General features: G+C 67.1%; 29 protein-coding genes and 1 pseudogene. 23 read left to right on the top strand and 7 right to left on the bottom strand.

Going from position 1 to position 46,724, the window contains the following annotated elements:
• From BLQ91_RS37870 to eccCa, 4 genes and pseudogenes are all read right to left on the bottom strand, one after another.
• Window positions 1-220: transposase (locus BLQ91_RS37870; protein ID WP_245734256.1), on the bottom strand; the 220-nt coding region annotated here is incomplete at its 3' end.
• Window positions 221-308: 88 nt separating this feature from the next.
• A pseudogene (locus tag BLQ91_RS37865) lies at window positions 309-1,357 on the bottom strand (IS630 family transposase).
• Between the two features lie 240 nt (window positions 1,358-1,597).
• Window positions 1,598-2,053, bottom strand: a complete 456-nt coding sequence (locus BLQ91_RS40815) for a hypothetical protein (RefSeq protein WP_143023028.1) — start codon at window positions 2,051-2,053, stop codon at window positions 1,598-1,600.
• Between the two features lie 675 nt (window positions 2,054-2,728).
• Entirely contained in the window at window positions 2,729-6,691 is a 3,963-nt protein-coding gene (gene eccCa / locus BLQ91_RS37855; protein WP_245734254.1) for a type VII secretion protein EccCa, read from the bottom strand.
• A gap of 131 nt (window positions 6,692-6,822) precedes the next feature.
• Here eccCa and eccD point away from each other — a divergent pair, with 131 nt between their 5' ends.
• The 10 genes from eccD to BLQ91_RS37805 all read left to right on the top strand — a co-directional run bounded on the left by eccD (window position 6,823) and on the right by BLQ91_RS37805 (window position 16,976).
• The gene (gene eccD / locus BLQ91_RS37850; protein ID WP_090105136.1) at window positions 6,823-8,196 is read left to right on the top strand and encodes a type VII secretion integral membrane protein EccD; all 1,374 of its coding nucleotides are present in this window, start codon (window positions 6,823-6,825) and stop codon (window positions 8,194-8,196) included.
• Between the two features lie 2 nt (window positions 8,197-8,198).
• Entirely contained in the window at window positions 8,199-9,608 is a 1,410-nt protein-coding gene (gene eccB / locus BLQ91_RS37845) for a type VII secretion protein EccB (RefSeq protein WP_090105134.1), read from the top strand.
• A 129-nt stretch (window positions 9,609-9,737) separates the two neighbouring features.
• Window positions 9,738-10,106 (top strand): WXG100 family type VII secretion target, encoded by a 369-nt coding sequence (locus BLQ91_RS37840; protein WP_090105132.1) that lies wholly within the window; start codon window positions 9,738-9,740, stop codon window positions 10,104-10,106.
• A gap of 48 nt (window positions 10,107-10,154) precedes the next feature.
• A complete protein-coding gene (locus tag BLQ91_RS37835; protein WP_090105130.1) occupies window positions 10,155-10,454 on the top strand; it encodes a WXG100 family type VII secretion target in 300 nt (99 codons plus the stop codon).
• 33 nt (window positions 10,455-10,487) lie between these two features.
• Window positions 10,488-10,940 carry a hypothetical protein gene (locus tag BLQ91_RS37830; protein WP_090105127.1) on the top strand — a complete coding sequence of 151 codons (453 nt, stop codon included), beginning with the start codon at window positions 10,488-10,490 and terminating at the stop codon, window positions 10,938-10,940.
• A 6-nt stretch (window positions 10,941-10,946) separates the two neighbouring features.
• Window positions 10,947-13,025 (top strand): hypothetical protein, encoded by a 2,079-nt coding sequence (locus tag BLQ91_RS37825; protein ID WP_090105125.1) that lies wholly within the window; start codon window positions 10,947-10,949, stop codon window positions 13,023-13,025.
• Window positions 12,964-13,389, top strand: coding sequence for a YbaB/EbfC family nucleoid-associated protein (locus BLQ91_RS37820; protein ID WP_245734252.1), 426 nt, complete (start codon window positions 12,964-12,966; stop codon window positions 13,387-13,389). Before BLQ91_RS37825 ends, BLQ91_RS37820 begins: the two co-directional genes overlap by 62 nt.
• Window positions 13,379-15,475 (top strand): hypothetical protein, encoded by a 2,097-nt coding sequence (locus BLQ91_RS37815; RefSeq protein WP_090105120.1) that lies wholly within the window; start codon window positions 13,379-13,381, stop codon window positions 15,473-15,475. The genes BLQ91_RS37820 and BLQ91_RS37815 overlap by 11 nt, the downstream gene beginning before the upstream one ends.
• A gap of 14 nt (window positions 15,476-15,489) precedes the next feature.
• Window positions 15,490-15,825, top strand: coding sequence for a hypothetical protein (locus BLQ91_RS37810; RefSeq protein WP_143023027.1), 336 nt, complete (start codon window positions 15,490-15,492; stop codon window positions 15,823-15,825).
• 50 nt (window positions 15,826-15,875) lie between these two features.
• The gene (locus BLQ91_RS37805; RefSeq protein WP_090105116.1) at window positions 15,876-16,976 is read left to right on the top strand and encodes a hypothetical protein; all 1,101 of its coding nucleotides are present in this window, start codon (window positions 15,876-15,878) and stop codon (window positions 16,974-16,976) included.
• Between the two features lie 91 nt (window positions 16,977-17,067).
• Here the strand turns inward: BLQ91_RS37805 and BLQ91_RS37800 are convergent, their stop codons facing one another.
• Entirely contained in the window at window positions 17,068-17,301 is a 234-nt protein-coding gene (locus BLQ91_RS37800; protein ID WP_090105114.1) for a hypothetical protein, read from the bottom strand.
• Window positions 17,302-17,401: 100 nt separating this feature from the next.
• Between BLQ91_RS37800 and BLQ91_RS37795 the strand changes: the two genes are divergently transcribed.
• From BLQ91_RS37795 to BLQ91_RS42335, 9 genes are all read left to right on the top strand, one after another.
• Window positions 17,402-32,557, top strand: a complete 15,156-nt coding sequence (locus BLQ91_RS37795; protein ID WP_143023026.1) for a WXG100-like domain-containing protein — start codon at window positions 17,402-17,404, stop codon at window positions 32,555-32,557.
• Between the two features lie 575 nt (window positions 32,558-33,132).
• Window positions 33,133-33,276, top strand: coding sequence for a hypothetical protein (locus BLQ91_RS41925; RefSeq protein WP_176960177.1), 144 nt, complete (start codon window positions 33,133-33,135; stop codon window positions 33,274-33,276).
• Window positions 33,277-33,511: 235 nt separating this feature from the next.
• On the top strand, window positions 33,512-33,937 hold the full coding sequence (locus tag BLQ91_RS37790) for a hypothetical protein (RefSeq protein WP_090105108.1): 426 nt from the start codon (window positions 33,512-33,514) through the stop codon (window positions 33,935-33,937).
• A gap of 1,042 nt (window positions 33,938-34,979) precedes the next feature.
• Window positions 34,980-35,756: a methyltransferase domain-containing protein gene (locus BLQ91_RS37785; RefSeq protein ID WP_281199889.1), complete on the top strand. Its 777-nt coding sequence runs from the start codon at window positions 34,980-34,982 to the stop codon at window positions 35,754-35,756.
• 2 nt (window positions 35,757-35,758) lie between these two features.
• A complete protein-coding gene (locus BLQ91_RS37780) occupies window positions 35,759-36,661 on the top strand; it encodes an aromatic prenyltransferase (RefSeq protein ID WP_143023025.1) in 903 nt (300 codons plus the stop codon).
• 160 nt (window positions 36,662-36,821) lie between these two features.
• Entirely contained in the window at window positions 36,822-37,298 is a 477-nt protein-coding gene (locus BLQ91_RS37775) for an FAD-dependent monooxygenase (protein ID WP_176960175.1), read from the top strand.
• Window positions 37,299-37,314: 16 nt separating this feature from the next.
• Entirely contained in the window at window positions 37,315-38,406 is a 1,092-nt protein-coding gene (locus BLQ91_RS37770) for an FAD-dependent monooxygenase (protein WP_090105101.1), read from the top strand.
• A 64-nt stretch (window positions 38,407-38,470) separates the two neighbouring features.
• Window positions 38,471-38,716, top strand: coding sequence for a hypothetical protein (locus BLQ91_RS37765; protein ID WP_090105100.1), 246 nt, complete (start codon window positions 38,471-38,473; stop codon window positions 38,714-38,716).
• 53 nt (window positions 38,717-38,769) lie between these two features.
• Window positions 38,770-39,369, top strand: coding sequence for an LPXTG cell wall anchor domain-containing protein (locus BLQ91_RS42335; protein WP_090105098.1), 600 nt, complete (start codon window positions 38,770-38,772; stop codon window positions 39,367-39,369).
• Window positions 39,370-39,415: 46 nt separating this feature from the next.
• Here BLQ91_RS42335 and BLQ91_RS37755 read toward each other — a convergent pair whose 3' ends face one another.
• Complete coding sequence (locus BLQ91_RS37755) at window positions 39,416-41,860, bottom strand: ATP-binding protein (protein ID WP_090105096.1); 2,445 nt, start codon at window positions 41,858-41,860, stop codon at window positions 39,416-39,418.
• Window positions 41,861-42,626: 766 nt separating this feature from the next.
• Between BLQ91_RS37755 and BLQ91_RS41915 the strand changes: the two genes are divergently transcribed.
• From BLQ91_RS41915 to BLQ91_RS37740, 4 genes are all read left to right on the top strand, one after another.
• The gene (locus BLQ91_RS41915) at window positions 42,627-42,776 is read left to right on the top strand and encodes a hypothetical protein (RefSeq protein WP_176960174.1); all 150 of its coding nucleotides are present in this window, start codon (window positions 42,627-42,629) and stop codon (window positions 42,774-42,776) included.
• Window positions 42,777-43,446: 670 nt separating this feature from the next.
• Window positions 43,447-44,082: a cytochrome P450 family protein gene (locus BLQ91_RS37750; RefSeq protein ID WP_143023024.1), complete on the top strand. Its 636-nt coding sequence runs from the start codon at window positions 43,447-43,449 to the stop codon at window positions 44,080-44,082.
• Window positions 44,079-45,164, top strand: a complete 1,086-nt coding sequence (locus BLQ91_RS37745) for an SDR family oxidoreductase (RefSeq protein ID WP_176960173.1) — start codon at window positions 44,079-44,081, stop codon at window positions 45,162-45,164. Before BLQ91_RS37750 ends, BLQ91_RS37745 begins: the two co-directional genes overlap by 4 nt.
• 170 nt (window positions 45,165-45,334) lie before the next feature.
• Window positions 45,335-46,414: a polyketide synthase dehydratase domain-containing protein gene (locus BLQ91_RS37740; protein ID WP_090105088.1), complete on the top strand. Its 1,080-nt coding sequence runs from the start codon at window positions 45,335-45,337 to the stop codon at window positions 46,412-46,414.
• Between the two features lie 7 nt (window positions 46,415-46,421).
• On the opposite strand, the gene BLQ91_RS37735 is transcribed toward BLQ91_RS37740, so the two are convergent.
• The coding region (locus BLQ91_RS37735; RefSeq protein ID WP_176960172.1) for a transposase at window positions 46,422-46,724 on the bottom strand (303 nt) is incomplete at its 5' end.

Here is a 46,724-nt window from a genome sequence, read left to right as displayed (position 1 = left end):
CGGCCTCGTTCCACTCGGCCAGGCGCCGCCAGCACGTCATCCCGGACCCGAAACCCAGCTCCTGGGGCAGGAACTCCCACTGGATCCCCGTATGCAGCACGAACAGGATGCCCTGCAGGACCAGCCGGTCCGGGATGCGCTTGCGGCCCAGCTTGGGCAGCGCGTACTCCCATCGAGGCAACAACGGCTCGATTCGCGCCCACAGATCGTCGGACACGATCCACGGTGGCTGCTCACCCTTTCTCACCCGTTCATGATCAACGATCATGAACGTTCAGTCACCACAGTTGATCAATCTGTTAGGAACTCTAAGCGCCTGGCCAGAAGTCTTGTCCGAAACTTTCGAGTAGCCAGGGGCTGGTCCAGGGTGCGGCGGTGGTGAGGTTCTGTTCGGTGGTTCGCTGGTTCGGTCGTGGAAGTAGGCGTGGGCCTGGCGGACGCGGCCGGCCATCGTGGCGGGTGCGGTGTTGGCGATGTGGCGTTTGAGGCCGGCCCAGATGCGTTCGACGGGGTTGTCCTGCGGGCTGTATTTCGCGCCCTCAATCAGCATCAGGCGTGGGTGTTTGGTCAGCCACCGCTTGGTGATTCCACTGTGGTGGGTGCCGCCGTTGTCGCAGATCACCGCGACGATCGGTGCGTCGGGATAGGTGTCGAGCAGCGTCTGCAGGAAGTAGCAGAACACCACGGAGACGTTCTTGACCGAGACGTGGTGGTGCCAGGCGCCGGTGGCGAGGTCGAGTGCGCCGTGCAGGGTGCGGCGGATGTTGCTGCCGGGGGTGAGGATGCGGTGGCGCAGGCCGGTGGGCATCCAGCAGGACCGGACCCGCGCCAGCAGGTCAAGGTGGGTTTCGTCCTCGGCCAGCACAACGGATCCGGTGGGCAGTGCGGCGATGCGGGTCTGGATCGTGGTGCAGGTGGTGTCGTGGTCGGGGTCGCCTTTGGCGATCAGCCGGGGACGCCGCCAGCTGGCCTGTTCGCGTAATCGCCGGTGGAAGGTGCGCAGGCTCATCTCGGGTCGGCGGGCGGCGCGCCAGAGCCTGGCGGTGGTCCAGGCTTTCGGTGTCAGTAGCAGGGTGTGGATGCGTTGCCCGAGCCGGGGGCTGCCGAGGCGGGGGCGTCCGCTGCGGGGCCGGTCGGGCAGTCCTGTGATGCCGTCGCGGGTGTGTCGTGCGATCCAGCGGCGCACCGTGACCGGCTCATAGTGCAGGAGCTCTGCGATCTCGGGTGCGCTCATGCCGGACGCGGACAGCAGGACGATGACGATGCGGGCGGCGACTCGCCACGGGCCGTGCAGCGCGGTGATCAGCTCGTGGTGCTGGGCAGGGGTCAAGTCGGCGTAGACATGCGCGGGGCGCATACTGGTGAAGGCCTCGTCGGGTCGATTCTGTGTGGTAACCGAATCCAACCCGACGGGGCTCTTCACGTTCGCGGCAAGGTCAACTCCCGCGAGTTACAGACACAACTTCTGGCAACAGGATTAGTAGATCATGAGTGTCCAAGTCGCACGGTCTCCGGGAGCGTTGTGCCCGCCGTGCCGGATCCGGAATGCACCTGCTCACGGCGTTCTCACTCCGACTCGCTGGGAGCCTGTCAAGCGTCAGGCTCTGGCTCGTAGTCGGTGTTGAGGTGGAGTGGTCGTCTGGGCAGAAGGACGCGGTGGCGGAGAAGGTTGAATCCCACGGGCACCGTCCACAGCGGACCGGTCGATCTCGAGATCGTTGGTGAGACTGCGTGGATGCGGCAGATCGATGGCGCGAGCATCCGCGATCTGCTCGGTGAGTTTCACATCGTTACTCGCAGGCGGCGTCAGCAGTGCGACGAAGCCGCGTACCAGACTGGCGAGTGCGATCATCTCCGGGCAGGCTGCGGCGACTTCCTCCAGCAGGGTCGTGTCCTTCGGGCGCAGGTTCCCAGGTTTGGTGAGCAGGGGCGGCCGGCGTGACGGGCGGTCGCCTTCGCCTTCGGCGCGGTCCTGGCAGTCGAGCAGAGCGGCGCCTTGGCCGAGTGATTCGTGGACCTTGTGCCAGCGTTCGCGAGTGGTCTGCTCGTGCACGCCGCCGGGGCGGGGCACAGGTATTCGCCGTCTGTGTCGCCCGCCGGCCCCGCCGCGGCGCCGCCGACAACGCCCGCTGCGCCCCGGACAATCGCAGCGTCCGCCGCAGCAGCACCGCGCCCGCCGAGAACACCAGCGACTCGCGAACCGGATCAAGAAACAGACGCGGACCTGCGCTACGCTTCACCTGCGAAGTGCCTTCCTGCTCGGTGTATCTGATGTCTTCGCAAACACCAGTTTCCCGTACCCGACAAGCACTTTCGCGCGTTCAAGGGGCGTTTCGCCTCAGATCACATGAAATTCCGAGGCTCATTTGCGCCAGATCTGGCCGATGGTCGACCTGCTCAGCCCGGCCTTCTCCGCCATCGACGTCCGCGACCAGTGCGTGGCGTTGCGCGGGTCTCCTCCAGCGTCGCCACGATCCCTCTTCGGCCTGGTCCACCGTGATCAACCGTGGCCGTCCCGACCTGTCCTCGTCCATCAAGGCGTCCAGGCGCCTGGCCACGAACAGGGTGCGCCACTTGTCCACCACGTCTGATGCCCCGCCGAGCCGCGGCCTCCACATTAGACGAGCCCTCCACGCACGCCAGAGGTTCGACGCACCGGGCGGGAGGCGATGAACCTCCCGCCCGGTGCGTTCTCAGGTTCGGCCCGAGGTACGAACGTTAGTGCAGGTTACTTCGCGTTGAGCGACGCCTCGTGCGCCGAGACAGCTGTCTGCACCACGGTGGTGCCGCGGCGGGTAGAGTACTGCGCGCGGCCGGGAATCAGTATGCGCGGCCTGATGTCGCCGAACACGACGCCCTCCGACTGCGGGCAGGACATCAGCAGCACCGGCGTGTTGACCTCGACCAGGCGGCGCAGCAACGGGTCGTTGGAACCGCGGCTGATGCCGTTCGCGCCTCGGGTCACGATTAGGTGCAGGCCCAGCGCGTTGCCCTGAGCGAGCGGGTCGAACAACTGCTGGAACAGGTTCGCACCCCCCGACGAGACCATGTCGTAGTCGTCGATCACCACGAACACCTGCGGGCCCTTCCACCAGTCACGCAACCGCAGACGCGCGGGTGTGATGTCCGGACCGGGGAGCCGGGTGTGGATCGCGCGGGCCACGCCGTCGATCATCTCCCGCACCGAGTCGGCGGAGACCGCGTAGCCGAGCTGGTACTCCTGAGGCACGGCGTCGTACAGGCCGCGGCGGTAGTCCACGGTGATGATCCGCGCTTCCTGCGGGCTGTACCGCGCCGTGATGCCGTCGATCACCAGCCGCAGCAGGTTCGTCTTGCCGGTTTCCACGTCGCCGACCACCACGAGGTTCGGGTTGTCCTCGAAGTCGTGCCACAGCGGTTCGAGGCGCTGGTCGTCGAGGCCCAGCGCGAGGCGAAGATCGCCGTCGGGAGCGGGGAGCTCGGCGCGGTCCAGCACGGCGGGCAGCATACGCACCGGGGGAGCGGACGGGCCGGACCACGCCGCGCACACCTGGTCGACGAGGGTGGCGATGTGCTCGGAGACGTCTCGGTCCACGCCGTCCAGCGAGGGCAGCGCGGTGAGGAAGTGCAGCTGCTGCTCGGTCAGACCGCGGCCGGGGATCTTCGGCACACCGGACGCAGCTCGCATGTTGATCACGGACTCGACCGGGTCGCCGAGCCGCAGTTCGAGCTGCGTGCCCACCAGGTCGCGCACGGCGCTCATGATCTCGCTCCACCGGTTCGACGAGATCATCAGGTGGATGCCGTAGTTGAGACCGCGGGCGGCCAGTTCGTTGAATGTCCCGGTGAGTTCCATGAAGTCCTGGCGGATGACGCCCCAGCCGTCGACCACGAGGAACACGTCGCCGTGCCGCTCGTCTGGGAACTCACCCGCTGCCCGCCTGCGCCGGTAGGTGGCCATCGAGTCCACTCCGTTGTCGGCGAAGAACCGTTCCCGGCGCGCCAGCAGCGAGGTGACCTCGCCGATCGTGCGCTGCATCCGCTCGACGTCCAGCCGGCCGGTGACGCCGCCGACGTGTGGCAGCTTCTGCAGGCCGGACAGCGTGCCGCCGCCGAAGTCGAGGCAGTAGAACTGCACCTCGGCCGGGCTGTGCGTGAGCGCCAGCGACGTGATCATGGTGCGCAGCGCGGTGCTCTTGCCGCTTTGCGGACCGCCGACGACGGCGACGTGGCCGCCGCTGCCGGACAGGTCGACCACCAGCGGATCGCGGGCTTGGTCGTACGGCCGGTCGACCAGGCCGACCGGCACGGTGAGCTTGCCACGGCCGTGCCACGTCGTCGCGCAGAGGCCGTGTTCGGGCGTGATCTCCAGCGGTGGCAGCAGTTCGTCGAGCGAGCTGGGGGCGTCCAGCGGCGGCAGCCACACCTGGTGCGCGGCGGGGCCGCTGTCGCGCAGGCGTTCCACCGCGAGTTCCAGGAGGGTCGCCACCGACTCGGTCGTCTCCGGCTCCACCACTGGCTCCGGCTCGGGCACCGGGTCGTGGCGGACGGTGAACTTCGCCGCGAACGGCACCACCTGGCGGGCCACCAGCGCCTGCTCGACGTTGCGGCGGGTGACCCGGTGCGGGCCGGACACGTATGCGGCCTTGAACCGGGCCAGCTCGCCGATGCCGCTCTTGAGGAAGCCGTTGCCGGGATCAGACGGAAGCTGGTAGGCGTCCGGCACGCCGAGGACGCCGCGGCTTTCCATCGCGGAGAACGTGCGCAGGCCGATCCGGTACGACAGGTGAGACTCGAGCTGGTGGATGCGCCCCTCGTCGAGCCGCTGCGACGCGAGCAGCAGGTGCACGCCCAGTGACCGGCCGAGGCGGCCGATCGCGATGAACAGGTCCATGAAGTCGCGGTGTGCCGTCAGCAGCTCGCTGAACTCGTCCACCACCACGAACAGGGTGGGCATCGGGTCGAGTGCGGCGCCGTTCGCGCGAGCGCGTTCGTAGTCGAGCAATGAGCTGTAGTTGCCCGCTTTGCGCAGCAACTCCTGACGGCGCATCATCTCGCCGTTCAACGCGTCGCGCATGCGGTCCACCAGCGCGGCCTCGTCCGCCAGGTTGGTGATCACCGCCGAGGTGTGCGGCAGCTCGTCGAGACCGAGGAACGTCGCGCCACCCTTGAAGTCCACCAGGACGAAGTTGAGGATCTCCGACGAGTGCGTGAGCGCCAGCGCCAGCACCATCGTGCGCAGCAGCTCCGACTTGCCCGACCCGGTGGCGCCGATGAGCATGCCGTGCGGGCCCATGCCACCCTGCGCCGATTCCTTGATGTCCAGATCGACCGGTGCCCCGTTGGGGCCGATGCCCAGCGGTACACGCAGCCGGCCGCCGGGGCGTTTCGCCGCCCAGCCCGCGGCCACGTCGTGCGTCTGCAGGTCGTTGATGCCCAGCAGTGCCGTGAGGTCGAAGTTCTCGCCCATCGGTTCGGTGACCCGGCGCGGCGCGCCCACCCGGTACGGTGCGAGCCGCATCGCGAGCGCGGAGGCGGTGTTGATGCCGATGCCGTCCGGCTTGCCGAGGTCGCCCGCGACCTCCTTGTTGTGCTGATCGACTGTGATCAGCTTGAGCGTGCCGTCCTCTAGTCGCATGTGGAGGGTCTGCGAATCGTCCTTGTCAGTCAACGCGGAAGAGAGATCGATCACCGTTGTGTTGCGGTAGCCGTCCGCCGCCAGCCGTGACGTCGACGGCACGGTGACGCCGTCCACGAACAGCATCACGCACGGCTCCTGGTTGTCCGGCATGATATCCGGGTCGAAACCCGGCCTGCCCGCGAACTCGTCGCCCAGCGCGTTCTCCAGCTCCGCCATCGACTCGATCACCAGGCGGGCCTCGCCGGCGCCGTCGGTCTCGTTCGGGTGAAGATTGTGCGGAAGCCACTTCACCCACTCCCACGCGGAGCGCCGCTCCGGCGCGGTGAGCACGACGATCCGCAGCTCCGACGGGGAGTGGAAGACCGCCAGGTGGGCGATCATCGACCGGACCAGCGCGCGAATCCGCTGCTCGTCCTCGCTCTTAACGGCACGCACGAGAATCCGGGCGAACGAGGGCAGGAACACGGCAACCGGTTGGTCGGCCACGGTGCCGTAGGCGTGGATGAACCGGCGCAGCGCGTGCGCCGACAGCGGTTCCAGGTCATCCACCGGCTTGGTGGACAACGGGTTCAGCCGCCAGGCGAGCCGCTGCGGGCCCAGCGCGATGCGGATCTCGCCGAAGTCGTCGTCCTGGGCCTCGCGTTCCCACATCCGGGACGTGCCGGGCAACGCCCACAGGGAGGTCGGGTCGGGGTGCCGCCAGGCCAGCGCTTGTCGCTGCTGCGTCACCACTTCGCGGATCTTGCGGCGGGACTGCGCGAGGTAGCGCAGATAGTCGCGCCGCGCATCGTTGAGCTTCTGCTTGCGCTCACCCGCGCTGCGGCCGAGCTGGCCGACCAGCATGGCCATCGACGACACCGTCATCAGACCGGCGGCGAGATAGCTGAACGTGCCGTTCTCACCTGGCCGGACGAACAGAAGAACCGTCGCCGTGGACGACAACGCCATCGGCAGGTACATCATGATCGCACCAGCGCTGCGCTGGACCTCCGGCAGCGTGGGCGGTTCCTGGACGCTCAGCTCGCCTTCGGGCATTTCCGGTCCGGGACGTCGCGGCCCCTTGCGGAACATGATTATACTCAAGCCCGGATTCCTTCCCTCTGGACGTGCTGTGGTGGCAGCTCCGCATGAGGTGACGAAATCCGACCACGCAATGGTTCACTCGTGAGCCAGGCGTAGGTCGCCGACCGAAAGCGTGTGCCATGGCGACCACTTCCGGGCTGTGCAAACTCCGCGTCCGGGCTCCCTCCACCAGCTTCGAGCTAGCCGTGCCGGTGGACATCCCGCTGATCGACCTGATGCCGACCATCCTCGGCTACGCCGGAAAGGACCTCGACGAGAAAGGGCTGGACCACGACGGCTGGATCCTCCAACGGCTCGGCGAGGCGCCGCTGGACCAGGAAGCCACCATCGACGTGCTGAAGCTCCACGACGGCGAGGTCCTGCACCTGCTGCCACGTCGTGAGCAGCTCCCACCGGTGCACTTCGACGACATCATCGACGGCCTGTCCACCGAGGCGCGGGCCCAGTCCGACTCGTGGAGTCCGGACGCCACCCGGTGGACGATGCTCGGCTGCGTCCTCGTGGTCGCGCTGTTCGGGTTCGGCCTGCTGGCCACCGCGATGAAGACGTGGCCGACTCTGCTCGCCGCCGCTCTCGCGGGGGTATTCCTGATGGTGTGCGCGGCCACCGCGGCTCGTGCGCTGGGTGACTCGGTGGCGGCACTCGCGCTGGCGCTCGGCGCGGTGCCTTTCTTCGGGCTGGCTGGCTTCATCGTCCCGAGCGGACCTGAGGGGCCGGTGCTGACCGGCGCCCGCGTGCTCGCGGCCTGCGCAGCGGGCGCGGGAGCCGGTGCCCTCGGACTGGCCGCGGTCGCGAGCGCCGTACCGGTGTTCGTGTCCGTCACCACGTTCGGGCTGCTGTGCGCCTGCGGCGGGCTGGTCATGATGCTCGGCGGCGCGAGCGCCGCCGGTGCCGCGACGATCGTCGCGGTGGTCGCGGTGCTGCTCGGCGCGTTCGTGCCGCGGATCGCCTTCCGGCTCGCCGGGCTGAAGCTTCCCGCGCTGCCCACCACCGCGGAAGAGCTGCAGGAGGACATCGAACCGCATGACGGCGAGAAGGTCATCGGCGGCGGCAAGGTCGCGGACGCCTACGTGACCGGGCTGTTCACCGCGATCGGTCTCGCCTGCGTGGTCACGATCGAGTTCGTGGTGCGCGACACGTCCTGGCAGGCCACCACGTTCACCCTAGTGCTGAGCTGCCTGCTGCTGGTGCACGGGCGTGCGCTCGGCAGCGTGTGGCAGCGCCTGTCGGTGATCGTGCCCGGTGTGTACGGCCTGCTGCGCTGGATGCTCGCCTCGCATCTCGAGTCACCGCGCCCGCTGGTGCTCATCGTCGTCATCTTCGTTGCGGTGTCCGTGCTGATCGTGGCCAGGTGGACGCTGCCAGGCCGCCGGCTGCTGCCGCAGTGGGGCCGGCTCGCGGACATCGCGGAGAGCCTGGCCGCGTTGTCGCTGCTGCCGCTCGCGCTGTGGCTGCTCGGGGTGTTCGGGTTCCTGCGCGGGATGGGAGGCTGATCGTGAACTCGAAGACCGATCAGGTCCAGGCGCACCGGTTCATGCTCGGCAGGCTGACCTCGGCGTTGCTACGCGTCGACCCCGACGCGCCGGAGAGCCCGCTGCACCGGACCTACCGGGGCAGCACCATCGGCGGGCTCATCGCCACCGTCATCTGCCTCGCCATGCTGCTGTTCGGCCTGATCTCGCCGGGTGCGAACAAGTCCTGGAAGGTCGACGGCACGATGGTCGTGGTCGACGCTACCGGGGCGCGGTTCCTCTACGCGGGCGGCAAGTTGCTGCCCGTGCTGAACTTCGCCTCAGCGAAGCTCGTGGCGGGCACCCAGCTCAAGGTGAAGCACCTCGACGAGAAGTCGCTCAAGGACGTGCCGCGCGGCGAACCGCTCGGCATTATCGGCGCACCCGACGCGTTGCCCGCGTTCGCCACCGACTCGTGGCAGGTGTGCGCCTCGACCAGTCGTGAGCAGGCCGGGCCGACAGCGTTGCACATCGGTGGTGGTGGGAACGTGCGGTCGCTCGGCGAGGACGAGGCCGCCGTCGTGGTGACCCCGGACGGTGCGACTTCCCTGCTGTGGCGCGGCAAACGCTACCGGGTGCAGGTAGACCGCGGTGCGCTCGACGCGCTGGACGGCGTGCCGCAGCCGGTGAAGGCGCCGTCCGCGCTGCTGGACGCGTTGCCCGCGGGCCCGGACTTCGGGCCGATGGTCATCGCCGGCATGGGCACGCCAGGACCCCGCCTCGGCTCGGCGGACTCGAAGATCGGCCAGCTGTACTCGGTCGCGGGTGAGCCGACCGAGAACTACGTCCTCACGCCCACGGGACTCACCGCGGTGTCCCAGCTCGACCTGCGGTTGCTGATCTCGGACCCGCAGGTGCGCACCGCGGCCTACGGCGGTGGCGAGGTCGTGGTAACCCCGTTGCCGGGCCGGATGATCGGCGAGCACCTGTCCAAGAACGAGGCCCCGTCGGCAACGCAACCGCCACGTGCGGTGTCACTCCATAGTGGACAAGGTTTGTGCGCCATCGTGATCCCGAACGGTGACGCGGCGCGCACGCAGATCGCGGTGACCGACCGGGTTGCCACGGACGGGCAGCCTCCGTTCAGTCAACCGGGTGTCGCGGCGCCGTGCACGAAGGTCGACCGGATCGCGGTGCGGCCCGGCTCCGGCGTGCTAGTCAAACCCGCCGCCGCGTCCGGCCGGGTGGGTGACTCGCTCTACCTCGTGACCGACACCGGCGTGAAGTACGCCGTGCCACCGGACGGCGCCAAGGCCCTCGGCGTCGACTCCGCTGTCTCGATTGGCCTACCCGCGAGTCTGCTCGCGTTGCTCCCGACCGGCGCGGTGCTGGACCCGTTGGCGCTGCGTAACGGGGGTGCCGTACTGCCGGCTGCCAAGACCTGCGGAAAGTGACCGGAGGAATCGGCGGCGAGTTCTGCCGGTGGTTCCTCATGGTTCGGAGGTCTCGGACTTGGTGTTCTGTCACCGGAGCGTCGCGCTGGTGACGACCTCCGTCGTACCTCAACGGAAGGACACCGACTGATGTCGATGCCGCAGAACTTCTCGAAGCAGGACGCGGCGATGAAGGCAGGTGTGGTGGCGGTCGACGACTGCCTCAGCACCTGCAACGCCGTACACGCCACCGTGGCCGACATGAGGGCGGTTCTGAAGGGCAAGTGGCAGGGCTTGGCGGGTGACATGTACCGCAACGCCATGGAGGGCTGGGAGAACGACTACCGGCAGGTGGTCGGGATGCTGCGCAAGATCCGCGACATGCTGGAGCACAGCGACAAGAAGATGACCGGCATGGAGCAGGAGATCGCGCAGTACGTCGGGCCGTCGTTCGGTGACTCCAGCACCCCGATGTCGTCCGTCGGCAATCAGGTCTACAACGGCATCAACCCGAAGTGATCAGCCCGAGCTGATCACCACCACCCCTGAGCCAAGAGGAGAACGATCATGTCTTTGCCCGAAGGTTTTTCCGTCCACTCCAGCATTCCCGAGGTCGCCAACGAGATGGACCGGCAGACCAAGCTGATCCGCGACGCGCTGGACGAGCTGGAGAGGCTGCTCACCCCGATGAAGGCCACGTGGACCGGTGAAGGTGCGACGGCCTACGACTCGGTGCAGAAGCAGTGGGACGCCGCGTCGTTGAACATGGCGAACCGGTTCGGCGTGGCGTCGCAGACGATGAACGAGGCCTTCGTCCACTACAAGCGCGTGGACAACTCGACGAACAACGACTTCCTGTCGCTCTAGTTCAACACCGCACTGAGCGAAAGGAGGACAGGCGTGGCGGACAAGCCGGACAGCAGCGACATCAAGATCACACCTCAGTTCCTGAGGGATTTCCAGGGCAAAGTCCTGGGGCCGTTGATCCTTGAGCTGAACGACCACCCGAGCATCGTCGAACTCCGCAACACCCTCAACAGCGCCGCCGGCAAGCGCAGGCTGCTGGCCGGTTCGGAGAAGTGGGACCCGGCCCGGATCCTGATCGACAGGTACGAGGGTGCCAAAGGCACGGCACCCACGTTGTGCACTCAGATCGACGCCATCAAGCTGTACCTGGTCGGGCTCGACGAGAAGATCACGGCCGTCTTGGACAAGGTGGCGCGTGTGGAGAGCAACAACTTCGACCTGACGTCCGAGCTGAACTCGCAGGAGATCGCCTGGGTGCTCACCCCTGGCGCGCCGTCGAACCCCGGTCCCGGCCCCACGCCGCCGGGCCCCGGAACCGGGAGCTGAGCCGCGATGCCCAGTCCAGGCAAGGTCACCTGGGAGCAGGCGCTCAACTACTTCCAAGACGGCCAGACCGTCAAGGAGGTGCCTGATCGCAGCACCATCGAGTCGGTGAACTGGCTCAAGTGGGACGTTTGGGGAGTGATGACCGACGACGCGACCTTGCCGAAGGGCTGGGACTTCGGGATCCACTCCCGGACGCACTGGGTCACCTACTGGGGCGCGGGCAGCGCGGACTACGAGGCGCTGAGCAAGCCGGTGAACGAGTTCTTCGGCAACACCCGCGCGATTCTCGGCTCACTGCTGGACGGCGGCAACCCGGTGGCGCAGTCCTGGACGTTCGACCGGGCTTTCGGGGCGCTGAGCGGCGCGAAGGACGTGCTGACCACCCGAGCCGACGGCCTCAAGAAGTGGCGGGACGCCACCGGGCACAAGGACAGCGACTTCCAGGGCGCCGGTGCGTCGGCGTTCTGGAAGGTCCTGGACGACACGATCTACAAGTTCGAGGGTCTCGCCAACAGGCTGAACGTGCGCGACGGCCACGCGTGGAACGCGCTGACCGGCGCCAAGGGCAGGTTCGCCGACGACATGACCACGGTGGTCGACGAAACCAAGGCCGGTCTCCAGTGGGCGATCGAGACTCTCAACCAGGGCTACCAGGAATGGACCGCCGTCGGCACGCCCAGCTACGACAGCGGTGTCTTCGGCCACATCAGCGGCAGGCCCGACCAGTTCGCCTTCCCCGCCACCGTGTTGCGCCTCGTCGTCAACAGCCCGGGTTTCCAGGAAGATCTCGAGAAGAGCGACTCCAGCAACTGGAGCGCTGCCGAGCACTACGCGAAGAGCAAGGAGACCGGGCTCGACGCCAGGAATCCCCTGTTCTGGGACCGCATCACGACGGCGGCCAAGAACGTGTGGCAGAGCCACATGTTCGCCACCCTCGACGCCGCCGCCACTCGAGCGATCACCGGGCTCGCTGAGAGTTATCGAACCGCGGCGACGTACCTGCAGCCGGTGACCATGCCGATCATCTTCAACAACATCACTCCGCCGCCGAACCCGCCCGGACCGCCCCCGTCTCCCGGCCCGCCGGGTGGGCCGGGTTCCCCCGGAGGATCGGGACCGGGGTCCAAGGACAAACCGGGCGGGCCGCCGCCTCCGGGTTCGAAGGGAGGCTCCGGTCCCGGCGGGAAGGACTCGCCGACCGGCAAGGACAAGCCGAACATCCCGAACATCCCGCCGCCGCCCGGCCCGAACACCGGCGGCCCGAAGCCGAACGTCCCTAACCCGAACTCTCCGCTCAAGGTGCCGTCCGGGTCGAGTGTCGGCTCGGACGGCGTGGTGCGCGGCAAGGACGGCAAGCCGGTGCTCGACAGCTCCGGCAGACAGATCGTCGTGCCGAAGGGCTCGAGGGTGGGGCCGGACGGCAACATCCTCGACGCGAAGGGAAAGGAGCTCACCGAGAAGGACCGCCTGCAGCAGGACAAGCCGCAGGAAAAGACGCAGGACACCGAGTTCGACAAGTTCCTGGACTCGCTGCGCAAGGACAGCCCGTCGCCGGTGCTGAACCAGTACACACCCACGCCGAACCTGTCGCTGGGCGGATCGTCCGGACTCGGCAGCGGGAGCTCGGGCAGCGGGAGCTCGGCTGGCGTGAACGTCGTGGGGCCGAACAGCACCTCCGGACACCCCGGCAGCGGCCAGCAGGCACCTCCCGCTCCGCCGAAGACGGTGGGCACCGAGGGTGGGCCGCCGCTGATCAAGAACCAGCAGGGCGGCGGAGGTGTACCGAACGGTCCCGGCGGCGTGCCGTTCTACCCGCCGACCGCAGGTGGCATGGGCGGTGCCGGCGCCGGGGGACAGGACCAGAAGGGCGAGCGCGACCGGACGACCTGGTTGTCCGAGGACGAGGAGACCTGGGGCACCGACCCGAAGCTTCCGCCGTCCGTGCTGGGTGCCCGCCGCCGGCGGGGACGCGCGGGATCGTCGGCAGCCGCAGGTGGACGCAACTACGGGCAGGGAGGATCCGATGGCCGACTGGCTGGAGGAGCAAATGCACCAGGCCATGGCTACGCTGAGGGATCAGCGTGAGCGGATCGATGCGGCGAAGGCGGAACTCGCTGCCCGGACGGCGTCGGCGACGTCCTCCGACCACATGGTCACGGTGACCGTTGACGCGCAGAACGCGGTGGTGGGCATCAAGTTCCACACCACCAAGTACCGCAGCATGCCGCCGGAGCAGCTGTCCCGAGCGTTGCTCGACGTGCTCGGCCGCGCCAAGCAGGAGATGGCCGACGCGGTGGTCGAGGTGTTCGGTCCCTTGATGGACCAGCGCACCGACCTGCGCGCGGCGATGTCGGGCCACACCGAGGTGGACGATGCGTTCACCGCGATCTGGAACGAAGCGCCCGCGGACGTCTTCGGCCACCGGAGGGCTGACCGAGATGCCAGGTGATCTCGGCGGACCGGACACCCGGACGTGGAGGTGGGAGCAGGCGCTCAACATCTTCAGCGACGGCTACGGCCACCCCACGGTCGCGCAGCGGGAGACCGTCATCGGCACAACTTGGCTGAAGTGGTCCACGCATCAAGTCCGGCGCGGGCCGAACAACCACCTTCCGACAAGCCTGGTCTACGCCGAGTCGTTGACCTGGTACCAGTCGACCTACGCGGTCGCCGACGCCACCCCCGAGGTGGAGGAGGCGTTGAAGAACTTCGCCAAGAACAGCGGGTCCATCCTCGACAGCCTCCTCGCGGACACCAACACGGTGGCCAAGCGGGCGACCTTCACGCCTGCGAGCGACGGGTTGCAGGGAGTGTCCGAGCTCCTCACCAAGACGGTGGTGCCGAAGCTGGAGGAGTGGCGGAACAAGACCGGCCACCACGGCGACGCCTACCAGGGGCAGGGCGCGGACGGGTTCTGGCAGGTGCTGGACGGTCTCGTGTACAAGTGCCGCAATCTGGCGGAGCAGCTCAGTCCGGGGCGCCCCACCTGGGAGGTGCTCCGGGAGACGCAGGAGTACCTGCGTCAGGCCGCCGTTCTGCTCGAGCAGCAGGGCAGGCAGAAGTGGCTGAGCAGCGCGAGCACCAGCTACGACACCGGGCTGTCCTTCAGGGTCGAGGCGCCGGCGGCGGAGCTGGCCTGGCCTGCCGGAGTGGTCCGCGCCATCTGGACGTCACCCAAGCTGAAGGCCGACATCGCGAAGTCGAGGGTTAACAGAGATCGCGAGCATCTCGATCATGGCGACGCCATGCCGAAGAGCGACATCCTCGGCGGCAAGCTGAACGAAGCCGGCCCCTGGCAGCGGCTCGAGGAAGCGGCGAAGAAGGTCTGGGCCGAACACCTCGCGACTACTTTGGACAGTGCGGCCGCCAGTGCGGTGGGCCTGTTGACCGCGTCGCACCAGATGGCCCACCCGTACTTCCGGCCGATCACCACGCCGGTCGAGTTCAACCGGACCGGGGCCGACCCTGGTCCCGGCACCGGGCCCGGCGGTGGTGCCGGTGGTGGCGGGCCGAACTCCGGCGGTGGCAGCGGGACGGGTGGCGGGGACGGTTCGACCGGGGGCAGCGGGTCGAACAACCCCGGTGGCGGTCCGCCTCCGCCGCCACCGCTTCCTCCGCCTCCGGGCGGTAACAAAGGGCCGTCGGTCGTCAACGGCGGCGGCAGTGGCAGTGGCAGTGGCGGTGGGCAGAACCCGTTGCTCAACGGCGGGGACCGGTCACTCAAGGTGCCCAGCGGCTCGTACGTCGGCCCGACCGGGGCGATCATCGGTCCCAACGGCAAACCGGTGCTCGACCGCAACGGCAAGCCGGTCATCGTGCCGAGGGGTTCGCGGGTCGACTCGAACGGCAACGTCGTCGGCCCGCGGGGCGACGCCCAGCTCGACGAGAAGGACCGGCTGCGCAAGCCGTACGACGTCGACCCCAGCGTTGTGTCGGGCGGCAACGGCTCCTCGGAGTTGCAGCGCTACCTGGATTCCCTGCGCCGCGCGCCCGCGCCACCTTCGCCGGTGCGCTCGCCCGAGCTCCCGCCGCTGACGATGTCCAAGTACGATCCGATCGTCCACAACGGACCCGGCTCGTTCGGCAGCGGCTTGGTCGGTGCGTCGGGCATCCCCGCGCCGAACACCATGTCGCAGGACTGGAAGCCGAGTCCGCCATCCGGTACTCCCGAGTCGTCGAGCAGTCCCAAGGGGACGACCGGCATCGGCGCCGGCCCCGGCACCGGTCCTGGTGCCGGCGGTACCGGCGGTACCGGCGGTGTGCCGTTCTACCCGCCGACCGCGGGTGGCATGGGTGGTGCCGGTGTGGGTGGGCAGGACCAGAAGGGTGAGCGCGACCGGACCACGTGGCTGGCCGAGGACGAGGAGACCTGGGGCACCGACCCCGCAGTCGCTCCCGGCGTGCTGGGTCGCCGCAAGCGCAGGCAGCAGGCCCGGTCGAGCACCGTGCACGTGCGCGGTGGTGACGTGGAACGTGATCACGCGTTCGGGTCGGGCAGCGGAACGGCCGGCCAGGGGGCCGGCACCACCATCTGACGAAAGGACCGCGCATGAGCGGGATGGAAGCCAAGCCGGACGAGATCATCCGCATCGGCGAGGGTTTTCGCCAGGTAGGCGCCTTCCTCGAGGGGACGATCGAGAACAGCCAGGAACGGAGAACGCTCCTGCGCAAGGCAACTGGTGACGACGACACGGCCAAAGAGATCTACGAGAAGCTCGGTCCCACGGTCGACAAGATCGAGGAAGCTCTCAACTCGATCCACGCGCTGATGGTGAACAGGAGCAACGTGACACGCGGGCTGGGTGAGCGGCTCAACAACATGGAGAACAACATCGCCGACAACCTCGCGAACAACTCGAGGCACGGCGGCGGCTCGCGCCGCTGACCACACCACAAGCCCAGAAGTTCAGGTACCGCAGAGAAAGCAGGAGCACCATGTCCTCGGAGACGCAGCAGAACACGGGCGCCGCAGCCGCCGCGGCGGCTGCGGCGGTTGCGCCGCCGACCGTCCCCGTGACGCCGCCGGACACCGAGTCCGACGCCCCGGCTACCCAGGTCCGCACGGCAGGCGGAGCTCCTGCGGTGCTGACGGCGACCAAGGCGAGCACGACAAGCGCGGCGAAGTCGAACCGCGTGTCCAGGCCGATGATCGTCGCGGCCGCGGTCGCCGGAGTCGTCCTCGTCGCACTGCCGGTGGCGTTCGGCGGCCTGCTGGCGAACAACGACGGACCCGGCGACGACCCGAACAACGCCGGCTACGCCTACTCTCCTCCGCCCGGTGACGGTTTCGTGCCGGGAGTGGCGGATCCCAAGGTGGACAACACCACCGATCAGTCCCAGGCGCCTTCTGACGGTTCCGTTCCGGGCCAGCCGGGCCAGCCGGGCACTCCGAACGGCCAGCAGGGACAGCAGGCCGATCCGGGGACGCCGGGCACGCCGGGCACCCCCGGACAGCCGCAGAAGCCGGGATCGCCTCAGGGGCAACCGCAGGGCCAGAACCCGCCGGCGAACCAGCCGCCGCCCGCGAAACCCGTTGTGTATCAGGGAACCGCAGGGCCCGGCTGTGGGAGCGGCACCAACTACACCGGTGTCGGCGCGTACAGCGACGGCAAGGCGGGCTGGGTGAACCACGGTAGCGGCTGCGGCAACGCGTTCGCGTCGATTCCGATGTCCGGCGATGAGAGCAAGGACGACCCCACCGCGTACGGCCTGTGGACCTTCAACACCGGGCCGGTGACCACTGGAACGTGCACGCTCTCCGTGTACGTGCCCAACGGCGACATCACCGCGGTGGGCGGTAACCCTACGTACTACCAGGTGTACGACCGCTTCGAGATCAGCAAGGGCACCCCGATCGGCTCGTTTCAGGTGAAGCAGGTCTCCAACCGCGGCAAATGGCTCACCTTCGGTTCGTTCCGCGTGAACGGGGCCAAGCTCGCCGTCAAGCTGCTCACCAGGGGACGTGACTGGGAAGGCTCGACCAAGACCTACGCCCACCACGCCGCGGGAGCGATCACCGCCAAGTGCCAGGCTTGATGCTCGGACGGCGCGGAAACTGCCAGGCACCCGCCTCCTGTCCGTCCTGGCTGCGAGGGGCCCTGGGCCGGCAACCGCGCCCCTGCGGTGATCAAGAGCGCGCCGTGCTCAGGGAACGCGCAGCCGTGTGCCCGACCTCCTGGCTGTGCCGGTTCGTGGTCGGAGGCCCCATGTCGGACGACCGGCAGCGCACCGCGGCGACAGCCTCGTGGATGTCGCCGCGTTTCCCGTCCATGAGCCACACGGTCGGCGAGACGCCGTGCCCTTCGGTGATCAGGTGGTGCTTCGAGCCGGTTCCGGCACGGCTGATCGCGGGATTCTCCAACGGGTGAACAGCCTTACCGGGTGAACCGTCGTCCGGGGCGAACCACCGGGCCACCGTGGTGCGTTGGCTGCGGTGAGACGGTGCTGGACGCGGAGGAACTGTGGCTGAGATCAATGTCGAACGGGGCGACTTCGGTGATCTGCCGCCATGGGCGCGGTCGCTCATGGAAGTGCTTGGTATGGACTGGCCTGACGTCAACCAGTACATGTACCGCGGTCTCGCCGGCAACTACTACCAGGTCTCGGCCCAGCTGAAGGAGCTGAGGGCCAAGATCCAGCAGGTAGAGCGAGAGATCTACCAGCACTTCTCGATGAACGCCGCCGAAGGCTTCCGCAGCAGCATGCGGGACCTCAGCGGCCCCGGCGTGGTCGACGACCTGACCAAGGCCGTTGCCGACGTCGCCAACGGCCTGCACGAGGTCGCGCTGAAGGTTGAATACGCGAAGTTCTCCGCGTTGGGCCAGCTCTTCATGCTGGCCTGGGAGATCGCGTTGGAGTACGCGCTGGCCTCGGTCACCGGCGGGATGTCGTTGGCGAACCTCACCTGGCACTACGCCGCCACCCGCCAATACCTGGGCGCCCTGTTCAGGATAATGGTGCGGGCGATCGCGTTCGAGATGGTCATCGGCGTCACTGGTGGGATGATCACCGACGCGGTCGTGCAGCGGCTGCAGCGTGAGCGGGCGATGTGGGACCACGAGGCGTCGAAGCAGACGCTGTACTCCGGTCTCATCGGTGGTCTGTTCGGCGGTACCATCGGCGAGCTCGGCGAGCACCTCGGCCGCAAGCTGGGTGGTGTGCTGGGCAAGGACTTCAGCAAGTTCGCCACTGCCGATCTGCTGAAGAACGTCAAGAACTTCAAGCTGCCCCAGGGTGTCGCCGACGACATCGCCGACACGTGGCTGCGCGACATGGGACGCACTCTCACCGGCCGTGCGGGCCTGCAGGTGACCGATCCGGCTCAGGCATTCACCAAGCAGCTGACGCAGCGGTTCGCCAAGGACGTGGCGGACAAATTCGACGACGCGTTCGGGCACGTGCTGGGCAAGGACGTGGCCCGACAGCTCGGTGACGACTACGCGCGTGCGTTCGTGGACAACTGGACCAGGCACGGCATGTCCACTCCAGATATGTTCAAGGACAGCCTCCGTTCGGTGCTCGACCCTCACGCCGACAAGATCGGCAAGGGCGTCGTGGACACGCTCACCGGCGAGGTGCCCGACGCGCTGACCCGCAACGTGACCGACCGCCTCGGCGGCAACCTCGTGGCGAAGTCCGTCGCGTTCAGCACGACGTTCTTGTTCGAGGGCCTGTCCGGCCTCCCCACCCAGGCGATCATGGCCGGGATGAACGGCCAGGAGGCCACGGGCGAGGAGTACGCCATGGGCTTCGTCAGCGGCGTCATCGGCGGCGCTGTCAGCGAAAAGCTCGAAAATGTCGGGATGAAGGGCCTCGACTCGGCCGTCAACTCGATCAAGGACAAGCTCGGCACCATGTTCGGTGGCCACGGTGCTCCCGAATTCAACGTGCCGACGGGTGTCGCGATCCTGCCGGTCGCTTCGTCGGACACCGCCACGTCGCCGGTCTTCTCGGACCTGGTGGCACCCCCGGCGTACAGTCCGGTCGGCACCGTCGTGAAGCCGGCCGCGGACGGCAAGGTTCCCTCGGAAAGCAGGGTTTCTGGCGACGAAAAGTCCACCTCGGACAGCAAGATCGCTCCTTCCGCGGATCACAAGTCCTCTTCGGACACGAAGACTGCTCTCGCCGATGCCAAGTCCACTTCAGACTCGAAGACCGGTGCGCCGACCAAGAGCACCGAAGCTCCGAAGACCGTCGGCGGCAGGACGACGCCCGAGAGCAAGCCTGCGACCGAAGCGGCGCCGTCCGCGGTGAAGACCGTGTCCAGCGCTCAGCCGACGACCGCCGCGGATCGGCCGAAGACCGCGGACACGACGGCCACCGCCGGTGGCAGCGTGTCCGAAACGGTGCCTAGCCCGGAGACCGTCGGCACCGTCTCCGATGACGGCGAGCTGCAGTACCTGAACGTCGACGGCGGATCTGATGAGTACGCGCCGTCTCCGGCATCGGTGCTCACGACCTCCAGTGAAACGGAGCTTGGCCTCGCGACTCAGCAGGATTCCTTTGTTCGCGAGGAAGACGCCGTCCAGTCGTCGGTCACCACTGCGGTGCGGCAGGACGACTTGCGGGCCGGCGACAGCGAGGCCGACGAGTCCGAGCTGCAGTACCTTGACGTCGGCCCGGTCCGGCGCACCGACGTTCCTCATGCGTCGAAACCGGTGTTGGAGCAGCTGCACGACGACCTCATCCAGGCGTTGCCCGGCGTCAACCCGGAGAAGCTGGCCGAAATCGAGAATGCGGCGGCAGACGTGCTCGCGCGCATCTCGCCGAGCACCTCGTTGCGCGGCAGGGTTTTCACTGTTTCAACCTCGCGCGGCAGCCGGCAGATCGAGGTGCGACCGAGCGGCACCACCGAACCCGAGACCATTTCCAAGGCGAAGCAGGAACTCACATTCACCGTGGCCGTCCGCGATCAGAAGGCGACCACGTTGCGGCCGGATTCGCTCCGCCCGGTCCAGGTGATGTCGTCGCAGCCGGACAAGGCGCCCGCCCACTCGGCCACCACCGCGCACGAGGACGAGGACGTTGCAGCCGCCGCTCAAGCGAAGGAGTCCGGCGAGCAGCCGATCGAGGAGCACGCCGATGGACGTCTGCTCACTGCGGATGAATCACGCAAGGCCACGGTGGAGGAGTTGGCAACCCAAACTGTGTTCGACGCGCTGGTGCGCGAGAAGACCACCGCCAGCGAGAACGTTTATGCCTCGGTTGCCCTTGAGGGGAATCGTGGTATCCGACTGGATGATCCGTCGTTGGCTGGTGTGGTGGGCCGGATGCCGACTGATGGTCGGTTCTTCACGTTCCTCGCGCATGGTGATGAGCGTGGTGCTCCGGTTGTGGGTGGTAGGTCGCTCACTTCACGGCAGGTTGCCGACATGCTGCTGCAGGCCAAGAGGGATGGTCTGTGGGATGGCGTGAAACCGTTGATGTTCGCATCGTGCGGCACGGGACGTGGCGGCGCGAGGTCGTTTGCGGCCGAGGTGCTGGTGGAGTTGGGTAGGCAGGGCATCGAGGTTGGCGCGGTGGCGCCGACTGGTCCGGTGTTCTTCGTGCCGAACGTTGCCGTGCCCGATGGGCCGGGGCATCTTGTGGTGGCTGCTGGGGTTGGTCTGGACGTGAACCTGAGGCCGGTTGTGCAGGTGGGTGGCGGCTGGGTGCACATCGAGGCGGGTACTGGTCGCCAGGCGTTGTTGGACGCGCACATCGTGGTGGATCAGGATCAGCAGTTGCGGGATCAGCCGGCGCCGCCGAATTACGGTACGGGTGATGCGGTGACCGAGTTGCCGGGTGCGGTGCGGCTGGCTGCTTCGGCGGAACAGGGTGCGTTGTATCGGGATGCTGGTTATTCGGCGGAGGTGGACAGGTTCGAGTCGAAGCTGGGCGCGCATTTCTTCAACGACGACGCTGCTACCGATCAGTTGCGGGGGACTGTCGAGCGGCTGATGGCCACCATGAGGTCCGCAGGTACTGAGCAGGATTTGTATGTCTCGATGATTACTGGTGATCCGGCGGTGGTCGGGCAGCCGGATCCGAGCCTCGACGAGCGTGAGGCCAGGTTGCTCGTCGAAGGTAATGCGCGTGAGTTGTCGGCGTTGTTGCTGAATTTGGCTGCGGGTTCGGGGCCGGTGAGTTTGTCCGGGTTGGTTGACGACATTGTGGCCAGGGGGGATTGGGTGAGGGCTGGTGAGCTGGGGTTGGATATGGCCGCGCTCCAGGCGCAGGCGTATCACCGTGGTCAGGATTTCCGTGATGTGCTTGAGGTTGTCAAGGATTTCGCTCCTGCTGATGTCGTTCCGGCGGCCGGGATCGACGACGACTCCTTCGAAGCGGAGCATTTCCATTCGCGGGCGCGGCGGATCGCTGAGGTTGTTGGGCGGCAGCTGACTCGTGTGGATGGTTGGCGGGACGATGTCGCGGTGTTCGTGCAGGATCTGTGGAGCACCGAGGAACTGACCACCGCCCGGCCTGGTGTTGAGCCGGTCAGTGCCGCCGATCTGGATGATCGCGGTGTTCACGCGAGCGTGGCTGAGGAGTTCGCGCTGTATGACGGGGCTGTCCGTTGGGTGTCGCGTTCGGCGAAGGTTGAGCTTGATCGCGATTCGATTCGGTATCGCGACGCGTCTGCCCGGGGCATTGTGCTCAAGGGTGGTGCGGCGGTGCGGGTGGCTGAGGCGATGTGGGTGTTCCAGCTCGTGTCCGGTGATGGGAACGCTCGCGACTTCTTGCATGGTTTGTTGGGGTCGTTGTTGCCGACCAATGAGTATTCGTTGCATGAGGTGTTGGCGGCTGCGCGGGTGAGCGGCTGCTTCCCCGAGCTCGAGCGTCTGCTGAAGAAGGATGCGGCGATGTTGTACCGCGACTTGCCGGGGCTGGGTGCGGCGGAGCGTCGCGGTCTCGGCCTGCTGCCGCACGAGGCGCTCTACATGGTCAAGGCCGAGGCCAAGCTTGGCTCAACCGTCGGCCACCTGTCCGAAGTGGACGATGACGCACTGGGCTTTACCAAAGCCGTGCTCGCCGAAGTGGAAACAGGCTCACGCCTGCGTAAACCGCTCAAGGGCACGGTGCTGGGTGATTGGTTGTTGCGGCACGATCTGACGGCGAGGGATCTGCTGGATCGGTTGAGCCCGGCGCACTTCCTGGCGCTGGCTGTCTACACGGGTCCCACGTTCCCGTTGATGAACGCCGTGCTGCGTGTTCCGATCGGTCATCAGATGGCGCTGACCAAGCAGCTGTCCTCGACGGTGCGCAAGGTTCCACCCAAGCTCTGGCCGCTGTTCCTGCGCAATGAACCCGAGGTAGTGAAATTCATCAATGATTACGTCGTCCTAGAGCCTGACATGGACGAGTATGCCGAGCTCGTGTCGATGGCGGAGCGTCATGCCAAGACACATGTGGAGGCGTTGACGCAGGAGATGTTCCTGCACAACCACATGTTGATGGATGCGTTGCGGCAGTTGCCGACGGCGTTGGGTGAGGTGTGGCGTGGTGATGCGTCGACCGGTGACACCGGGACGTGGTTGGGGCGGCTGATCTCTCCTGTTTTGGGCCGTGATGGCATCACCTTCAACGAGTTCACCAGCACTGCGCGCGAGAAGGACATTGCGCTGGAGTTCGCTGCCGGGCGCAAGTCTGGCCCGCTGGTGCATCCGGTGCTGCTGCAGTTGCAGCTCACTGGTGGCAGCGGGTACGACATCAAGCCGTTCTCGCGCTATGCGCATGAGGACGAGATCCTGCTGGCGCCTGGGGCGCAGATCCGTGTCGGGTCGCGGGTCAAGGTGGTACACGAGCTGACGGTGGACGACAAGGTCACTCGTCATCAGGTGCAGCAGCTGGTCGCGGTTGAAACCGGTCCCAGTCTGCCGTATCCGCCGGGGAGCTCGGAGGTGCGGAGGCGGCAAGCCCGTGCGCGGGTGCTGGCGAAGCTGACCAAACTGGCTGATGGCGTGCCGGTGCGCGAGGCGAGCGATCTCGTGTCGCTCGCAGCGAGCATTGGCATCAAGGAGACCGACGTACACAGCGCCTTGATCGGCGGCATCACTGGCGAAGCTGATCAGCTTTCCGTCGGTGAGCAGGTGTGGGGGCTGGCGTTGCTCCATGACCTGGTGTTCGGTGAGGATGATGACATCACTGTCGACCGTCTGCGAGCGATGCATGCGGTAGTGGGCCTCGAGCTGCCCGCCGGTGTGCGAGCGGTTGACCTGCCCGCGGCGTTGCATGGACTGAATCAGCTCGCCCGCCGGATCCGGCCGGGTGCCCCGGCTGTGAGCGCGGATCAGACGACTGGTCCGCGCAGGCTGGTTGAGATGGCGGCCACATTGCTGGCGGACGGCCAGACCGTCAGCGAAGCCGCGCTGCGACGAGGTGTGTTCAGTTCACCTGGATATTTCGCGAAAGCCGAGCAGTTCGAGAGCGGGCTCGGTGCGTTCGCTTTCAACGATCCCCGGTCGCTCGCGGCGGCGCGGGCTGCGGTGGACCGGCTGTTGACCGTCTTGCGCGCGGCCCATCCTGACGTGGACGAACAGCGGATTCACACCGCGTTCGGTTCAGCGGACCCGACGTCGGCGGGGCAGGTCGGCTTGGCAGCATTCGAAGTCGTACGCACCCGAGGCAGCGTGCGTGAGCTGATGACGGCGTTCTACAACGCCGCATACCGGGTTGACTCGCCGTTCGGGCTGAAGGCGTTGCTCAACGACATCGTGCGCACCGAGGATTGGCAGCGGGCGAGTGCGCTGGGACTTGACGTGGGCGCGTTGCGCGCCCAAGCCGACTACCTGAACAGCACACCGCGCAAGTTGCTGCACAGGGTGCTGGCGCGGGTAGCACCGGGCAGCGCGACGATGTTCGAGCACGACGCGTTCGCCACCGGTAACGTGCTCGCTCAGTCACCGTTCTGGGCCAGGCTCGGCGCGGAGTACCTCGCCAGCATCAAAGCCCGGCGCGCTCGTCCCGCCGAGAGCGGCCTTCACCACACCCCTGCGCACTTCAGGCACAGCAACACCGGTCTGAGTGACCGGGAGCGGGCGTTCCTGCGGGAGAACCCGGTGGCGTTGGAGCTCGTGGGCTTCGGCGTCGAGGAGGTGCCGCTCGCGGATCTCCCGCGCGACGAGCACGGTGAGCTCGACGTCGATGTGTTGCGGTCGCGGCCGAACGTGACAGATGTCGAGGTGCGCAGGGACGAGGATGGAACGGTCCTCAGGGTGCTCGCGATCACGCGGCAGCCGGTGCGGATCGACGACCCGCGCGCCGGCGACCTCGAGCCGGGCAGGCAGGGCCCGGAGCTGCCCCTGAGTTGGCGGTCCGGCGAGCAGCTGTTCCGCCTCGACACCTCGTCGTCGTGGTACCGCGATGCACACGGCCGTGGCATGCCGCTGGTCGCTGGTGTTTCGGCCACCTCGGCGAAGATGATGAACGCCCTGCGGCTGCTGAACCTACCGAAGGTCCCTGCGGAGGACTTCACCCTCGCGCTGTTCGGATGGATGCTGCCCTCGCGTGACCACTCCGCGTACGAGATCCTCTCCGGGGCAGGGATGGTCACCTCACTGTCCGGTGTGGACCTGACCGACGCGGTGTCCATGTACAGCACGCTGCCGGGCATCGATCCTGCGGTGGCCAGGTCGGAGTTCGGCGTGGCGGGCATGCTTCCGCACGAGGCCGAGAGCGCGGAGCAGCAGGGCGTGCCGAACCCCGTGGAGCCGTTGACCGTCGTCTCCTCCGATGGGAATGTCCAGGTAGTGACGCCGAGCGGCCTGGTGGTACCGCCGCAGGAGGTGTCAAGGCTTCGCGACCAGGGCGAACAGCAGGAAGAGTTGCTCGGCGATCTGCCGAACGTCCAGGAGTTGCTGGACGAGGCGTTCAACATCATGGCCGCCGAGATCGAGGTACCGAAGCCGGACGACTGGCCCAGGACCCAGCAAGATCTCGCGTACGCCGACTTGTTCGAATCCGTGATGTGGATCGTCGCCGGCAAGCTGCACACGGCTGCGTCCACCCCGGCTTGGGTGGACGCATGGAACTACGTCCTGCAGACGGCTGACCGGCTGCGAGGGATACCCGAACCAGGCGTCACCGAGCCAGACGTCACAGGCCTCACCATCACCGAGCAGGCCAACACCGAGCACGACATCGCCGGACAGGATCTCAATGCTGCGTTGGCGCGTCCGTCTGCGTCGCGGCTGGCCGAGGCCATCCTCGACGTGGCGGTGATCGGGAATGATGGTTCGGGTGTCTGGCTTCCGAACCCGGCGAGCGACGCGACGACGCTGGAACTGCAGCAGCAGGCGATCGAGCGTCTCCAGCGCGATCGGGTGTTCTTCACGGTGGCGGTGCATGTCGGATCGAGTGGTCAGCCGGAGTTCCTCGGCGAGCCCGTCACCTCTGAGGTCATGACCGAGTTGCTCGCCCGCCTGCACGCGTCGGGTGCCTGGACCGTCACCAAGCCCCTCCGGTTCGTGGCGTGCGATCTCAGCACGTCGGAGGAGGGCAGGTACGTGCCGAACGTGCTGGAAGCGTTGCACAGGAGGGGTGTCGGCGTCGCCCACGCCTTCGCCGCTGATACCGCGGTGTGGACCGTTCCCGTCGATCCCGCGCGAATCGGCGGGCCCACCAGCGTGGTGGCGGCCCGGCAGGTCGGGTATCTCAGTGACGGAACCCCTGCCGTGGTCAAGGGCGGGCAATGGTTGCAATACAGCGTAGACGAGTCGGGGCGCGTCGGCGAACCGGTCTACCACTACGCCTACATGGTCGTCGACGACAGCGGTGCAGACTTTAAAAAGTGGCCGCCGGGGTATCGGCCGATCGAAAAGAACGACGATCTGATCGAACGGTTCATGCCGGGCACGATGCCGTTCGGTCTGCACCAGGTGCGGCCCGGCGGGAAGGTCGTGGCGATGACACAGGTGCAGTTCGCGTCGGGCGAGGTGGTCGCCGATCTGGACGTGGTCCTGAGTCCGCTGGTGGCCAGGGCTGTCGAGCTGCACGGCAAGGGCACGGATGTAGAGGTGCGCATCGAGGGCAGGCGCGGTAACAACCTAGTGCGTTCACGGGCGGAGCAGCGGGGGAACGAGCGGGTGAAGGCGGTTGTGGAGTATCTTCGGGCCGCGCTGGAGGCCGGCCTCGGCGGAGAATCCATGACCGTTGGCGGGCTGGAGGTGTCAGGTCCCGGCCGCCGTGTGCTGGAACGCCGGGGTACGCGGGAGTTCAAGACCCGTCGCACGGTGGACGTGTCGATAGTGGACCACGGTGCACTGTCCGGTGCCGCCCGTTCGATCACGGTGTCCGTCGTTGACAACACGTCCAGCGTGGCGACGGAAGCCGCTCCGTCGCTGGACAAGGTCACCGAACTGGCCGACTCGGTGCTCGCCGTGGCGGAACCGTTCGAGCAGAACACCGGTATCTGGCTGGTCGATCCGGCGGATGAAGTACAGGCCATGGCCCGCCAGCGGAAAGCGATGTCCAATCTGGAGGGGAGCAGGCGGTTCTTCACGGTGGCCGTCAACGCCACGTCGAACGGCGTGCTTCCGTTCGCGGGCACGTCGATCACCGCCAAGGTGATGACCGCTCTGCTGACTCGTTTGTACGACCGTGGTGTGTGGTCGCCGGACAGGCCGTTGCGATTCGCGTCGAGCGGGCTGGGCACCGGTGATTCCGCAGGTTTTGTGCCTGCTGTGCTGCGCGGGTTGCACGCGGCGCGGGGCATCAAGGCCGAGGCGTACGCGGCCGACAGCTCGGTGTGGTCCGTGCCGGATCGGAAGAAGCCGTCCGTGACGTCCGCGTTGGTGGTGGCCAGCCGGGTCGGCAGCATGGCCAACGGCGCCCATGCGGCCACCGGTGACGGAAGCTGGTTGCACTTCAAGTTCGGTGCGAGTGGTGATGTTGCCGCGCCGACGCGGCATGGTGCTCATGTGTCTGCCGGGTCGGGCAGTCCGATCTTCTCGGAACTGGCCAACATCTACGTTCTAGCGCGGCCACGCGCGGGTCTGATCAAGAAATCCATTCCGGAAGCGGTGCCGTTCAGCACGCCGGTCCAGTCGGCGACCACGACCGAGGTCGGTGCTTCCTCATGGAGCGGCGAGTCAGAGCCGTCGATCGCTGAGCTTCTGTCTGATATAGATCGTGTCGTGGTGGCCGTCGGGAATGCCAAGAATTTCGGTCATCAGGCAGCGGCGACGACATTGGTGAAATCGTTGCGCGACAGTGGTTTCCGGAACAAGGTCACGTTCGTTGCCGACGCAGAGTCCGCACGGAAGCTGCAGTTGCTGATCACCGATGACTTGGAGCCGGTCGAGGTGCGGAGTCCGGGGCAGCACACGTCCTGTAACGGCCGGACGTTGTTGCTATCGGCGGGTGACGACGCGATCAGAAAGGGTGACACAGACGGTGCCCTGGCGTTCCTGGACCGCTTTGGTGCCGACGAAGCGATCATCCTGAAGCCGTACGCCTGGGAGGTCAGTTCGCGGCTGCACTTGAAGCGCGACCCAGGCAGCGACGACGGGGTCCGGATCGTCGATCTCGACCGGTACATCAGCAAGGAAGCCAGGTACGTCTACGAGGTGCCAAGGTTCGACGACGCCGAGTCGTTGATGGCGTTTATCGACGAACAAATTCCGGGTCACGAAAAGGCGCCCGGCCTCAAAGCCGTCGTCGAAGCGGTGCTGGGTGACCAGCAGGTCGACCTGATGCCAATTTACGGGCTGCTGGAGCTGGCCGACTTCATGCGGCCGGGCGTCTCAGCGCACCTGGCGGAGGCTGTTCATTCCCTGGGCGGTAAGCCCGCGATCATGCTAGAGATATCAAGTTCGTCAGTACCGTACATTCCTGAGCACAAAGCTGACTGGCTCAAGCGTGCGGATATCACTGCACCCGATGTCGCCCAGCAGATTTCCTCGCTCGCAGACGGCGACGTCCTCATCCTGAGGACCGGTTCACTGCCCCAGGCCGTGTTCCAGCAGATGTTCCAGCTCGGCGAACTGCCTGCGATCACGGAGGGCGCGAACTCGACGAACCTGGTGCACCTCATTGGGCGTCCAAACGTGTCTTTGACGGAAAAAAACACGCCTTACCCTCCGGACCAGGACGAATCGACGCGCGCCCGGTTGCGCAGGGTGAGCGTCAGTTTGGTGCGCGGCACGCCGTGGACCGTTGAGGCCACAGGTGATCCGAACTCGGAGTACATCACCCCTGACGGTGGTATTGATCTGCTGCGCGCGTCCGCTGCCGGCAGAGCGTTGGAAACCCTCAACGCGTTGCTCGCCTACGTGCGGGCACCGGACACCGATCCTGAGGTGCCGACCAGCGAAGTCGTACAGATCGCGGACCTGATGGGGCAGGTGATGCGCGGTCAGGGTGAGCTCGTGGCCGAGGTGTTGTCGGGCAACGAAAGGGCCCATGACGTCGCTCGCGTGGTCGACGCCCCCATGCTGCGCCTGGAGTACGTCACCACCAAGGTGGACCGGGCAGACCTCTTCCTGACAGAGGGAGAGTTGCTCGGGTTGATCGGGCTCGTGGAGTCGCAGCAGCAGCAATTGTCGAACGTGTTGCATAACCTAGGCGTCGACAACGCTCCGCTTCAGGAGAACGTGCGGGTTGTCGAAGATGCTCTGCGGGACATAGCGGATGAGAAGTCGGATATGCGCGCGTACTTCACACGGGTTCACAGGGCGTCTCTTTCACTAGAGAACGATCAGGTCATGCAGGCGCTGCTCTACTTGAAGAACGACGGTTACGCCACTGCCGAACTGAGTCCGGTTGAGGAGATCGAGACGCCGCCTCGTACGGCTACGCCGGACGGTGCCGGCTCGGCCCACACTGGCACCGATTCGGTCGTCGTGTCTCCTGGTGCTGGCTCTGCTGTTGTGGAGGAGGAGTCTGATGGGGAGTGGGCTGATTTTGGTGGTGGGTTGTTTGGTGATGTGAGTTCTCTGGATGTGTCTCCTGGTGCCGTGTCTCCTGGTGCTGGCTCTGCTGTTGTGGAGGAGGAGTCTGATGGGGAGTGGGCTGATTTTGGTGGTGGGTTGTTTGGTGATGTGAGTTCTCTGGATGTGTCTCTTTCTAAGGGCCTCTTGGAGGTGGAAGCGCTCAACGGAGCAGGAGACGACCATGGCGTGTTCGCGCAGAAGCAACATGAAGCTCAGGTGACCGTGTCGCCCACGGATTTGTGGCGAACCGAACAACCGTCACGCGGGCTTGGCGTACCGCAAGTCGAGGTGGATGTCAATCTCGACGTCGCGGCAGCGCGTCCGTCCGCGTCGCGGCTTGCCGACGCGATCCTCGACGTGGCGATGATCGCGAACGATGGTTCGGGTGTCTGGCTGCCAAACCCGGCGACCGATGCGACCACGTTGGAACTGCAGCAGAAGGCGATTGAGCGTCTCCAGCGTGACGAGAAGTTTTTCACGGTCGCCATGCACGTCGAACTGAGCGGTCTGCCGGAGTTTTTCGGTGAACCCGTTACCTCGGAGGTCATGACCGAGTTGCTGGCGCGCCTGCGTGCCTCCGGTTCCTGGACCGGTAAGACTCTCCGGTTCGTGGCGTGCGACCTGGGTTCGTCGGACATGGGCAGGTACGTGCCGAACGTGCTGGAAGCGTTGTACGGCAGGGGCATCGACACCGATGCCTTCGCTGCCGATGCTGCGGTGTGGCCTGTTCCGGTTGACCCCACCCTGGCGGACGGGCCCAATACTGTGGTGGTGGCCGCGCAGGTCGGGTATCTGAGCGACGGAACTCCTGCTGTGGTCAAGGGCGGGCGGTGGTTGTACTACAAACGCGACGAGTCGGGGCGTGTGGGCGAGCCGGCCTACCACGACGCCCACATGATCATTGACAACAATGGTGTGAGCTTCGAGGAGTGGCCGCCGGGGTATCAGCCCATCGAAAAGGCCGATGATCCGATCGAACGGTTCATGCCGGGCACGATGCCGTTCGGTCCGGCTTTCGCGGTCGGCATCGATGGCCTCGGTGATCTGCTCACCTCGAGAAACGGCCTGGCCAAACTGGAAATGGGTCACGGGACCGTTTATCGGCTGGACGTCCAGAACAGAGTCGTCGTGTTCCGCGACGGAACCAAGCCGAGCACTATGCCTCGCGACGAGTTCGTCGCCGGGGTGAACGACGTGGTGGAGGGCTATCAGCGTGGTGTGCAGTCCGCGGTGGAACCGAAGCTCTTCGGTGGCCCGTTGGTCGACAGTGCGGATGTGTTGACTGTTGCGCTTGGTGGTCATTTGTTCCGGGTGGCGACGGTGGATTTGTATGAGATGGCGATGCAGGCTGGATTCCCGCCGGATCCTGGCCGGAGGGAGGAGTTGGGGCTTGCCGCGTGGCACTTGGTTGAGTTGCTTGCCGAGTTGGGTAGCGACATGATGCCGGGGCAGAAGTTCGCGATGCGTGTCTTGACGGATCTTGCGCGCGCCAACGACGGTGTTGCCGATGGTGGTGTGGTCACGTCGGAGCAGGTTCGGGGAGTGCTGCGTGGGCTGCGGTTCGGTCAGGACGAGGAGACAGTGAGGACCGCGTGGCTTCTGTCGGAGGTGGTGGACGGAGCTGACAGTGCGGTCACCCCGGCGCATCTGGGGGAGATCTGGAAGCTGGCGGATCGCGTGCGGGCCACGGACGGGATCGGCCAGACCTTTGTCACGTTCGACGAGATCAAGGAGACCGTGCGGCGAATCAGGCTCGCCGGTCAGGAGACCGCGGAATCCACCGTCGAGGACGGTGACGCGAGGATTGAGCCCTCTCCCGTCCTCGAGTTGAATTCGTCCAATGTGGACTCCGCAGCGTTCCGGCCAGGCGATGACATCGTCTCGGTGCCGCAGCCGATCATCATCACCGACTACGAAGTGGCAACGAGCGAAGGCGTTCCTGCATTCGAGTCATACCCGGAGCTGAAGGTGTCGGACAGCGCCACCTTCCCGGTGATGCCGATCTCGCGACTGGAGTCGGCAGGCAAGCCGCCGTTGAACATCGCGGCAGACGGCACGCTGGGACTGAACGGGACATCACCGTTTCCTGCGGTCGGCCGGCCCACGACCGAAGCGAAGGAGTTCTACGCGTCTCCTGACGTCATCGCGAAGTCGCAAGTGGCGCTGCGAAAGGTCGGCAGCGGCATCACGCTGAAGATCGTGCCGGACACGACCGTGACGGTGAATCGGAACGGTTCGCCGGTCACACTGCAGAAGGTGACCGCGGTGTTCAAGGAAGCGGTGCCGGACGCCTGCCGTGACACCGCAACCGTTGGACTCGGCGGTATGCCGGAGACCGCGATCTTCCGTGACCTCAGTGGCAATGCGCAGATCGCGGACATTGATGCCAACGACGGTCTCGAGGTGACAGGGCTAAACGAGCTGGCGAGCAACATCGCCGACAGCGTCAACCTCGGCGTTGACCTCGGCGCGATCGACCCGAGGTGGGCGGCCGGTCAGATCAAGAAGGATCCGCGCAGCATTGGTGGTTTGTCGAAGGGCGGCAAGATGCCCGGAGCCGAGTACGGGCCGCTGCTCAACTTCGATCCGGCCAACGACGTCAAGCGCGCGAAGGCTGACCAGATCGCGCAGCAGATCGGCATCAACCAGTACGCGTTGGCGAAGCCAGGGGAGGGCTATGTCGCCGCGGCGGTGCCGACCGCAGACGATGACGGCAACCCGGACCTCAGAACGGACTTCGCGAACTCTGGCGATCTCAGTGGCTTGTTGGGCTACCACTTCGCCACGGTGGTCGCGGAGAGCACCGACGGCAAGTCGCAGGTCCTGCTGGAGAACTATGCGCGGCGCGGGTTCATCCGGCGGGAGGTCGACGCGGCCATCGACATGAACCTGCGGAAGTTCGCCGGTCAGTTCGATCGGGCGATCGACGACGCTGGTACCGAACTCGATGTGGCGAAGGACACCGGTGACCCCACCGCGATCAAGTCCGCGCAGACCAGGCTAGACCTCGCCAGGGCGTTGATGAGCCTGGAACAGGCGAAGAACGATGGTGTTGACACCGCATCAGCAGATCTCACGGTGCGCAACGCCATGCTCAAGCACGGTTTGGCCACCGGACTGGTGCCACGCAGCACGGAGCTGTGGCACTTCAAAATGTACTCGAAGCAGCCCGGTAGCACCTTCTTCGACCACATGAGGCGCTTCTCCATCGCGAACCCGATCGTGGTCCCCATTTCCGGCGGTCACGGCTCGGTCGAGCCACAGGACTTCATGTTTTCCGAGAAGGACAAGGCGTTCCCGGCCGGCGAGGAGATGAAGTTGAACGCCATCGCGAAGCGGATCGCCAAGGGCGCGCTTTTCAACGCGGACAACAACCTGCCGGCGCCGTCGGTCGCGGTTACCGGGTTTGGCAACGGCAAGGTGTTCGGTCTTACCGGCGCGGAGGCGACCTCAAGAGCGAGGGCCGACGCCACGGCCGAGGCACTGAAGGACGCGATTGACGCTCAGCTGAAGAAGATGCAGGGAGACACCACAGTCGTCACCGCAGACGACATCTCCATCAACATCGTGATGAAGGGACGAGATCTCGATAGCGGCCCGCTGTCGCCCGGACTCACTCTCGATCAGGCGCGAAGGCGCACCGTCATCGAAATCGACCTAGGCGTCGACGCACAACCGGGCTCGTTCGCGCCGAGGCTGGCGACGTAGTGGTCATCGCGCCGCCGCAACCGTTGGTGACGGTGGCGGCGGACAGTAGCCACCGCCACCGCATTCGTCCAGTTCGGATCGAAAGCGGTCACCGCCATCGTGCACACCTGCGCCGCAGGCCGAGGTGATCACCGAACAGATGGAGAGCCTCATCGAAGGGGGGCCGACGACGTTGGTGACTCCAGCGTGCTCTCGGTGCTGCTGGGGGGAGGTTAACCCGGCTGCTGCTCGCGCAGCGGGCCGCGGGACGTGTGTCGCCCGGCAGCGTGCTGCTGCCTGGGCGACGACGGTTCGCTGGGACCGCTGCCCGAGCATGAACACCAGAACTTGGAGCGACCGAGGCGAACGCGGACAGGTACGGCGATGAGTCATCGGTGCCGTCGTCGACCGCGAGACGCTGGGCGTCCGGCGGTGGTGGGACACCACCCCGATACCCGCAGGTCGCGCCGACGTTGTGAGGCTGGCGCCGGAGGCCATCAACCTGCTCGCCGCACGCGGTATGAGCTCACGCTTGCGTGCTGTTGTGGGCCCCTACCCCAACGCCGCAGGTCCGCAGCGCCAGGGTGTTCGACCGGGTGGATCCAAATGAGGGACGGGAGCGCGTGCTCGACCGTCTGCGCGGTGGAACGGTGCCGCTGGGGACGGCATCCACAATGGACGGCATCGTCGACGGCGCGCGCGGCGTGGTGTCGGGCAGCTTCCGTGCCGACATCACGTAGGTGTGGACGGACACCTTCAGCACTACTTCGACGGGCATGAGCTGGCAGTCGACGGCGAATTCCTTACGTATTTCCGCACTCAGCCGCACCCGGCTGACGTCGCGGTGGTCGATACCTACCGGGTGCCGGCCGCGCTCTCGACCAACGTCGGTTCTGCCGCTGGTTCTGCGTGGTGGTCACCGGGTTGTTGGGGTGAACTGGTCTCCGCACTGTTGCGCGCGACTGGAGGAGATCGGTGACCGCACCGGAAGAGTTCACGCTGGCCAGGGTGTTCGACGTGGTCGACCCGGAGACTGGCCCAGGTTTCGCCCCCGACCACCCGGTCGTTGACGACCTTGACGAGCGGCAGGCGCTGCTCGACTACCTGGAGAGTGGCACGCCCGTCCTTGTGACGCCGACGTTGATGGACGATGTCGTCGACCCGACGCGCGCCGCCGTGGTGCCCACGAACTTCGTCACCGACGGCACGTGGATGTGGACCGACACCGTCACCTACTACCTGCGCCAGCATGGCCTGGCGCCCGAGGATGGGCTGCTGAGTCACATCCGGGAGCAAGGCCGGGCCGCCGCGCCGGTGGACTCAGACACCGTACAGCGCGCCGTCGGGTTCGTGCTGCAGCCGCCGGCCGAGGATCGCCGCCCGGTGTGGAAGTCGGTCTGACGACAGCACGACCACATATTGACTATCGCACTGGCAGAGGGTCAAATCTGGAGTCCGGCCCTCTGCTGGTAATTTCGCGCGCATGGAGAAAGCCGCTGATTTCGCGTTGAAGCCGTTTCTTCGAAAAGTGTACCAAGCCAGGTCATAGTGCGGCTGCCGGTCAGTTCTGCCGCCCTTCTTGCGTGGTAGCTGCCGAAATTGTGTGATGCGATGTTTTCGCTCCCTTTGATTTTTATGCAATCGGTGGGAGAATCGTGTATTCCTTAAATGCCTTGTCGTATCACGTGGTTGAGGCTGTCGTCCCGGTGGATCGCGAGGACGAGGAGTGGCTTTCCCGAACCGTTGCCGCCGCTGAGCGAGCAGTGCGTGGCGGCAACGAAACGGTTGTTCCGCCGGAGTTGTGGAACGCGCCGGCCGGGCGGGCGCTCCAGGAGTGGTGCGGCTTCGCGCATCAGGCCGTGCTGCTCTTCCCCTCGTCCGTGGAAGGCCATGTCCTGGTTCGCCGCCAGTGGCCTGGATGCCCAGTCTCTGGTGCCGAGCAGCGTGGTGAAGGGCCAGGTGGCGAACCGCTACGGACTTCGTTCCGCTGACCTCGATCTGGGTTAGACGACTATGCCTGCAGGTCGACGGCGAGACGCATCCGGCGGTGAAGGTCTTCCTCTTCCCTCGTTCCTGCTCGCAGCTGGACGACGGCATCGTCAGTCAGGAACGTCGGCGGTTGGGAGAACCACACGGCGTTTCACATGGATCAGCCCAGCGAGCAGAGGCTGGAGGCACTTTTCGGCGCCCTGGTCGGTAGTGGGCTGTGCTGGGAGGGCGGCGGCCACAATCCCGACGATGGGCCTCAGGGCAGCACGGTGCTGTACTTCGTCAGCGCATCGCCGCATGGTTTCTGTCGATGGGAAATCAATTGCCCGGGCGACTTCGCCTCATTTCTGTCCCGTCGTCCGGTCAATTCCGTTAACGTTGCCCGAGGCTACTGTTCTGAGCGCGAGGCCGGCTACGTTCGGGGGCATCCCCGCTGGAACAGAGGCGGCTGCTCGTGCAGGCGTATTATTTTCGTCCCTGGACGACGCAATTGTTCCTGCGTGCCGGAATCGGCGAAGGAATGTCCGTGCTGGACATCGGCTCAGGGCCGGGTGACGTCTCGTTCATCGCCGCCGAGATCGTCGGTCCGCAGGGCAGCGTCGTCGGTGTGGAACGAGATCCCGCCGCGGTGGAGGCGGCGAGGCGCCGCGCGGAGCATACGGACATCGTGACCTTCGCGAACGCCGAACTGGACGAGTTCGACAGCGACCGGCGGTTCGACGCGCTGGTCGGCAGGTTCGTGCTTACGCACCTGCCGGATCCGGCCACGACCCTGCACCGGCCCACCCGCCTCGTCCGTCCCGGCGGCATCGTGGTGATGCACGAGATGGACATGGGGAACCTGGACGTCAGCTTCCCTCGCTGTCAGATCTGGAACGACTGCTACGCACTGCTCGTCAGGCTCTTCCAGGTTCACGGACTCGCGCCGGACTTCGGGCGGAGGCTGACGAACGTGTTCCTCGACGCCGGGCTGCCGTGGCCGGACGTCGAGTCCGGCGCCATGACCGGGGGCAAACCCGGTCCGACGCTGCACGCGTGGCTGGGCAGCGCGGTCCAGGCGGTCGAGCCGCTGCTCGTGCGGGCGGGCATCGAGCTGCCCGAGAACCTCACCGTCGACGACTCCCTCACCGAGACGCTGGAACGCGCGGTGTCGGCGAGTCGAAGCTTGGTCATGGGCAACACGCATTTCGGGGCTTGGACCCGAGTCGACGAGTCACACCGATCGGAGTGATCATGAGCTTCCAGTTCTCGCCCGAGGAGTTCCTGCGCGACACCAAGGCGACGGCCGAGGCGATCGGCGCGGCCTACTCCGAGGAGGCCACGCGCAAGGTCCTGGACACGTATGCCGACAGCCTCCGCGACGGCGCCGTGCTCTGGAGGGCCACCGACAGACCCGGTGACGCGCTCAACTACCGGTTCTACGAGCGCATCCCCACGAACTCGGTCACCACGGCGATCCGCGCCGGGCTGCTCGACCCGAAGAACCCGATGATCGACCTGATCTCGGCCTGGAGCTCGCTGTACAGCGGCACGTCCACCGAGCTGTGCGACTTCGACGCCGAGCACGGCCTCTCCAAGACGTGGATCTACCTCGGCGGAATGCGGCCACTCGAGCAGATCCTCGGTGTGCCGGGTGTGCCGCGGGTGCTTCGCGCCCACGAAAGCCGTTTCCGCGAGCTCGGCCTCACCTCCGTGCGGCACGTGGCCGTCGACTACCGAAGCAGCACCGCGAGCCTCTACTTCCGGACCTCCCGCAAGATCACCTGGACGGAGCTCGAGCAGCTGCTCACCCTGGTCGGCGGCGAGCTGCCGACGCCGGAGCTGTTCTCGCACATGGAGAAGTTCACGTCCCCGGACGGGTTCACCTTCTCGGTGACCGCGGCCGCGGGAGGCGCAGAGATCCAGCAGGTCGGCGTGTACGCCCTGAGACTGCCGGTCGGGCAGTTCCCAGTCGTCGGCGACCGGCTCGCCACGTTCTTCGACTCCGCCCCGTCGTACGACGACGAGGAGATGAACGCGCCCGCCTGGTCCTTCGGCCCCGGCGGGAAGAACTACGTCAAGGCCGAACGTAGCTACTGCGGGCGCCTGGTGGAGCTCATGAAGCAGTGGAACAGCCCCATGACGACGGTTTACTGATGATCGACTCCATTCCCCTCACTCCGGACGTCCTGATCGTCGGCGGCGGCCCGGCCGGGCTCTTGGCCGCCGCCATCACCAAGATCACCCGCCGGAGGATCGCTGGCACGAGGTCGCGTGGCACACCACGCTGGCAGGGCCGGCCGGACCGTTCGGGCAGGTGCTCGGCGCGCTGCCTGCCTGGGGAGGTGGACCGGACGCGGAGCGTTATGCCCAGGCCAGCCCGTGCCGTTACGGCAACGTGCCGCAGCTGCGCCTCGACCCCCTGCTGCGGGCCAGGGCGGAGGAGGTGTGCGGGCGGGAGAACATCCGCTTCGGACACGAGCTGACCGCTCTCTCCGACTCGGGGGAGGCGGCGGTCGCGACGGTGCGAGACCACGGCACCGGCTGGCTGCACGAGGTGCGCGCCAGGTACGTCATCGCCGCGGACGGCGGCCGGACCTGCGCGGACCTGCTGGGCATCGAGATGGACGGCCCCACCGGGCTGCTCGACGTGGTCACCGTGCACGCCACCATGGACCTGTCGAAGTGGATCTCCGACGAGGAGGTGCTGCTCCGCTACTTCATGACGCCCGACGGCCAGGGCTCGTTCGCGGGCGCCCTCTGCGCGATGGGCCCGGACCGCTGGGGGGCGTGACACGACCGAGTGGGCCGTGCACACCAGCTTCCGCCTGGGCAACGCGGACCGCGACGACCGCGACGCGATCCTCGGCCGGGTCCGCCGGATGCTCGGTATCCCGGATCTGGAGATCGAGGTGCACGCGGTCAGTCGAGGGGTGGTGGCCCGGCGCCAGCGGCTGGGGCGCGTCTTCCTGGTGGGCAACGCCGCCCACCGGCACCCGCCCACCGGCACCCGCCCACCGGCACCCGCCCACCGGCACCCGCCCACCGGCGGGCTGGGGCTCAACACGGCCGTTCAGGACGTGCACAACCTCGTTTGGAAGCTCGACGCCGTCCTGCCCGGACAGTCGGCCGAGGCCCTGCTCGACAGCTACGAGGCAGAACGCCGTCCGGTCGGCGAGTTCACCGTCGAGCACTGCCTCACCGACACGCGCGGGCACGCCCGTGTCGGCGCGGCGCTCGGGCTGCACGCCGGGCAGCCCGAGGACGAGGGCTGGGAAGCCATCGGAAAATGGCTCGCGGACACGCCGGAGGGCGAGGCCAAGCGGGCCGCGGTGGCCGAGGCGATCGGGAGCAACGCCGACGACTTCGGCCAGCTCGCCGTCGAGCTCGGCTACCACTACGAGACCGGCGCGATCGTCCCCGACGGCACGCCCGCGCCGGTGGGCGCGAACCCGTTGCGTAGCTACGTGCCCACGACCCGTCCCGGCCACCACCTCCCGCACGTGCGGCTCGATCACGGCGGTGCCCCGGCGTCGGTGCACCACCTGGTCGCTCCGCGCGGACTGACCCTCCTCATCGACGCCGAACACGCCGAACGGTGGGCTGAGGCGGCTCGGTCGGCAGACGTCACGGCTGTCGTGCGCGTGTGCGCCATCGGCCAAGGCGCGGAGTGGACCGCCCCCGAGGGGGAGTGGGCGGCAGTTCGAGGCGTCGGGAGCAGCGGGGCGGTACTGGTTCGCCCGGATCGACACGTCGCCTGGCGGGTCCCCGCCCGGTGCGACGACAGCCCCGCCGCGCTGCGCCAGGCCGTGACCTCGGTGCTGGCTCTTTCGCCGGAGCATGCACCGGCAGTGCGGAGAGAACCTGCAGTCCGGGCTTCTGCCGGTGGTTCCTCATGGTGAGCGGGGAGGATCGCCGGTGTACTTGGTCAGGCCACCGAATCCGCCCGAAACCCGAGGAGCTGTCGTGGACTTCCCCCCGAGCCACCGCGCCCGCCGCGACCAGGAAGACGAGGACTTCGTCGTCGTTCGCCTGTCCCGCAACGAAGTTCACGACTCCGCCGTGGTGAACGACCGGATCGCCGCCGCCATCGAGCAGGCCGAGCGGCCGGCGGTGTTCGCCGAGTTCGAGCCTCAGCCGCTGCACACAGTTCTGGACGTGCTGTCCGGCCACATCACCTGGGAAGAGCTGAGCGCTCACCAGGTGGCCTGACCGACCGTCCACATCATCCGTCTACAGAGAACAGACAGCACAGGAGAACCACGATGGCGCGCAGGATCACCGGAACGATGACGGTGGTGGGCTTGGTTTCGATGACCCTGCTCGGGTTCGTCAAAGTGGCGAGCGCCCACGAGCCCGAGTTGATCGCGACCTGTGTGGAGGACGTCGCGACGTTGTCGGTCAGCCTCTCGGAGTACAACGACAAGAAGCCGAACAAGATCGTGGTCACTGACAACGGCAAGATCTTGGACAAGTCCGACTTCGGCACCTCCTACAGCAAGAAGTGGAACTCGCTGGACGGCACGATCGCGCACAAGTTCGTGATCGACGTCACCGCGTGGGACGACCTCGACGGCAAGGACGGCTGGACCTTCCGCAAGGAGGTCGATCTCGCGAAGTGCGTGAAGACGCCGCCGACGACGACCACCACGACGACCGTCCCGACCACCATCACGAGCACCACCCCGTCGAAGCCCGCGCCGACCACCACGACCACGACGGTCGCGCCAGTGCCGCCGAAGGAGCAGGCCGCGCCGCCGCTGGCCAACACCGGCGCGGCGACCACGTGGTTGCTGCTCAGTGGCCTCGTCCTGGTCGGTGCGGGTGCCGGCGTGCTGCTCTTCCTGCGGCGCAAACAGGCCTGAGCCCGTGGTGCGACCGGGGAGTCCACGGCTCCCAGGCCGCACCGTGTCAGGCCTGCCTGTGCTGGTCCAGGTGCTGTGCCAGCTCCGCGCGCAGCCTCTTCACCGCGGCGGGGTCGGCGAGCGTCTCGCACAACGCCAGCGCGCGCATGCGGTGGCCGTGCGCGGTTTCCGGCTCGTGCAACTCGTCCGACAACGACGCCAGCTCGCACAACACGTCGATCTCGGCCCTCTGCTGGCCGGTGCGCGCGTAGATCACCTGCGCCTCGGCGAGTCTCTCCCGCGCCCGGCCGAGCTCGCCCATGGCGCGAAGGTAGCCGCCGCCGGCCTGCAGGGCGCGGGCGAGGCCCAGGGCCGCGCCACCGCCGCGGAACAGCTCCAGCGCCTGCTCTGACTGCGCGAGCGCCCCGTCAAGGTCTCCGAGTGCCTTCAGGTTGGCGGAGGAGAACAGTAGGGTGTGCGCGTAGTTGTTGTCGTCCACCGGGGTGGAGTCGGCGGACCCGGCAGTGCTGAAGAAGGCGACGCACGCGGAGAACTCCTTCGCCGCCTCGTCGACGAGTCCCGTCCTGTTCCAGTACGCGGCGCGCATGGAACGGGCGACGTACTGGCCGAGCGAGTAGCCGGCCTCCTCGAACAACCGCAGCGCCTCGTCGTAGGCGTCCACCGAGGGCGGCAGGTTCCCGCCGCGCACCTCGGCGCTCAGCAGGTAGAGCGTGGCCCAGCCGCGTTCACACAGGTCACCCGCTTCCACCGCGGCGGCCATCGCCTCCTCGGCCATCCGCGCGGCCTCGTTCGTCCGGCCCATGAGGGCGCTCAGCACCCACGCCAGGAAATTGCGCTGCAGCGCCTCGTCCCGCTTGCTGCCGATCGCGATGGCCGATCGCCGGGCCAGGTCGAACAGGGTGTACCAGGTGTCCGCGGTGCAGTCGAACTCCGAGTACCAGTGCATGGCCTCGGAGAGGTCGAGCACCTGCCGGTGTGCGCCGTCCGCCGCGGCTCGCCCGGCCGCGATCAGCCAGTTCGACGTCTCGGCCTGCAGCCAGCGCTCCGCCTCGCGGTGATCCCGGAACGGGGAGGTCGCGAGCCGTTCCGACCGGACCGACGTCGGCTGGAACTCCTGCGCCGCCGCCGTCGCCGTGCCCACCAGCCAGTCGACGAGCCGCTTCTCGGCCGACCGCACGGCCTCGGCGGTCTCCTCCCTGGCAAGCAGCTCCGTGGCGAACGCCCGGAGGAGGTCGTGGAACTGGTAGCGGCCGTCGTTCTGCGTCGGCTGCAACAGGCTCGCGTCGACGAGCTCCTCCAGCGGGCCGATCACCTTGTCCTCGTCGGGCGCGTCGACCAACGCGGTCGCCGCCCGCGCCGAAAAGTCACCGGTCGGCACCAGGGACAGGCGGCGGAAGAGCACGGCCGCGGACGGGTTGAGCTGGCGGTACGACAGGTCGAACACACCGCGGATGGTGAGGTCGCCCGCCGTCAGCGTGGTGAGACGCCTGTCCCCGTCCCGCAGCTGCCCCACCATGCGGTCGATCGGCCACATCGGACGGCTGGCGAGGCGGTTGCCGGCGATGCGCAACGCAAGGGGGAGCCACCCGCACAGCTCGGCCAGCGCGACCGCGGCGGGGCGTTCCGCCGCGATGCGGGCCGGTCCGATGATGGTCGCGAGCAGTTCGACCGCGTCGTCCTGCCCGAGCACCCCGAGGCCGAACCTGCTGGCACCGGTGAGGCCCACCAGCACGTGCCGACTGCTCACGAGGGTGAGGCAGCGCCGTCCGCCGACCAGCAGCGGGCGAACCTGAGCCTCGTCGGCGGCGTCGTCGAGCACGATCAGCACCGCTCGTTCGGCGAGCAGCGACCGGCACAGGGCGGCCTGCTGGTCCAGGTCCGCGGGGATGTGCGCCGAGTCGATGCCGAGCGACCGGAGCAGGAGGTGCAGCACGTCGGCGGGTTCTGCCGGATCCGGCGACATCCCGCGCAGCTTGAGGAAGAGCTGCCCGTCGGGAAAGTGGCCGGCGAGCTCGTAGGCGGCCCGCACGGCGAGGCTGGTCTTGCCGGTGCCGGGCGGGCCGCTGAGGATCGCGACACCACCGGACCACCGTCGGCTCTCGGCCAGCCCGGCGGCGAGCTCGCGCAACGCGTCCAGGTTCCGTGCGCGCCCCGTCAGATCGTTCAGGTCCGGCGGCAGCGCGCCGCCGGGCGGCAGGGTGACGGTGCGGTCGGGGGCGGGCGGGGCCGGATCCAGGAGGTCCCGGCTCAGCTTCGAGGACTTCCGCAGGTAGGCGAGCTCGTCCTCGGTCAACCTCAGCGTGGCTGCGAGCGACTCGATGGTGCGTCGTTGCGGGCTCCTGGCGATCCCGCGCTCCATGTCGCTGATGGCTCGCACGCTCACACCGGAGCCTTCGGAGAGCTGCTCCTGGGTAAGCTCCGCGCGCACGCGGTAGCCCTTCAGGAGGACGCCGAAGGCGTGGGAAGCCTGATCGGAGGCCGTTGGCGTCATGCGCCAAACTAACCACATCAGGCCCGGTCGCACGCACACGCGTGCGACCGGGCTCAGGTGGTGGCGGTTACTTCCAGCCCGAGCAGTTCGAGCCGTCGCAGATGCGGGTCAGGAACTGCTTGACTCCCGTGTAGTCGCCTCCTCACCGATGAGGGGCACCTGCTTTCCGTCTCGGAGGCTGTCAACGTGCAGGTCGGGGAGCGGCCGTCGAACTCGCCGAGCCACCAGTGGCCGTTGTAGGCGCCGCGACCGTCATCCCGCCAGGTTCGGCAGACGGTCCCGTACACCCAGCTGTTCGGCACGTAATGGCGGGCACAGGTTTGGCCATTCGCAGCCATGGCCGGGGTCGCGGTGGCGAGCGAGATGGCCGCGGCGACGGTTGCCGTCAGCGCGGCCAGTTTCCTGGTTCTAATAGACATGCTCGGAAGTAGACGGCATGTGATCCATCGCCGCCACGCAGGAGCACCGGCAGAACACGGTGCGTGCCCGGACAGCGCCCGTCTCAACTGGCAGTGCCGGTCAGCACGACCACGCTGGGCGCGGGCAGTGCTCATCACGACAAACCGGACCTTCCCGATGTTCCCGCTGGCTTGCAGTTCGGGCTGGCAGCGGTGCCGTCGCAGATGCACCCGATCGGGTGAGCAGGTTCTGCAGCCACGAGACTGCCGGTCAGTTCTTCCGCTTCTCCTGCATGGTAACCGCAGTGCGCCTGCGGTGTTCTGGATCAGGCAAATCACCAGCCTGACCACCCGCTGAAGGAGCAGACATGGCGTTCCGCCGCTGCAACGTCTCGCACCAGGACGACCTCGTTCTTCCAGAGCTGATGTCGGATCCCCGCTACACCTTCCAGGACGTGCTCGACGGTCAGATCACCTGGGAGCAGCTGGAGAACGACGACCACAGCTACGTCTCCTGAGCGCGCCCACCCGATTCCCACCTGCAGGAAGCGACGCGAATCCGATGCCGACAGCCTCTGTCATCGACATCTCCGCGGACTCCTTCTGGGCGCTGTCCCCGCGTGAACGCGATCGGGCGTTCGAGGTGTTGCGCCGCACTGAACCCGTTTCGTGGCAACGACCGGTCGAGAACGCCCTCATCGAAGGCCACGCCGCGCCCGGTTACTGGGCGGTGTCCGGGCACGCCGACCTGGTCGAGGTCAGCAAGAACCCCCGCCATCTTCTCCTCCGCGGCCGAGCACGGCGGGGTCACCTTCGACGTGCTGCCTGCGGAGATCGCTGCGGCGTCGCAGTCGATCGGGGCGATGGACGCGCCCCAGCACGGCATCCAGCGCCGGCTCGTGGCGACGGCGTTCAGTCCGCGCCGCATCACGGAAATGGCGGAGGCCATCCGCGTCGCCGCCGAGGATATCGGCGGCTGCCGTCGGCGGCGAATTCGACTTCGTGACCGACATCGCCGAACCGCTGCCGGTGTGGACGATCTGCGAGATCCTCGGGCTCGACGGCGAGGAACGCGTACGGGCGACGTCGCACGTGAACGCGCTCACCGCCTGACGCGACACCGAGTTCGGCGGGCCGGACGCGGAGACGGCGTTCCGCAACGCGGTGATTGGGCTGTCCGCGTTGAGCATGGATCTGCTCGAGGACATGCATGGCTACCCCGGCGACCTGATGCGCGCGCTGCTCGAGGCCGAGGTGGACGGTCAGCGGCTCACTGACGAGGAAATCACCTCGTTCTTCCTCTTGTTGTTCACCGCGGGGAACGAGGCCGTCCTGTACGCGATCATCCACGGCTTGTTGGCTCCGAAGGATTTCCCGGATCAGCTCGTGTTGCTTCAGAGCGACTTCGACACGTACATCGCCGGTGCGGTGGAGGAGATCATGCGCTGGCCATCGCCCGTGGTGGCGCTCGGCCGGACGGTCATCCAGACGATGATGCCCGGTGGCGTAAACATCCCGTGGTCATCCACGGGGGCGACCAAGTGGTCATGCCATACGGCTCGGCGAACCGCGACGAGCGCGTGGCCGGCTGACCGTGGGAGTTCGATATCACCCGCACACCGAACCAGCACATTTTCTTCGACGGTAGCGGACCACACTTCCGCCTCGGCGCACCTCGCGAGGCTGGACATCAAGGCCATGCTCAAGGTGCTGTGTGATCGCCTGTTGCCGGACCTAGTGCTGGGCGAACCTCTTCTATGTGTCAGTAAACCCTCATCAACGCGGTCGGGCGGCTGCCCCCTGCGGATCGGAGTCTCGGCGTGAGCGTGCATCTGGTGACCGGAGCGACAGGCCTCGTGGGCGCTGCGCTGGTGTTGGAGTTGTTGCAGCGAACCGATGACGAGGTCATCTGCGTGACCCGGCCGGGTCGCTCGGATCCTGGAGAACGTCTCATCGCCCGGCTGAATGAGGCCGCGGAAGCCTATGACCTGCCGTTGGAGCGCGACATCGAGAAGCGCTGCCGCGTGCTCGCCGGCGACGTGATCGAGCCGTTGTGCGGCATCGATCCGGCCGTGGCGGGCCGCGTGCACGAGGTGTGGCACTCCGCAGCGGACCTGCGGTACGAGGACAAGCACTGGGAAGCGTTGCAGCGCACCAACATCATCGGCACCCGCAACGTGCTGGACCTCGCCGAGGCGGTAGGTGCCGAGGTGGTCAACCAGGTGAGCACTGCGTACGTAGCCGGCCGTCGGACCGGTCTGGTGCTGGAAGAAGCTGCGTCGGCGGAGGTGCCGACCAACAACCGCTACGAGGACAGCAAGATCGCCGCCGAGCTGGTGGCCGCCGAGGCCGGGATCCCGGTCCGGGTGATGCGGCCCAGCATCGTGATCGGCCACAGCGTCACCAAGGCGGTTGTCGGTGGCATCTCGGGTCTCTACGGCATCCAGAAGCGGATCCATCAGCTGCGCCGCGTGCAGCGCATTCTCGGCGAGCCGTTGAAGGTGCGGCTGCGGGCCGACGAGGAAACGTTGTTAAACTTCGTGCCGGTTGACCTAGTCGCGCGGGACGCGGTGTCGATCAGTCTCGCGGGTGGCGGGGTCGGCGTGTTCCACCTGACCCACCCGAACCCCCTCACGCTGCACCCCGCACTGGACCGCGTGTTCGAGCTATCCGGACTGCCCGCGCCGTCGTATGTCAGCGACACCGAGGGCTTCACCAGGGTGGACCACGAGTTCGACCGCAAGATCACTTTCTACCGCTCGTACCTGACCGGTACGAAGGTGTTCGACCAGAGTGTGCTGAGCGCAGTGGTGCCGGATTCGGCGCTGCGCTCGTGGCAGTTCGACCTGGCCGAGCTGCATGCCTTTGCCGCGTGGCACTGCGAGCGGCTCGGCACCTTCTCCTGACCTTGATTCTCCTAATCCCGAGGTCACAGGTTCGGTTCCTGCCGGGGGCGCTGGAACGAAGGAGGGTCGTTGACCTGCTAGAATAGGTCAACTGCCCTCTTTTTGATCAAGCACGGAGTCGACCTTCGACGGCGTCATGGTGCGGCACGTGGTGCGAATCGACGCTACGGTTGCACCATGACCTGTCCGTCTTCGCGGGGCCGGACCGCACCACCCTGTTCGGTGACCTGAGGCGCGCGAACGCAGCCGGTCTGTGGTCGCGTTTCTACCTGCGCGAGATTTTCGAGGAATACACTTGCGGGATCTCGGCCCTCTGCGAGCTGGCGGATGAGGCCTACCTCTCCGGGCACGTGGTGCGAGGTCGGCCCACGCTGCTGGGCGCGTTCGTCCTGGAGATGGCCGCAGAGGCAGCACTCGCTCTCCGGCCGGGTGTGCGCATCACCGGCTTCACCGGCCTGGTGCTGCACAGGTTCATGAGTCTGCAGGACGGCCGGACGGCGGTGAAACGCATCGAAGGACGTCTCAACGGATCGGAGGTGGCGGTCACCGTCAGCGGCGACGTCGTCGCACCTGACGGTCGTGTGCTGGTACACGACAGGGTGGATGCGGAGGTGCCCGTGCGGCTCGCCGACGACCTCGGCACCGTCACCGCCGACCTGCCCGCTGTGGACGGACTTCCGTTGACCGCAGGTGATTCCGGCCCGCTCGCCCTGACCGGCCGGTTCGCATCGCTGCACGACGTGCGTGCGGGCACGCTCGGCCGATGGGCGAGGTTCGGCTTCACTCCGGGCTCTTCCTGGCCGGCCGGGTTCGTCACGCCCGCACTGCTGATCGACGCCGCCGTGCAGCTCGGTCTCGGCGCCGCAACGGACGAAGTCGCGGTACCGCAACGGATCGCACGCATCATCTGCGGCCCGGTCGGTGCCGACGCCGGTGTCGACGGTGCGTTGCTGTTCGCCGAGAAGGGCAGCGCGGAGGGACGTTCGATCGCGGCGGGCTCGGTGACGGCGGTGGACGCGTGGGGCAGGCTGCTGGTCCGCCTCGACGGCACGGTGGGCGGCCTGCTCGCCGCACCGGCTGCCGCACCTGACGCCGGGCCTTCCGCCGCACCGGCTGCCGGGTCTGCCGCAGTGCCTGCGATCGCACCCGCCGTTGCACCAGTCGTCGCGGCTGCCTCCCCACCTGCTGCTGCGCGTGACGTTGCATCTGCGGGGTCACCTGCCGCTGTGCCTGCCGCAGCCCTGTCCTAGTGCTGCGTCACGCAATCTTGGCCGGGTAATGGGTCCAGGTGCGGATGGGTGAGTCGGTGGCGAAGCCGGTCTTGGGTTGGGCGCGGGCGTTGCGCCAGCGGATGTAGGCCGCGATCGCGGCGTTCTGCTCGGCGTGGCTGCGGTGGTCGGTGCCGTTGAGGGCGAAGTAGCGCAGGGCGGTGAACTCGGCCTCGATCCAGTTCAACCAGCTGGAGTAGGTCGGCAGGAACACCAGCTCGACGTCGTTGGCGGCGGCCCAGTCCAGGACGTCGGGGTGGCGGTGCGGCGAGAAGTTGTCGGCCACGATGTA

Origin of the sequence: Lentzea jiangxiensis (assembly GCF_900104175.1) — a bacterium.
Taxonomy (GTDB): Bacteria; Actinomycetota; Actinomycetes; order Mycobacteriales; family Pseudonocardiaceae; genus Lentzea; species Lentzea jiangxiensis.
The sequence above is the reverse complement of the archived record's forward strand: the minus strand, read 5'-3'. Positions and strand labels throughout refer to the sequence as shown.

What these genes read in the sequence shown, in the direction of transcription:
- BLQ91_RS37835 (WP_090105130.1), top strand. Translation starts at nt 10,155, where the DNA reads ATGTCTTTGCCCGAAGGTTTTTCCGTCCACTCCAGCATTCCCGAGGTC.
- eccCa (WP_245734254.1), bottom strand. Translation starts at nt 6,691, where the DNA reads ATGTTCCGCAAGGGGCCGCGACGTCCCGGACCGGAAATGCCCGAAGGC.
- BLQ91_RS37755 (WP_090105096.1), bottom strand. Translation starts at nt 41,860, where the DNA reads ATGACGCCAACGGCCTCCGATCAGGCTTCCCACGCCTTCGGCGTCCTC.
- BLQ91_RS37820 (WP_245734252.1), top strand. Translation starts at nt 12,964, where the DNA reads ATGGCCGACTGGCTGGAGGAGCAAATGCACCAGGCCATGGCTACGCTG.
- BLQ91_RS42335 (WP_090105098.1), top strand. Translation starts at nt 38,770, where the DNA reads ATGGCGCGCAGGATCACCGGAACGATGACGGTGGTGGGCTTGGTTTCG.
- BLQ91_RS37805 (WP_090105116.1), top strand. Translation starts at nt 15,876, where the DNA reads ATGTCCTCGGAGACGCAGCAGAACACGGGCGCCGCAGCCGCCGCGGCG.
- BLQ91_RS37825 (WP_090105125.1), top strand. Translation starts at nt 10,947, where the DNA reads ATGCCCAGTCCAGGCAAGGTCACCTGGGAGCAGGCGCTCAACTACTTC.
- eccD (WP_090105136.1), top strand. Translation starts at nt 6,823, where the DNA reads ATGGCGACCACTTCCGGGCTGTGCAAACTCCGCGTCCGGGCTCCCTCC.
- BLQ91_RS37840 (WP_090105132.1), top strand. Translation starts at nt 9,738, where the DNA reads ATGTCGATGCCGCAGAACTTCTCGAAGCAGGACGCGGCGATGAAGGCA.
- BLQ91_RS41915 (WP_176960174.1), top strand. Translation starts at nt 42,627, where the DNA reads ATGGCGTTCCGCCGCTGCAACGTCTCGCACCAGGACGACCTCGTTCTT.
- BLQ91_RS37815 (WP_090105120.1), top strand. Translation starts at nt 13,379, where the DNA reads ATGCCAGGTGATCTCGGCGGACCGGACACCCGGACGTGGAGGTGGGAG.
- BLQ91_RS37780 (WP_143023025.1), top strand. Translation starts at nt 35,759, where the DNA reads ATGAGCTTCCAGTTCTCGCCCGAGGAGTTCCTGCGCGACACCAAGGCG.
- BLQ91_RS37750 (WP_143023024.1), top strand. Translation starts at nt 43,447, where the DNA reads ATGGATCTGCTCGAGGACATGCATGGCTACCCCGGCGACCTGATGCGC.
- BLQ91_RS37810 (WP_143023027.1), top strand. Translation starts at nt 15,490, where the DNA reads ATGAGCGGGATGGAAGCCAAGCCGGACGAGATCATCCGCATCGGCGAG.